General features: G+C 72.8%; 47 protein-coding genes (1 of these 47 running past the window's edge). 14 read left to right on the top strand and 33 right to left on the bottom strand.

Features of this window, described 5'->3' with window-relative positions; genetic code table 11:
- Positions 1–157: 157 nt before the first annotated feature.
- The 5 genes from ACFYO8_RS18545 to ACFYO8_RS18525 form a co-directional block, all read right to left on the bottom strand.
- A complete protein-coding gene (locus tag ACFYO8_RS18545; protein ID WP_121685892.1) occupies positions 158–925 on the bottom strand; it encodes a 3-oxoacyl-ACP reductase in 768 nt (255 codons plus the stop codon).
- Between the two features lie 5 nt (positions 926–930).
- Positions 931–2,277 carry an aldehyde dehydrogenase family protein gene (locus ACFYO8_RS18540; RefSeq protein ID WP_387187516.1) on the bottom strand — a complete coding sequence of 449 codons (1,347 nt, stop codon included), beginning with the start codon at positions 2,275–2,277 and terminating at the stop codon, positions 931–933.
- Positions 2,278–2,423: 146 nt separating this feature from the next.
- A complete protein-coding gene (locus ACFYO8_RS18535) occupies positions 2,424–3,788 on the bottom strand; it encodes a glutamine synthetase family protein (RefSeq protein ID WP_354865676.1) in 1,365 nt (454 codons plus the stop codon).
- Between the two features lie 46 nt (positions 3,789–3,834).
- On the bottom strand, positions 3,835–4,530 hold the full coding sequence (locus tag ACFYO8_RS18530) for a response regulator transcription factor (RefSeq protein ID WP_354865678.1): 696 nt from the start codon (positions 4,528–4,530) through the stop codon (positions 3,835–3,837).
- Positions 4,518–5,684 (bottom strand): histidine kinase, encoded by a 1,167-nt coding sequence (locus ACFYO8_RS18525; protein ID WP_354865680.1) that lies wholly within the window; start codon positions 5,682–5,684, stop codon positions 4,518–4,520. The genes ACFYO8_RS18530 and ACFYO8_RS18525 overlap by 13 nt, the downstream gene beginning before the upstream one ends.
- A 174-nt stretch (positions 5,685–5,858) precedes the next feature.
- On the opposite strand from ACFYO8_RS18525, the gene ACFYO8_RS18520 reads away from it, so the two are divergent.
- On the top strand, positions 5,859–7,049 hold the full coding sequence (locus ACFYO8_RS18520) for a serine hydrolase domain-containing protein (protein WP_354865682.1): 1,191 nt from the start codon (positions 5,859–5,861) through the stop codon (positions 7,047–7,049).
- 347 nt (positions 7,050–7,396) lie between these two features.
- Here the strand turns inward: ACFYO8_RS18520 and ACFYO8_RS18515 are convergent, their stop codons facing one another.
- Entirely contained in the window at positions 7,397–7,645 is a 249-nt protein-coding gene (locus tag ACFYO8_RS18515) for a flavin reductase (protein WP_184683135.1), read from the bottom strand.
- On the bottom strand, positions 7,645–7,791 hold the full coding sequence (locus ACFYO8_RS18510) for a hypothetical protein (protein ID WP_260412869.1): 147 nt from the start codon (positions 7,789–7,791) through the stop codon (positions 7,645–7,647). The genes ACFYO8_RS18515 and ACFYO8_RS18510 overlap by 1 nt, the downstream gene beginning before the upstream one ends.
- Positions 7,792–8,346: 555 nt before the next feature.
- Between ACFYO8_RS18510 and ACFYO8_RS18505 the strand changes: the two genes are divergently transcribed.
- Positions 8,347–9,147: a helix-turn-helix transcriptional regulator gene (locus ACFYO8_RS18505; RefSeq protein WP_013474421.1), complete on the top strand. Its 801-nt coding sequence runs from the start codon at positions 8,347–8,349 to the stop codon at positions 9,145–9,147.
- Complete coding sequence (locus ACFYO8_RS18500; RefSeq protein ID WP_184683131.1) at positions 9,138–9,332, top strand: DUF397 domain-containing protein; 195 nt, start codon at positions 9,138–9,140, stop codon at positions 9,330–9,332. The genes ACFYO8_RS18505 and ACFYO8_RS18500 overlap by 10 nt, the downstream gene beginning before the upstream one ends.
- Before the next feature lie 39 nt (positions 9,333–9,371).
- On the opposite strand, the gene ACFYO8_RS18495 is transcribed toward ACFYO8_RS18500, so the two are convergent.
- From ACFYO8_RS18495 to pcaF, 6 genes are all read right to left on the bottom strand, one after another.
- Positions 9,372–9,749: a nuclear transport factor 2 family protein gene (locus ACFYO8_RS18495; protein WP_354865689.1), complete on the bottom strand. Its 378-nt coding sequence runs from the start codon at positions 9,747–9,749 to the stop codon at positions 9,372–9,374.
- Between the two features lie 29 nt (positions 9,750–9,778).
- On the bottom strand, positions 9,779–11,353 hold the full coding sequence (locus ACFYO8_RS18490) for an amino acid permease (RefSeq protein ID WP_354865691.1): 1,575 nt from the start codon (positions 11,351–11,353) through the stop codon (positions 9,779–9,781).
- Positions 11,354–11,615: 262 nt separating this feature from the next.
- The gene (locus ACFYO8_RS18485; RefSeq protein ID WP_387257354.1) at positions 11,616–12,116 is read right to left on the bottom strand and encodes a DUF456 domain-containing protein; all 501 of its coding nucleotides are present in this window, start codon (positions 12,114–12,116) and stop codon (positions 11,616–11,618) included.
- A 9-nt stretch (positions 12,117–12,125) separates the two neighbouring features.
- Positions 12,126–14,276, bottom strand: a complete 2,151-nt coding sequence (locus tag ACFYO8_RS18480) for an EAL domain-containing protein (RefSeq protein WP_354865695.1) — start codon at positions 14,274–14,276, stop codon at positions 12,126–12,128.
- Positions 14,277–14,280: 4 nt separating this feature from the next.
- Positions 14,281–15,099, bottom strand: a complete 819-nt coding sequence (locus ACFYO8_RS18475; RefSeq protein ID WP_354865697.1) for an SAM-dependent methyltransferase — start codon at positions 15,097–15,099, stop codon at positions 14,281–14,283.
- Positions 15,100–15,213: 114 nt separating this feature from the next.
- Entirely contained in the window at positions 15,214–16,419 is a 1,206-nt protein-coding gene (gene pcaF, locus ACFYO8_RS18470) for a 3-oxoadipyl-CoA thiolase (protein WP_354865699.1), read from the bottom strand.
- A gap of 98 nt (positions 16,420–16,517) precedes the next feature.
- On the opposite strand from pcaF, the gene ACFYO8_RS18465 reads away from it, so the two are divergent.
- From ACFYO8_RS18465 to ACFYO8_RS18450, 4 genes are all read left to right on the top strand, one after another.
- On the top strand, positions 16,518–17,483 hold the full coding sequence (locus ACFYO8_RS18465) for a glutathione S-transferase C-terminal domain-containing protein (RefSeq protein ID WP_354865701.1): 966 nt from the start codon (positions 16,518–16,520) through the stop codon (positions 17,481–17,483).
- Positions 17,476–18,144 (top strand): DUF998 domain-containing protein, encoded by a 669-nt coding sequence (locus ACFYO8_RS18460; RefSeq protein WP_354865702.1) that lies wholly within the window; start codon positions 17,476–17,478, stop codon positions 18,142–18,144. Before ACFYO8_RS18465 ends, ACFYO8_RS18460 begins: the two co-directional genes overlap by 8 nt.
- A 136-nt stretch (positions 18,145–18,280) precedes the next feature.
- On the top strand, positions 18,281–19,561 hold the full coding sequence (locus tag ACFYO8_RS18455; RefSeq protein WP_387257376.1) for a dicarboxylate/amino acid:cation symporter: 1,281 nt from the start codon (positions 18,281–18,283) through the stop codon (positions 19,559–19,561).
- A gap of 66 nt (positions 19,562–19,627) precedes the next feature.
- Positions 19,628–20,695, top strand: coding sequence for an NADH:flavin oxidoreductase/NADH oxidase (locus ACFYO8_RS18450; protein WP_354865704.1), 1,068 nt, complete (start codon positions 19,628–19,630; stop codon positions 20,693–20,695).
- Positions 20,696–20,715: 20 nt separating this feature from the next.
- Here the strand turns inward: ACFYO8_RS18450 and ACFYO8_RS18445 are convergent, their stop codons facing one another.
- The 4 genes from ACFYO8_RS18445 to ACFYO8_RS18430 all read right to left on the bottom strand — a co-directional run bounded on the left by ACFYO8_RS18445 (position 20,716) and on the right by ACFYO8_RS18430 (position 26,692).
- Positions 20,716–24,201: an ABC transporter ATP-binding protein gene (locus tag ACFYO8_RS18445; RefSeq protein ID WP_354865706.1), complete on the bottom strand. Its 3,486-nt coding sequence runs from the start codon at positions 24,199–24,201 to the stop codon at positions 20,716–20,718.
- A gap of 89 nt (positions 24,202–24,290) precedes the next feature.
- A complete protein-coding gene (locus ACFYO8_RS18440; protein WP_354865708.1) occupies positions 24,291–24,548 on the bottom strand; it encodes a hypothetical protein in 258 nt (85 codons plus the stop codon).
- Positions 24,549–24,570: 22 nt separating this feature from the next.
- A complete protein-coding gene (locus ACFYO8_RS18435) occupies positions 24,571–25,410 on the bottom strand; it encodes a GNAT family N-acetyltransferase (RefSeq protein WP_354865710.1) in 840 nt (279 codons plus the stop codon).
- A 55-nt stretch (positions 25,411–25,465) separates the two neighbouring features.
- Positions 25,466–26,692 (bottom strand): MFS transporter, encoded by a 1,227-nt coding sequence (locus ACFYO8_RS18430; protein WP_354865712.1) that lies wholly within the window; start codon positions 26,690–26,692, stop codon positions 25,466–25,468.
- Positions 26,693–26,813: 121 nt separating this feature from the next.
- On the opposite strand from ACFYO8_RS18430, the gene ACFYO8_RS18425 reads away from it, so the two are divergent.
- Positions 26,814–27,404, top strand: coding sequence for a PadR family transcriptional regulator (locus ACFYO8_RS18425; protein ID WP_354865714.1), 591 nt, complete (start codon positions 26,814–26,816; stop codon positions 27,402–27,404).
- A 111-nt stretch (positions 27,405–27,515) separates the two neighbouring features.
- Here ACFYO8_RS18425 and ispG read toward each other — a convergent pair whose 3' ends face one another.
- The 5 genes from ispG to ACFYO8_RS18400 form a co-directional block, all read right to left on the bottom strand.
- Positions 27,516–28,691 carry a flavodoxin-dependent (E)-4-hydroxy-3-methylbut-2-enyl-diphosphate synthase gene (gene ispG, locus ACFYO8_RS18420; protein WP_354865716.1) on the bottom strand — a complete coding sequence of 392 codons (1,176 nt, stop codon included), beginning with the start codon at positions 28,689–28,691 and terminating at the stop codon, positions 27,516–27,518.
- A gap of 9 nt (positions 28,692–28,700) precedes the next feature.
- The gene (locus ACFYO8_RS18415; RefSeq protein WP_355015022.1) at positions 28,701–29,945 is read right to left on the bottom strand and encodes a site-2 protease family protein; all 1,245 of its coding nucleotides are present in this window, start codon (positions 29,943–29,945) and stop codon (positions 28,701–28,703) included.
- Entirely contained in the window at positions 29,942–31,165 is a 1,224-nt protein-coding gene (gene dxr, locus ACFYO8_RS18410) for a 1-deoxy-D-xylulose-5-phosphate reductoisomerase (RefSeq protein ID WP_354865720.1), read from the bottom strand. Before dxr ends, ACFYO8_RS18415 begins: the two co-directional genes overlap by 4 nt.
- Before the next feature lie 162 nt (positions 31,166–31,327).
- Positions 31,328–32,557: a PP2C family protein-serine/threonine phosphatase gene (locus ACFYO8_RS18405; protein ID WP_354865722.1), complete on the bottom strand. Its 1,230-nt coding sequence runs from the start codon at positions 32,555–32,557 to the stop codon at positions 31,328–31,330.
- Positions 32,558–32,619: 62 nt separating this feature from the next.
- The gene (locus ACFYO8_RS18400; RefSeq protein ID WP_354865724.1) at positions 32,620–33,165 is read right to left on the bottom strand and encodes a GNAT family N-acetyltransferase; all 546 of its coding nucleotides are present in this window, start codon (positions 33,163–33,165) and stop codon (positions 32,620–32,622) included.
- 51 nt (positions 33,166–33,216) lie between these two features.
- Here ACFYO8_RS18400 and ACFYO8_RS18395 point away from each other — a divergent pair, with 51 nt between their 5' ends.
- Positions 33,217–34,059: a YhjD/YihY/BrkB family envelope integrity protein gene (locus ACFYO8_RS18395; RefSeq protein ID WP_354865726.1), complete on the top strand. Its 843-nt coding sequence runs from the start codon at positions 33,217–33,219 to the stop codon at positions 34,057–34,059.
- A 10-nt stretch (positions 34,060–34,069) separates the two neighbouring features.
- Here ACFYO8_RS18395 and ACFYO8_RS18390 read toward each other — a convergent pair whose 3' ends face one another.
- Both ACFYO8_RS18390 and ACFYO8_RS18385 read right to left on the bottom strand, forming a co-directional pair.
- Positions 34,070–35,239, bottom strand: a complete 1,170-nt coding sequence (locus ACFYO8_RS18390; RefSeq protein WP_354865728.1) for an alkaline phosphatase PhoX — start codon at positions 35,237–35,239, stop codon at positions 34,070–34,072.
- Between the two features lie 105 nt (positions 35,240–35,344).
- A complete protein-coding gene (locus ACFYO8_RS18385; protein WP_354865730.1) occupies positions 35,345–35,764 on the bottom strand; it encodes a 50S ribosomal protein L7/L12 in 420 nt (139 codons plus the stop codon).
- A 124-nt stretch (positions 35,765–35,888) separates the two neighbouring features.
- On the opposite strand from ACFYO8_RS18385, the gene ACFYO8_RS18380 reads away from it, so the two are divergent.
- Entirely contained in the window at positions 35,889–37,484 is a 1,596-nt protein-coding gene (locus tag ACFYO8_RS18380; RefSeq protein ID WP_354866014.1) for an NAD(P)/FAD-dependent oxidoreductase, read from the top strand.
- 71 nt (positions 37,485–37,555) lie between these two features.
- Here the strand turns inward: ACFYO8_RS18380 and ACFYO8_RS18375 are convergent, their stop codons facing one another.
- Positions 37,556–39,136: a Rieske 2Fe-2S domain-containing protein gene (locus tag ACFYO8_RS18375; RefSeq protein WP_354865732.1), complete on the bottom strand. Its 1,581-nt coding sequence runs from the start codon at positions 39,134–39,136 to the stop codon at positions 37,556–37,558.
- A gap of 247 nt (positions 39,137–39,383) precedes the next feature.
- Between ACFYO8_RS18375 and ACFYO8_RS18370 the strand changes: the two genes are divergently transcribed.
- Positions 39,384–39,608 (top strand): hypothetical protein, encoded by a 225-nt coding sequence (locus tag ACFYO8_RS18370; protein ID WP_354865733.1) that lies wholly within the window; start codon positions 39,384–39,386, stop codon positions 39,606–39,608.
- An 86-nt stretch (positions 39,609–39,694) separates the two neighbouring features.
- Here the strand turns inward: ACFYO8_RS18370 and ACFYO8_RS18365 are convergent, their stop codons facing one another.
- From ACFYO8_RS18365 to ACFYO8_RS18330, 8 genes are all read right to left on the bottom strand, one after another.
- Positions 39,695–41,002 (bottom strand): DivIVA domain-containing protein, encoded by a 1,308-nt coding sequence (locus ACFYO8_RS18365; RefSeq protein WP_354865735.1) that lies wholly within the window; start codon positions 41,000–41,002, stop codon positions 39,695–39,697.
- A 22-nt stretch (positions 41,003–41,024) separates the two neighbouring features.
- A complete protein-coding gene (gene rlmN, locus ACFYO8_RS18360) occupies positions 41,025–42,170 on the bottom strand; it encodes a 23S rRNA (adenine(2503)-C(2))-methyltransferase RlmN (protein ID WP_354865737.1) in 1,146 nt (381 codons plus the stop codon).
- Between the two features lie 104 nt (positions 42,171–42,274).
- Positions 42,275–43,537, bottom strand: a complete 1,263-nt coding sequence (locus tag ACFYO8_RS18355) for a phosphatidate cytidylyltransferase (protein WP_354865739.1) — start codon at positions 43,535–43,537, stop codon at positions 42,275–42,277.
- Positions 43,538–43,794: 257 nt separating this feature from the next.
- The gene (gene frr / locus ACFYO8_RS18350) at positions 43,795–44,352 is read right to left on the bottom strand and encodes a ribosome recycling factor (RefSeq protein WP_354865741.1); all 558 of its coding nucleotides are present in this window, start codon (positions 44,350–44,352) and stop codon (positions 43,795–43,797) included.
- An 86-nt stretch (positions 44,353–44,438) separates the two neighbouring features.
- Positions 44,439–45,206, bottom strand: a complete 768-nt coding sequence (gene pyrH / locus ACFYO8_RS18345) for a UMP kinase (protein WP_354865743.1) — start codon at positions 45,204–45,206, stop codon at positions 44,439–44,441.
- Between the two features lie 157 nt (positions 45,207–45,363).
- Positions 45,364–46,191, bottom strand: a complete 828-nt coding sequence (gene tsf / locus ACFYO8_RS18340) for a translation elongation factor Ts (RefSeq protein WP_354865745.1) — start codon at positions 46,189–46,191, stop codon at positions 45,364–45,366.
- 127 nt (positions 46,192–46,318) lie between these two features.
- Positions 46,319–47,224 (bottom strand): 30S ribosomal protein S2, encoded by a 906-nt coding sequence (gene rpsB / locus ACFYO8_RS18335; RefSeq protein ID WP_354865747.1) that lies wholly within the window; start codon positions 47,222–47,224, stop codon positions 46,319–46,321.
- 298 nt (positions 47,225–47,522) lie between these two features.
- Entirely contained in the window at positions 47,523–48,563 is a 1,041-nt protein-coding gene (locus ACFYO8_RS18330; protein WP_387187514.1) for a hypothetical protein, read from the bottom strand.
- A 244-nt stretch (positions 48,564–48,807) separates the two neighbouring features.
- Here ACFYO8_RS18330 and ACFYO8_RS18325 point away from each other — a divergent pair, with 244 nt between their 5' ends.
- The 3 genes in view from ACFYO8_RS18325 to ACFYO8_RS18315 are tightly spaced (at most 1 nt apart) and all read left to right on the top strand, a layout consistent with a single transcriptional unit that may run on beyond the window.
- Positions 48,808–49,167 (top strand): YraN family protein, encoded by a 360-nt coding sequence (locus ACFYO8_RS18325; protein ID WP_355096899.1) that lies wholly within the window; start codon positions 48,808–48,810, stop codon positions 49,165–49,167.
- Position 49,168: 1 nt separating this feature from the next.
- Positions 49,169–50,689: a YifB family Mg chelatase-like AAA ATPase gene (locus tag ACFYO8_RS18320; protein ID WP_354865753.1), complete on the top strand. Its 1,521-nt coding sequence runs from the start codon at positions 49,169–49,171 to the stop codon at positions 50,687–50,689.
- A protein-coding gene (locus ACFYO8_RS18315) for a DNA-processing protein DprA (RefSeq protein WP_354865755.1) crosses the window boundary here: on the top strand, positions 50,686–51,167 show its 5' portion. Its footprint extends 697 nt past the window's final position; 482 of the gene's 1,179 nt are visible here — the first part of the coding sequence; its start codon is at positions 50,686–50,688; the stop codon falls past the right edge of the window. Before ACFYO8_RS18320 ends, ACFYO8_RS18315 begins: the two co-directional genes overlap by 4 nt.

Below are 51,167 nucleotides of genomic sequence, written 5' to 3'. Positions count from 1 at the left end.
GCGACTGCGGGGCTCGCAACCCCGGCTCACTCCTCGCGCTCACAGTGCCGGCCTGGTTCGCGACTGCGGGGCTCGCAACCCCGGCTCACTCCTCGCGCTCACAGTGCCGGCCTGGTTCGCGACTGCGGGGCTCGCAACCCCGGCTCACTCCTCGCACTCACAGGGGAGTGACGTAGGCGCCGGTGATGCCGCCGTCGACGACGAACTGCGCGGCGGTCATGAACGACGCGTCGTCGCTGGCGAGGAACGCCACCGCGGCGGCGATCTCGGCCGGGTCGCCGAACCGGCCCATCGGCACGTGCACCAGCCGCCGGGCGGCCCGCTCCGGGTCCTTGGCGAACAGCTCCAGCAGCAGCGGCGTGGCCACCGGCCCGGGGCACAGCGCGTTGACCCGGATGCCCTCGCGGGCGAACTGCACACCCAGCTCCCGGGTCATCGCCAGCACCCCGCCCTTGCTCGCCGTGTACGCGATCTGCGACGTGGCCGCGCCCATCAGCGCCACGAACGAGGCGGTGTTGATGATCGAGCCCTTGCCCTGCCGGCGCATGTGCGGAATGACGTACTTGCAGCACAGGTAGACGCTCGTGGTGTTGACCCGCAGCACCCGTTCCCAGGCGTCCAGCCCGGTCTCCAGGATGGAGTCGTCGTCCGGCGGCGAGATGCCGGCGTTGTGGAACGACACGTCCACCCGGCCGTGCCGCTGCACCACCCCGTCGAACAGGTCGCGGACCGCCGTCTCGTCGGCCACGTCGGCGGCCACGAACTCCCCGCCCACCTCCTGCGCCGCCCGGGTGCCGGCGTCGGCGTCGATGTCCACGCAGACCACCCGGGCGCCTTCGGCGGCGAAGCGCCGTACGGTGGCCAGCCCGATGCCGCTGCCGGCGCCGGTCACGACCGCCACCCGGTCGGAAAGCCGTCCCTGCACTGTGATCACTCCTCGGTGCCGATGAACACGTTCTTGACGTCGGTGAAGGCGTGCAGCGCGTCCGGACCCAGCTCCCGGCCGAGGCCGGAGCGCTTCATCCCGCCGAACGGGGTCCAGTAGCGCACCGAGGAGTGCGAGTTGACGCTGAGGTTGCCGGACTCGACGGCGCGGGCCACCCGTACCGCCCGCCCGACGTCCCGGGTCCAGATCGAGCCGGAGAGCCCGTACTCGGTGTCGTTGGCGAGCCGGATCGCGTCCGCCTCGTCGTCGCACGGCAGCACCGAGACGACCGGGCCGAAGATCTCCTCCCGCCAGTGCCGGTCCGCCGGGGAGCCGGCGAGCAGCACCGTCGGGGCGTGCCAGAAGCCGGGGCCGTCGGGGCACGAGCCGGTGAAGGCCACGTCCGCCCCGTCGACGTACCCGGCGACCCGGTCCCGGTGCGCGGCCGAGATCAGCGGGCCCATCTCGGCGGTCTCCCGGGCCGGGTCCTCGACCCGGAACGCACGCACGGCCGGTTCGAGCAGTTCCAGGAACCTGTCGTACGCCTGGCGCTGGACCAGGATGCGGGAGCGGGCGCAGCAGTCCTGGCCGGCGTTGTCGAAGACCGCGTACGGCGCGGTGGCCGCCGCCTTCTCCAGGTCGGCGTCGGCGAAGACGATGTTCGCCGACTTGCCGCCCAGCTCCAGCGTCACCCGCTTCACCTGGGCGGCGCAGCCGGCCATGATCCGGGTGCCGACCTCGGTCGAGCCGGTGAAGCAGATCTTGCGGACCGCCGGATGGGTGACGAATCGCTCCCCCACCACGCTGCCCTGGCCGGGCAGCACCGTGAACACGCCCTCGGGCAGGCCGGCGTCGCGGGCCAGCTCGGCCAGGCGCAGCGCGGTGAGCGGGGTCAGCTCGGCCGGCTTCAGCACCACCGTGTTGCCGGCGGCGAGCGCCGGGGCGAACCCCCAGCCGGCGATCGGCATCGGGAAGTTCCACGGCACGATCACGCCGACCACGCCCAGCGGTTCGTGGAACGTGACGTCGAGCCCGCCCGGCACCGGGATCTGGTGTCCGGTCAGCCGCTCCGGCGCCCCCGCGTAGTAGTCGAGCACGTCGCGGACGTTGCCCGCCTCCCAGCGCGCGTTGCCGATGGTGTGCCCGGCGTTGCGCACCTCCAGCTGGGCCAGCTCCTCCAGGTGCGCGTCGACGGCGGCCGCGAACCGCCGCAGCAGCCGCCCCCGATCCCCCGGCGCCACCCGACGCCACGTCTCGAAGGCGGCGGAGGCCCGCGCGACAGCCGCATCCACGTCCTCGACGGAGCACCCCGCGACCTCCCCGATCCCGGCCCCGTCGACAGGCGAAATCACCTCACCCACGCGTCCCCCTCCCCCGTCGATCTTGCAGTTGGCGCCCCGGCAAAAGCCGCACAGCACCCCGGCCGAGGGCTGCAAGCACAAGATCGCCGGGACCGAGGTCGAGGGCTGGGGCGCACCGGAGAGGGAGCGGCGCGGCGTCAGAGGCGTTCGAAGCCACGGGTCAGCTCCCAGTCCGTCACCGCGGCGTCGAAGGCGGTCAGCTCGACCTTCGCCTGGTTGGCGTAGTGGTCGGCCACCTCGTCGCCGAACGCCTCCCGGGCCACGGCCGAGCGCTGCCACAGGTCCAGCGCCTCGCGCAGCGTGGTCGGCACCCGCTCGGCTTCCGGGTCGTCGTACGCGTTGCCGGTGCACTCGTCGGCCAGCTCCAGCTCGTTCTCGATGCCGTGCACCGCCCCGGCCACCAGCGCGGCGATCGCCAGGTACGGGTTCACGTCGGCTCCCGGCACCCGGTTCTCCACCCGCATCCCCTGCCCGTGCCCGACCAGCCGCAGCGCGCAGGTGCGGTTGTCGGTGCCCCAGCGCAACGCGGTCGGCGCGAACGAGCCGGGCTGGTAGCGCTTGTAGGAGTTGATGTTCGGCGCGAAGAACAGGCTGAACTCGCGCATGGTGGCCAGCAGACCGGCCAGCACCCGCTGCCCGGTGACGCTCAGGTGCGCCGGCCCGTCCCCCAGCATCGCCGACGAGCCCGAGGCGTCGCGCAGCGAGAAGTGGATGTGGCAGGAGTTGCCCTCCCGCTCGTTCGGCTTGGCCATGAACGTGATCGCCATGCCCTCCTGGGCGGCGATCTCCTTCGCGCCGTTCTTGTAGATGACGTGGTGGTCGGCGCAGCGCACCGCCTCGTCGTACCGGAACGCGATCTCGTGCTGGCCGAGGTTGCACTCGCCCTTCGCGCTCTCCGGGGTGAGCCCGGCGCCGGCCATCTCGGTGCGGATGCGGCGCAGCAGCGGCTCGACCCGGGCGGTGCCGAGCAGCGAGTAGTCGACGTTGTACTGGTTGGCCGGGGTCAGGTCGCGGTAGCCGCGCCGCCACGCCTCCTCGTACGAGTCGCGGTAGAGCACGAACTCCAGCTCGGTGCCGGCGTACGCGGTCAGCCCGTGCGCGGCCAGCCGGTCGAGCTGTTTACGCAGGATCTGCCGGGGCGAGGCCACCACCGGGCCGGAGCCGTCCAGCCACTCCAGGTCGGCAAGCAACAGCGCGGACCCGGGCTGCCAGGGTGTCCGGCGCAGCGTGTCCAGGTCCGGGCGCATGGCGAAGTCGCCGTAGCCGCGTTCCCAGCTCGACATCGCGTACCCGTCGACGGTGTTCATGTCGACGTCCACGGCGAGCAGGTAGTTGCAGCCCTCGCTGCCGTGCGAGACCACCTGGTCGAGGAAGTAGGGCGCGTGGAACCGCTTGCCCTGCAGTCGCCCCTGCATGTCGGTGAGGGCGAGCACCACCGTGTCGATCTCACCCTCGCCGACCGCGACGCGCAACTGTTCCAGCGTGAGCGGAGTCTTCCTCATCGACGCGCCTCCATCACCAAGGTCTACTGGCAGAACCGGATCACCGTCAATGCCCCCTGCGGCCACCGTCGCAAACGCGATCGGTCGAGGGCGGAAGCCCACCCGCCCCGTTGAGGTAGGTGAGAACGGCCAGGACGCGGCGGTGGCCGCTGTCGGTCACGGCGAGGCCCAGCTTGGTGAAGATGTTGCCGATGTGCTTGTGCACGCCGTTGTCGGTGATGACGAGCCGGTCGGCGATGGTGGTGTTGTCGTGTCCCTGGGCCATCAGCGCGAGCACCTCGCGTTCGCGGGGCGTGAGGACGGCGATGGGGTCCCGGCGGCGGGCGAGGAGTTGGGCGATGACCTCGGTGTCCATGGCGGTGCCACCGGCGGCCACCCGGCGCAGCGCGTCGACGAACTCGTCAACCCGGCTGACCCGATCCTTGAGGAGGTAGCCGACACCGCCGCCGGTGGTGGCAAGGAGTTCCGCGGCGTACTGCTGCTCGACGTACTGCGACAGCACCAGGACCGGCAGGTCGGGATGCTGTCGACGGGCCGTCAGGGCGGCCCGGATGCCCTCGTCGCGGAACGACGGCGGCAACCGGACATCGACTATGGCGACGTCCGGCCGGTGGTCCCGCACGGCGGTGAGGAAGCCCGCCGCGTCGCCCGCGATGGCGGCGGTGTCGAATCCGACGCTGTTGAGCAGCAGTTTCAGCCCGGTGGCCAGCAGCACGTTGTCTTCGGCGATCACGACCTGCACGGCAGCTCCATGGTGATCGTCGTCGGCCCGCCGGCCGGGCTGTCGACGTCGACGGCCCCGTCGAGCGCGAGCACCCGGCGACGGATTCCAGCCAGGCCGGTGCCGCCCCGGTCGTCGGCGCCGCCGACGCCGTTGTCGGTGATCGCCACCGACAACCGGTCGGCCCTGCGGATCACCGTGATGCCGGCCGCGGTCGCCCGGCTGTGCTTGGTGACGTTGGTGAGCGCCTCGGCGACGGCGAAGTAGACGACGGCCTCCACGGCCGCCGGTACGGTGTCGAGGTCGCCGACGTCCAGCCGGGTCGGCACGCCGCAGCGGGCCGTCACCGCGGTCAACGCACCGGTCAGGCCGCGGTCGGCGAGGATCGGCGGGTAGACGGTGCGGATCACCTCACGGAGTTCGGTCATCGCCTCCTCGGTTCCTTCGTGGGCGTCCCGGAGAAGATCCTCCAGGAGCTGCTCGTTCCGGGGGTTGTCGTACAGCACCCGTCGGGCCACGGCCAGCCGCATGGCGATGGCCACCAGCCGGGCCTGGGTGCCGTCGTGCAGGTCGCGCTCGATCCGGCGCAGCTCCGCGCCGTGCGCGTCGAGCACGTCCGCCCGGGTACGGGTCAACACGGCGACGCGGTCGGCGAGCTGTTCGGCCGTGGAGTGCGACAGCACCGCCAGACAGATCCGGGCGTGCGCGCGGGCGATCGGCGGCAGTGCCAGGTACGCCAGCGCCGCGAGCAGGAGCATCTGTAGGGGCCCGAGGGTGAGAGCCGACGTCCAGCCGGTCACCGGGATGTCGATGAACAGCCGGGGCCGTTCTTCCGGCGCGAACGCCCACCACAGTGGTGTGGCGACCGCGGCAGGCACGAGGTTGCCTACGCACAGCAGCGTGAGCAGGCCGAGCACCGTCCCGGTGAGGGCGTTCACCGGCAGCCAGAGCAGGTCGCGGAGCGTGGCCGGATCGGCCCAGGCCCGGCGGCCCGGCGCGGGCAGGGCGGGACGCGCCGTCAAGGGCGTCCCGAGCAGGCGGCCGGCTCGGCCCCGGTGCCAGTTCGCCCACCTCCGGGCGAGCCTCGGATGGCACAGCAGCGGCAGCGCGAGCAACGTCGCGACTCCGGTGGCCAGTGCCGCCAGCAGGAACACGGCGGCACGCCACACCTGCACCCACCGTCGTCCTGACGTCACAGCATGCCTTTCCGCGTACCGCCGGGGGCGGTGTCCCGGCCCGACGCCAAGTCTGCCCGGCGACTGCCGCCCGGGGCACTACAGGCAGCTGTACCTGAAATCCGGTGGTACGAGGTATCGGCCCGCGTCAACGCCGCTCCTAGCGTCGACGGCATGAGATCGAACAGCAGAAACCCCTCGCTACGACGAGTCGCGTTGGGTGCGGCGGCCGGACTTGTCGCCCTCGGGGTCACGGTCACCGGGCTCGGCCCCGCGGAAGGATCGGCGACCCGTCCGGGCCACCCGGACAGCAGGCTGCAACGGGACACCGACGCGATCCACGCCCTCGGGGTGACCGGCGTCCAAGCCCGGGTGACCGCCCCCCTCGGCCGGCACCTGGTCGCCACCAGCGGCGTCGCCGACCGTGCCACCGGACGCCCGGTGCCACCGACCGGACGCTTCCGGATCGCCAGCACCCGCAAGGCGTTCGAAGCCGTCGTCCTCCTCCAACTGGTCGAGGAGCACCGGCTGTCCCTCGACGACACCGTCGAGCGGTGGCTACCCGGCGTGGTCCGCGGCAACGGCAACGACGGCCACCGGATCACCGTGCGCCACCTCCTGCAGAACACCAGCGGCGTCCACGACGACCTGCCCGGCTACACCACACCCGAGGAATACCTCCAGCAGCGGTACGACGTCTACACACGCGAGCAACTCGTGGCGCGGGCGATGAACCACCGGCCGGACTTCGCGCCCGGAGCGGGCTGGAACTACTCCAACACCGGCTTCGTCCTGGCCGGCATGATCATCGAGCGGGCCACCGGCCGGTCGCTGCGACAGGAGGTCACCGACCGGATCGTCAGTCCGCTCGGCCTGCGCGACACCACCTGGCCCGGGACCTCGCCGTCCCTGCCCCGGCCGCACGCCCGGGCATATCAACTGTTCGAGACCGGTGAGCTGGTGGACGTCACCGAGCAGGTTCTGGTCGACCCGGACTCCATCGTCTCCAGCACCCGGGACCTCGACCGGTTCTTCCGGGCACTGCTGGGCGGCCGGCTGTTGCGCCCCGCACAACTGGCCGAGATGAGACGTACGGTCGGGATCAACGAGGACATCGGCGCGATCTGGCCGGGCGGCCGCTACGGGCTCGGCCTGGTCAGCCGCCCGCTGCCCTGCGGTGGCGTCTACTGGGGCCACGACGGCGGCGACGGCGGCTACATCACCGTCACCGGCGTCAGCGACGACGGCCGGCGCAGCGCCGTCGTGTCCATGTCCGCCTCGCTCGGCGACTCGCTGGACCACCTCCTCGGGCAGCAACGCGGCGCCGACACGCTGATCCAGAACGCGCTGTGCGGCCGGGTGTGACCGGACCAAGCCGCGTGCTGTGAACGAGAGCCCGACCGGCGAGCACGCCGGTCGGGCTCGTTTCGGCGGCAGGCGAGTGCCCAGCTCAGCCGCCGGAGCGGCATGGGCGTAGGCCGTCGAGGACGGCCGCGCCGTACTGCCGCACCTACGCTCCCAGGGCGCCGGCCACATCGTGCAGATGTCGAGCATCGCCGCGGGTGGCGCCCGGCGGCGCGCTCTGGGCCGCGACCAGCAACCGCGACGGCCGCGGCACCCCGACGGCCGGCGACGACCGCATCCTCCGCTTCCCGCTCACCCACCGCCGCCCCACGATCTGACCCCGGGGGTACGCGGACAGCGTCCCCGCGTCAGCCACGAACCCGCGCCCAGGCCAGGAAGCGGCCGTGCAGATCCGGCGCGTGGTCGGGATTCAGCCGGGCGAGGTGTTCCCGCGCTTCGGCCATCAGCCCGCCGAGATAGAGAAGCAGCGCGGTGCGGTTCTCCCGGTACTCGACGAGCAGCGACAGCCGGGCCGGCTGGCAGGGCCACTCCGCCCCGCAGTTGCGGCACCGCCAGAGCGGGCGCATAGGCAGGTGCGGAACCACGCGCCGGCCCATCACCGCAGCCGACGGGCGATCGCACGCGCCTCGTCGTCGGTGAGCGGAAGGAACCAGAAGAACCGCCTGACGATCTCGGGCGGTTCCGGCCCCTCGACGCGGCCACGCAGATCCCGGATCGCGCCGCGTACGAGGAACGCCATCATCCGGATGAGCGCAGCCGGATCGAGCTGATCTCGCGGAATGCGACGCAGGGTGGGACACGGCCACGGCTCCCGACAGCGCTCGCATTCCCAGTCCGGCTGGTACCCGACGTGCCCGATGGCGCTGAGGACACCGACCAGAGCCGTCACCAACGGCCCCCGTTCGCCCGCCACTCCTGCGCCCGTGTCAGACGACCGGGGCTGCCCGGGCGAACCGTGGGAAACACCCGGGTCGGCTCGCGCATCCACGCCGGCAGGTTGCTGCCGGGGTCGCGCTTCGGCAGGGTGGACAGCTCCCGGGTACGGCACCGGAACCATCGGACACGCACATCGGCCTCCTCGTTGTATGGAGGGGGCCGCCCGGCATCGTCGGGACCGGGCGGCCCCGGGCTGGAATCCGCCCGTGCTCGCCTGCGACGAGCGGATCCGCATGCGTGACAGTCTGGTGAGGACACCGCTACGGTCGGAAGGCATCGAGCCTGGTCACGGCGCACGAGTGAAGCACCGGGCCGGCCGGCAGATGTCGAATGAAGTTCACGCACGGACTGTGGAGGAACTGTGGAGGAACCGACCGCCGAGTTGATCCGTGCGCAGCTCCGCCGACTACGGAACGTTGCCGGTCTCAATCAGGAGGAATTCGGCCGGTTGGTCCACTACTCGCCGTCAATGGTGTCCGCCGTCGAAACCGGCAGCCGTCCGTACGACCGGCTCTTCTTGGCTCGTGCCGACGAGGTGCTGAACTCCGGCGGCCTGCTGGTGTCCCTGCTCAAGATGGCCGAACGCGAGGGCTTGCCGTCCTGGCTCCGACCATGGCTCGATGCCGAACGCAACGCTCGACAGCTTCGGTGCTTCCACCCGACTCTCATTCCAGCCCTGCTTCAGACGGAGAACTACGCCCGAGCGGTGATTCGCTGTGACGACCTACTCAGCGATGCCGACGTGGAGAGCCGCGTGGCAGCCCGTATGGATCGCCAGGAAGTCCTGCGGCAGCCATCTCCGCCCCAGCTCATCGCTGTACTCGACGAGGGAATGCTGCACCGCCGCGAAGAGAGCTTCCGCGGCCTGATGGCTCAGCAGATCGAGCACCTGGTCGTCTGTGCCGAGCGCCCGCACATCAGTATCCACGTGCTTCCACTACAGGTCGGGTTGCACATCGGCTTGTCCGGTCCGTTCACTCTGGCGAGAGGCGCGGAGGGCGGTTGGGTCGCCAGTATGGAATGCCAGCTCACCACGAGCGTGATCGACGGCGACGCCGACGTGGCTACGCTTCAGTCGAGATGGGAGATGATCCGGAGTGAAGCTTTGCCCCGCCGGCAGTCTCTCGAACTTCTGAAAGAGGTGGAGACGTCATGGATTTGAGCGGCGCGACCTGGCGAAAGGCGACCCGGAGCGGCAACACCGACTGCGTCGAGGTGGCTGACAACCTGACGGAAGTGGTGCTGGTACGCGACAGCAAGGACCGCGACGGCGCCACCCTCCACCTCACCCCGTCCTCGTGGCGGTCCTTCATCGCACTGGCCAAGCAGATCGGGCCTGCGACCTGACCGACAAGCCGTCGCCGAGATCTCCGGACGGCCCAATACTCACATCGGCTGGACCCAGGCGGCTCGCCACTGGGGGGACGGGTCCGCCCCGAGGCTGGTCCAGTACTCCCGGCCCTCGGCGATCCTCCCGTCGCGCACGGTCCAGAACGAGGCGACCCGGAACACACCCACCCCCTCGTGCGGCACCTCCACCTCGGACACGACCGTGTCGCCCGCCGCCACCACCCGCAGCACCCGGATCGACCAGCCCTCCGGGTACTCGGCGTTGATCCTCACGTAGTCGTCCCGGCCCACGATCCGCTCGGCGCTGACCGGCCACTCCACCACCACGTCCTCGGCCAGCAGCTCGCCGACGCCGGTCCAGTCCCGGGCCTGCATGCGCTCCCACAGCGTGCGTACCACCGCATCCGTCTCCATCGCCGGATCATGGCAGTACCCACCGACAGCTACGACGGCTCGGCGGGTTCCGGCTCCGGTTCGGACTGCTCGACGGTGCGGCGCGGGCCGGTGAACCACTTGCGGGCAGAGGCGTACCACCAGATGCCGACGGCGAGCAGCACGCCGCCGATCGCGATGGGCGCGTAGTTGACAGCCGTCCAGCTGAAGTCGGGGTTGCCGGGCACGCCGGCCGGGACGATCGGCAGCACGAAGTAGATCGAGATGACGGCGATCTCGACCACCGCGATCCAGCCGAGCAGCTTGTAGCGGCGGCCGAGCGTCCACGGGCCGGGGGTGAACCGGTCGCCCATCCGCAGCCGGAGGAAGATCGGGATGATGAAGGACAGGTACAGCCCGATCACCGCCACCGACACCACCGCGTAGAACGCCACCGGGATGCCGCCGCGCTGGTAGAGCGCGGGCAGCGTGAGCACCAGCCCGGCCAGCGTCGCCCCGATGATGGCCTTGACCGGCGTGCCGTTGCGATCGACGGTCGACCAGAGCCGCCAGCCCGGCACCGCCCGGTCGCGGCTGAACGCGTACGCCATCCGCGACATCGACGTCACGCAGCTCATCCCGCAGAAGAACTGCCCGATGGTGGAGATGATGATGACGGCCTTGAAGAAGAACGGCGTCAGCGCGGTCTCGAAGATGGCCCCGGAGAAGCCGCCCGCCTCGTTTATCGCGTCCACGTCGGTCGCCGCGAACAGGAACGCCAGCAGCAGGATCCAGCCGCCCACCGCCGAGTAGAAGATCGACCGCCACAGCCCTTGCGCGGCGGCCTTGGAGGCGCCGCGCGTCTCCTCGGAGACGTGCGCGCAGGCGTCGAAACCGGTGATCGTGTACTGCGTCAGCAGGAAGCCCAGCGGCAGCACGTAGAACCAGAACGCCAGCCCGCCGGTGTCGCCGTCACCGAAGCCGGAGTTGTTGAACCGCTCGGTGAAGACGAACCGGAAGCTCTGGTGGTCGTCCGGGACCAGGACCAGGATCAGCACCACGACGGCCGCGCCGGCCACGTGCCACCAGACCGAGACGTTCTGGAGTACGTCGATGACGCGGTGCCCGTAGATGTTGATCAGCCCGTGCAGCGCGAGGATCACCACGAACAGCCCGAACGTCTGGTGCCCGGTGCCGGCCCAGCCGTCGAAGAGCGCCGACAGCGTCAGGTTGAGGAACGTGGCGCAGCCGTAGTCGACAGACGCGGTCACCGCGACCAGCCCGATCAGGTTGAGCCAGCCGGTGAACCAGCCGTGCACCGGCCGGCCCATGGTCGCCGCCCACCAGTAGATCCCGCCCGCCGTCGGGTACGCCGACACCAGCTCGGCCATGCAGAGCCCGATGATCAGGATGAACAGCGAGATCAGCGGCCAGCCCCAGGAGATCGCCACCGGGCCGCCGTTGTTCCACGCCTGGCCGAACGTGGTGAAGCAGCCGGCCAGGATCGAGATGATGGAGAACGAGATCGCGAAGTTGGAGAAGCCGCTCCACTTGCGGCGCAGCTCCTGTTTGTAGCCGAGTTCGGCGAGTCGCCGGGCGTCGTCGTCCATCGGCTGCTCGGCGGTCGGCGCGGGCGTCGTGGCCACTGCACACCTCCTCGAGGCGATGCTCGTGCGAGTGCTCGCAGTGTGCTCCCGGCCGATCAAGCCGGTCAATACGTACTCCCGTAATTACGTTGTGGCCGGATTCCACCGCGGGCATCATTGTGGGCGTGACCAGGCCCGACCCGACGGGCCGGCACCGGGCGCTCGGCAACGTCCGGTCCGCGGCGGCGCGCGGTGTCCACCTCTCTCTCACTGATGTACGGCGATCGGCCGTACCCTCCGGACACCCCGCGCCGCCGCACCTCTAGACGAACAGCAACCCCGCGCCCCACAGCGCGGCGATCATCAGGCCGGCGGTGAGCTCCAGGACCATCGACAGGCCGGCCGCCTTGAGCGCCTGCACGGTGGCCGGCCAGGCCAGGCGGGTGTCGCCGAGCCGCAGCCGCTCGGCGCCGAAGATCCCGCCGACGAAGCCGATCGGCAGCCCGACCACCGGGATGACGAAGAACCCGACCACGCCCAGCAGCCCGCCGGCCAGCAACGACATGGCGGGCACCCCGGTCCGCTTCAGGTTGCGGCCGGGCCAGAGGTACTTGAGCACGGTGCCGCCGGCGGCGATCACGGTGGCGCCGGCGAGCACCACCCAGCGGCCCGGCCCGGCGTCGCCGAACAGCGTCCACACCAGCACGCCGCCCCAGCACAACGGCAGCGCCGGCAGCCCCGGCACCACCACCCCGGCCAGGCCGGCGACGATCGCCAGCGCGGCGACCACGGACACCACGGCCTGCGCATCGGTGAGGCTCACGGTGCTCCCTTACCCACCCAGGCGGGCGCGGATGCCGTCGGCGGGCATGGGGGCGCCGAACAGCCGGCCCTGCCCGGTGTCGCAGCGCAGCGCCCGCAGCCGTTCGGCCTGCACCTCGGTCTCCACCGCCTCGGCCGTCACCGACAGCTCCAGCGCGTGCGCCAGCCGGACCAGCGCGTCCACGATCCGCTCGTCCCGGTGGTCGGCGACCTCGTCCCCGCCGTCACCCCTTATCCCCTCGACGAACGGGCCCGCCAGCTTCACGCAGTGGATCGGCAGCCGCCGCAGGTACGCCAGGTTCGAGTAGCCGGTGCCGAAGTCGTCGATGGCCAGCCGCAGCCCGAGGCCGGCGAGCTGGTGCAGCGTGCGCAGCGGCTCACCGGCGCTGCCCATGACGGCGCTCTCGGTCAGCTCCAGCTGCAACAGCTCGGCGGGCAGGCCGGTGTGCTGCAACGCCTCGGCAACCGTCTCCACGATGGTCGGGTCGTCGGCCTGCCGGGCGGCCAGGTTGACGCTGACCACCGGTGTGGTGTCCGGGTACGCGCGCCGCCACGACTCGGCGTCGCGGCACGCCTGGCGCAGCACCCAGGCGCCGAGCCGGACGATCAGCCCGGTCTCCTCGGCCAGCCCGATGAACCGGTCCGGCCCGATCAGCCCCAGCTCCGGGTGCTGCCAGCGCACCAGCGCCTCGACCGCCACCATCGTGCCATCCAGCAGCGACACGATCGGCTGGTAGTGCAGCACGAACTCGCCCCGGTCCAGCGCGGCGGGCAGGTTGGCGGCCAGCGCGGAGCGGGCGATGTCGGCGGCGCTGCGCTCCGGGTCGTACACCGCCCAGCGCCCCCGGCCCTCCGCCTTGGCCCAGTAGAGCGTGGTGTCGGCGGCCTTCATCAGCTCACCGGCGCTGGTCTCGGCCGTCGGGCAGTCCACGATGCCGATGCTGGCCGACACGGCGAGCTGCTGGTCGCCGACGTGCACCGGCGCCGAGACGGCGGCCAGGGCCAGCTCGGCGACCTCGACCGCGTCGTCGATGCCGCCGTCGGAGTCGACCAGGATGACGAACTCGTCGCCGCCCATCCGGGCCACCAGGTGGCCACGCCCGGCCACGCAGTCGCTGAGCCGGCGGGCGATCACCTTGAGCAGCCGGTCGCCCAGGTCGTGACCGAGGCTGTCGTTCACCGCCTTGAAGCCGTCCAGGTCGATGAAGCAGAGCCCGACGCGCTGGTCCGGGCCCGCGGCGTCGAAGACCGCGCCCAGCTCCTCGAAGAACAGCGTCCGGTTGGGCAGGCCGGTCAGCGGGTCGTGCAGCGCCTGGAAGCGCAGCCGCTGCTGCAACTCGTACCGCTCGGTGATGTCCTCCACCATCGCCACCGTGAACCGGGGCCGGCCGTCGTCGTGCCGGACGAGCGAGACCGCGAGGTCGGTCCAGACCACGCTGCCGTCCTTGCGGTAGTAGCGCTTCTCCACCCGGGCGCTGTCCCGCTTGCCCTCGATCAGCTCCTGGTACAGCTCCCACATCCCGGCCGCGTCGTCGGCATAGGCCAACGCCGACACGTTCATCCGCCGCATCTCCGCGACGGTGTAGCCGAGCATGTCCGCGAAGGACTGGTTGACCTCGATGATCTGCCCGTCGACCCCGGCGATGCCGATGCCGATGACGGCGCCCGTGAAGACCGCCCGGAAGCGGGCCTCGCTGTCCCGCAGCGCCTGCTCGACGGTGTCCCGGGCCTGCCAGGCGGACCGGGCGATCCGCTCCTGCTGGCTGAACACCCGGTCGCGCAGCGCGCGGGCGAATCCGGCGGCGAACGCGCCCTGGAGCAGAGCGATCCGCTCGCGCAGCTCGGGCGACTCCGTCCGCGACGGCAGCACCCACTGCAGGAACCGGTCACCGAGCGCCTGCACCGACCAGTCGAGCACGCCGGGCTCGGTGAGATGCGCCTCGACCAGGGCACGCCCCACCTCCTCCGCCGGGCAGGCGGAGAAGGTGGGGGCGAGCAGGGCCTCGCCGAGCCGCTCGGTGAGCGGCACCAGCAGGCGCTCGGTCTCGGCTGCGCTCAGCGGCACGAACCCGATGCGGCGCACCGCGCGAGCCCACTCGGCGGCGTACGCGGCGGCGCCGGGCCGGCTGACGTCTCCCCCGTCGCTGTCCGGGGCGCGCACGGGCTCAGCCGTCGGCGCGGTCGTGCCGGGCCACGCCGCCGAAGGCGCCGAACCGCTCCGGGTGCTCGTCCACGTCCGACGGCGCGTCGGGCCGCCACAGCGGCATGTGCACCACGCCCGGTTCGAGGATCGTCCAGTCGCCGAAGAAGCCGGTGATCTCGGCCCGCGAGCGCAGCGTGATCTCGGTGGCGGTACGCGCCGACAACCGCTGCGCGTCCAGCATCTCCTGCGGCTGATCCTCGAACGTGGAGTGGGAGATGACCAGGTAGCTGCCGGGCGCGGCGGCGGCGCGCAGCGTGGCCAGGATGTCGGCCGGGCGGTCGGCGTCCGGCACGAAGTGCACCACGCCGGCGAGCAGGATGCCCAGCGGCCGGTCGAAGTCGATCAGGCCGCTGGCGCGGGCGTGCTCCAGGATCAGCTTCGGCTCGCGCAGGTCGGCCAGGACCGCCGTGGCCCGGTCGTTGCCGGCGAGCAGCTCGTGGCTGTGCGCCACGGCGACCGGGTCGATGTCCACGTAGACGATGCGGGCGTCCGGGTCGGCGGCCTGGGCGACCTCGTGCACGTTGCCCACGGTGGGGATGCCGGAGCCGATGTCGAGGAACTGGTCGATGCCGGCGTCGAGCAGCACCCGTACGGCCCGGCGCAGGAACTCCCGCCCGGAGCGCATGGTGGCGGCCAGGTTCGGCGTCATGGCCGCGATCTGTTCGGCGAGCTGCCGGTCGATCTCGAAGTTGTGCGCCCCACCGAGGAAGTAGTCGTAGACCCGGGCGGCGCTCGGCCGGGTCAGGTCGATCTCGGTGGGCAGGCTCTCCGGCGTCTGCATCGCTCGGTCCCCCAGGTCGTCGTCCGCCGTCGATGGCGGATCATGTGGTCCAGACCACTCTAGGCCGGTACGGCCAGGTACGGGAGATCCACTGGAGGCGATGCTGCGCCGCTGTCAGGCGTCCGACTCCAGCAGCAGCGAGATGCCCTGTCCGACGCCGACGCACATGGTCGCCAGCGCCCGCCGGCCGCCCCGGCGGCGCAGCTCCAGCGCGGCGGTCAACGCCAGCCGGGCGCCGCTGGCGCCGAGCGGGTGACCGAGCGCGATCGCCCCGCCGCCCGGGTTGACGTGCTCGGCGTCCTCCGGCAGGCCCAGCTCGCGCAGCACCGCCACCGACTGCGCGGCGAACGCCTCGTTCAGCTCGATCACGTCCACGTCGGCCAGCGACAGGCCGGCGCGGTCGAGCAGCTTCCGGGTCGCCGGGACGGGCCCGATGCCCATGATCCGTGGCGGTACGCCGGCCGACGCGGCGCCGCGTACCCGGGCCAGCGGGGTGAGGCCGTAGCGTTCGACGGCGGCCGCGGAGGCGACGAGCAGCGCGGCGGCGCCGTCGTTGACGCCGGAGGAGTTGCCGGCGGTCACCGTGCCGCCCTCGCGGAACGGGGTGGGCAGCGCGGCCAGCTTCGCAAGCGACGTCTCGCGCGGGTGCTCGTCGGCCTCGACCAGCTTCGTCTCGCGCTTGCCGGCCGGCACCGTCACCGGGACGATCTCCTCGGCCAGCCGGCCGTCGGCCTGCGCCCTGGCGGCCCGCTGCTGCGACCGGTACGCGAAGGCGTCCTGCGCGGCCCGGTCCACGCCGAACTCGGCCGCCACGTTCTCCGCCGTCTCCGGCATCGAGTCGACGCCCCAGCCCTTGCGCATCAGCGGGTTGACCAGCCGCCAGCCGATGGTGGTGTCGTACACCTCGGCGGTCCGGGCGAACGGCGTGGCCGCCTTCGGCATGACGAACGGCGCGCGGCTCATGCTCTCCACGCCGCCGGCCACCACCAGGTCGGCATCTCCGGCGACGATCGCGCGGGCGGCGCAGGCGAGCGCGTCCAGACCGGAGCCGCAGAGCCGGTTGACGGTGCTGCCCGGCACCTCGTCGGGCAGGCCGCCGAGCAGCGCGGCCATCCGGGCCACGTTGCGGTTGTCCTCGCCGGCCTGGTTGGCGCAGCCCAGGATCACGTCGTCGGTACGCGCCCAGTCGACCGAGGGGTGGCGGGCCACCAGCTCGCGGATGACGTGCGCGGCCAGGTCGTCCGGACGGACCCCGGCCAGGGCGCCGGCGTACCGGCCGATCGGGGTGCGGACTCCGGCAACGAGATAGGCCACTGACATCGCGCGTACGTCCTTCGGGGGTGGGAAGGGGTCGGTCGGCGGGTCGCGGGGGTACCCGGCGCCAGGATATCCGTGACCGGAGCGGATAGGTTTGCCGCATGTCCGGGGCCCAGTTCAGCGCAGAGACAAGCGGCGGCGGCGCGTTCGTCCGCCAGCCCAACCGGTTCACCGGCCGGGTCACCCCGCACTCCACGTCACCGGAGGGCGGCGGGCCGGACGAACAGGGGCGCTGGCCGCTGGAAGCCGGCCGCTACCGGCTGATCTGGTGCCGGGCCTGCCCGTGGGCGCACCGGGCCCGGATCGTGCGCGGCCTGCTCGGCCTGGACGAGGTGATCTCGCTGGGCACCGTCGACCCGATCCGGGACGAGCGGGGCTGGCGGTTCGCGCTCGACCCGGACGGCTTCGATCCGGTGCTCGGCATCGGCTTCCTGTCCGAGGCGTACCTGTCCACCGACCCGGAATACACCGGCCGGGTGACGGTGCCGGCGCTCGTGGACACGCTCACCGGACGAGTGGTCACGAACGACTATCCGCAGCTCACGCTGGACTTCTCCACCGAGTGGCGGCGGTTCCACGCGCCGGACGCGCCGGATCTGTACCCGGTCGAGTTGCGCCCGGAGATGGACGCGCTGATGGCGGAGATCCACCGGGACGTCAACAACGGCGTCTACCGGTGCGGCTTCGCCACCTCTCAGGAGGCGTACGACGAGGCGTTCACCACGCTGTTCGCCCGCCTCGACGCGCTGAGCGAGCGGCTGTCCGGTCGGCGCTACCTGATGGGCGACGCGATCACCGAGGCGGACGTGCGCCTGTTCACCACGCTGGTGCGCTTCGACGTGGCATACCACGGCCACTTCAAGTGCAACCAGCGCAAGCTCACCGAGATGCCGGTGCTGTGGGCGTACGCGCGGGACCTGTTCCAGACGCCGGGCTTCGGCGAGACGGTGGACTTCGACCACATCAAGCGGCACTACTACGCCACCCACGACATGATCAACCCGACCCGGATCGTGCCGCTGAGTCCGGATCTGTCCGGCTGGACCACCCCGCACGGACGTGGCTGAGGACACCGGCCGCCGGATCGCCGCCGCGTTCGCCGCCGTCTGCCTGGCCGCCGGCGTGACAGCGGTGACGATCACGGTGGTCGTCGGCCCCGTTCCCGGCCCCGCCGCGTACGTCAGTGAAGCCGGTGTCACCGACAGCGGGTACGCCGGGGCGTACCGGATCGGGATCTTCTCGGTGGCCGCGTCGCTGCTGCTGCTCGCCGGGGCGCTGCCGCCGGGGGTGCGGGCGGCGGCCGGGCTGCTCGGCGTCGGCGCGGTCGCCACGGTGCTCTCCGGCGCCGTCACGTGCAGCGAGGGCTGCCCGCTGCCGCCGTTCGAGGCGACCACGGTGGCCGACCTGGTGCATGGCGGTGCGAGCATCGCGGCGACCGCCGCGGTGGTGCTCGCCATGCTGGCGCTGCTGTTCTCCCCGGCGGCGGACGTGGGGCTGCGGCGGATCGCCGCGGTCGGCGCGGCGGTGGCGCTGCCGGTGGCCGCCGTGGTAGCGGCGGCACTGCTCCTGGTCGGGCGCAGCGCGCTGCTCGGGGTGTCGGAACGGGTGCTGCTGGTCGTGGTCGCCGCCTGGGGACTGGTCACCGCCGGTTACCTGGCTGTAAGGAGCCTCACCGGCGACGGTCCTTCCGTTCCCACCCAGGACGGGAGTAACGTGTCGCGACGATGACCAATGTCTGGTGCCTCACCGAGCGCCTGTACGTCGATCTGCGACGGCAGGCCAGCGGCGTCTGTCCGGCGTAGCTCCACGCCCTGACGCCCGCCTTCCCTCTCCAGACCCTGGACCCGTCCTCATGACCTCCGCCCTGCGCAGAATTCCCTTCTCCGTCCAGATCCTGCTCGGCCTCGTGCTGGGCGTGGCGCTCGGTTTCCTCGCCCGCGCCGCCGACCTCGCCTGGCTGACCAGCACGCTCGACACCGTCGGCGGCCTCTTCGTCCAGTTGCTCAAGCTCGCCGTGCCGCCGCTGGTCTTCACCGCCATCGTGGTCAGCGTGGTGAGCCTGCGCAGCGTCGCCAACGCCGCCCGGCTCGCCGTCAAGACGCTGCTCTGGTTCGCCGTCACCGCGCTCATCGCGGTGAGCATCGGCATCGGTCTCGGCCTGCTCACCGACCCCGGCCGGGGCGTGAACCTGGACCCGGCCGGCGCCACCGCGCCGAAGACCACCGGCTCCTGGATCGACTTCCTCACCGGCATCGTGCCGACCAACCCGGTCGGCGCGTTCGTCGAGGGCAACGTCCTGCAGATCGTCTTCCTCGCCCTGGTGGTGGGCGCCGCCGCGCTGCTGGTCGGCGACGCCGCCGAGCCGTTCGTGGCGCTCAACCGCTCGCTGCTGTCGATCGTGCAGAAGGCGCTCTGGTGGGTCATCCGGCTCGCCCCGATCGGCACGCTCGGCCTGATCGGCAACGCCGTCGCCTCGTACGGCTGGGACCTGCTCGCCCCGCTCGCGAAGTTCACCACAGCCGTCTACGTCGGCTGCGCGCTGGTGCTGTTCGTGGTCTACCCGGTGCTGCTGGCGGTGGCCGGCAAGCTCAACCCGCTGCGCTTCTTCGCCGGCGCCTGGCCCGCCATCGAGCTGGCCTTCGTCTCCCGCTCCTCGGTGGGCACCATGCCGGTGACCCAGCGCTCGGTCGAGCGCCTCGGCGTCCCCCGCGAGTACGCCTCCTTCGCGGTGCCGTTCGGCGCCACCACGAAGATGGACGGCTGCGCCGCCATCTACCCGGCGCTCGCCGCGATCTTCGTGGCGCAGGTGTTCGGTGTGAACCTCGGCGTCACCGACTACCTGCTGATCGCGTTCGTCTCGGTGGTCGGCTCGGCCGCCACCGCCGGCCTGACCGGCGCGATCGTCATGCTGACGCTGACCCTGAGCACGCTGGGCCTGCCGCTGGCCGGGGCGGGCCTGCTGCTGGCCATCGACCCGATCCTGGACATGATCCGCACCGCCACCAACGTGGCCGGGCAGGCGGTGGTGCCGACCATCGTGGCCGCCCGGGAGGGCACGCTCGACCGGGCCGCGTACGACTCGGCCGGCAAGCGCGACCTGATCGAGCCCGCCGAGACCGAGCGGCTCGACCCCGTACCCGCCTGATCCACACTCCTTCGGGTGCGTCTCCCACCGGAGGCGCACCCGAAGCCATGACCGGAGGATCCGAGAATGAGCGCCCTGTTCACCCCGCTGGCCCTGCGCGGCGTCACCCTGCCCAACCGGATCGCGCTGGCGCCCATGTGCCAGTACAGCGCCGGGCCCGACGGCCTGCCCACCGACTGGCACCGCGTCCACCTGGGTTCCCGCGCGGTCGGCGGCGCCGGCCTGGTGATCACCGAGGCGACAGCCGTGGTGCCCGAGGGCCGGATCAGCCCGCAGGACACCGGGCTCTGGTCCGGCGCGCACGTCGACGCGTGGCGGCCGATCACCGCCTTCGTCGCCGGCCACGGCGCGGTCCCGGCCGTGCAGCTCGCGCACGCCGGGTTCAAGGCGTCCACGTACCGGCCGTGGGCGTCGGCGCGCGGCGGCGTGCCGGACGCCGAGGGCGGCTGGACCCCGGTCGGGCCGGGTGACCAGCCGTTCGTGCCGGAGTACCGCACGCCGACCGCGCTGGACGAGGCGGGCATCGCCGCGGTGGTGGACGCCTTCGCCACCGCCGCCGGGCGGGCGCTGGACGCCGGGTTCGCCGCCGTGGAGATCCACGCCGCCCACGGCTACCTGCTGCACGAGTTCCTCTCCCCGCTGACCAACCGGCGCACCGACGGCTACGGCGGCGACCGCGCCGCCCGGATGCGGCTCACGCTGGAGGTGGCCCGCGCGGTACGCGCCGCGGTGGGCGAGTCGGTGCCGGTGCTGACCCGGATCTCCGCGACCGACTGGACCGACGACGGCTGGACCGTCGAGGACAGCGTGGTGCTCGCCGGGGAACTGGCCGCCGCCGGTGTCGACCTGGTGGACACCTCCTCCGGAGGCGCGGCGGTCCAGGCGTCCATCCCGGTCGGACCCGGCTACCAGGTGCCGCTGGCGGCCCGGATCCGCCGCGACGCCGGAGTGCCGACCGGCGCGGTGGGCCTGATCGTCGAGCCCGAGCAGGCCGAGCAGATCGTGGCCGGCGGCGAGGCGGACCTGGTGCTGCTGGGCAGGGAACTGCTGCGCGACCCGTACTGGCCGCACCGCGCCGCCGCCAAGCTCGGCGCCACCCCCACCTGGCCCAACCCGTACACCCGGGCGCTCTGACCGCCCGGAGGCCCGGGCGGTCAGCCGGCCAGGTGGTTCCAGCGGGGTTCCAGGTCGGCCCAGGTGCCCTGGTCGGCGACGGTGCCGTCGATCAGCACCACCACGTGGTCGGCCCGGACCAGCGCGGCCCGCTTGGCGGTCGAGCCGACCACGGTCACCCCGTACTCGCGCAGCGCCGCCCACAACGCCAGCTCCGTGCTGACGTCCAGCGCCGACGACACGTCGTCGGCCACCAGCAGCTCGGTACGCGGAGCGAGCGCGCGGGCCAGCGCCAGCCGCTGGAGCTGGCCGCCGGACAGCCGGGTGCCCTTGTGCCCGATCAGCAGCCCGAGCCCGCCACCGGCCGCGGCCAGGTCGTGTTCGAGCTGCGCGGTCGAGACCGCCCCGGCGGCGTCCACCTGATGGCCGAGCGCGATGTTGTCGGCCACCGTGCCGGAGAGCACCCGGGGCAACTGGCCCACGTACCCGACCTGGTTGGGACGCAGGAACATCTCCGGCTCGGTGACCGGGTCGCCGTTCCAGCGCAGCTCGCCGACGTGGTGCACGATCCCGGCGAGCGCGCGCAGCAGCGACGACTTGCCGGACCCGACCGGGCCGACGACGAGCACCAGCTGCCCGCGCTCGACCACCAGGTCGACGTCGCGGACGGCGAGCATGCCGTCGGAGTGCAGCGCGCCGAAGCCGGACAGCTCCAGGCGGCGCAGCGGGTGCCGGGGCGGCGGCTCGGGCGCGGGCGCGGTGCCCGCCACCAGGTCCAGCCCGGGCACCGGCGCCGCGTACACGGCCGCGCCGGTCATCGCCACCGTCCGCTTCGTCCACACCCGCGCCGACGGGTACTGCGAGACCAGTGACGCGGTGGTCCACGCGAACCAGCGGGCCGCGCCCAGGGTGGAGACGGCCACCAGCGTGGCGCCGGCGGACAGCCCGCCTGTCAGATAGAGCGCCCACGCGCCGATCGGCAGCAGGCCGCTGGCGACCGCTGGGGTGGACCGGGCCCACACCTGCATGGCGATCTCGCGGCGCTGCCGCTCGCTGCGTACCTCGTCCAGCCGGGCGAGGTGACGCAGCACCGGGCGGGTGGCGCCGGCCAGCTTCACCGTCCGGGCGGCGGACAGCGCGGAGACCAGCGCGGTGGCGAACGCGGCGCGCGCCTTCACCGTGCCGGCCGCGGTGCGTTCCAGCCGGGGCCCGAACAGCGTCGCCGCCAGCCCGGAGACCACCATCGTGCCGACGAAGAACAACGCCGGTACGAGACTGCCGGTCACCAGCGTCATGGTGACCACGATGACCAGCGAGATGAACTGGTCCATCAGGTTGTCGGCGAGGTGCACCACCCGGTCGGTGTCGCCGCCCTGGGCCACCACCTCGGCCGGGGTGTGCCCGCTGACCCGTCGCGCGCCGGTCTGCCCGTGCACCAGCCGGGCGCTGATCCGCAGCATCTGCCGGATCCACCACTGCGGGAACCACAGGTTGGTCAGGTACGGCAGCGGCAGCACCACGAGCAGCGCGGCCACGATGCCCAGCGCCGGCAGCCACGGGTCGCCGCCGCCGACCAGGTCGGCCCAGAGCCAGGGCAGCACCGCGCCGTCCATCCCGAGCACCGTCATCACGATGAACAGGCCGACCGAGATCAGGCCGTACCGGGGGTCGTTGAAGCCCAGCCGGAGGATCTCGCGCATGGTCCGCGCGGGGGGCGGGGGCGGCGCCGGTGGCGGGTCGGCGCGCGGCACGGCGACCGGCCGCGTCGCGGTGGCGGCCGGCGTGGCGGGCGCGTCGTCCCAGGCGGGCGCGTCGAGCAGGTCCACGCCGCCGCGCCGGGTGCCCACCCCGGAGTACGCACCGGCGTGGCTGGTGGCGAGTAGCTCGGCGAAGCGGGCGGACTCGCGCAGCGGACCGGCCTCCAGCACGGCCCCGTCGGCCATCACCACCACCTCGTCGCAGCGGCGCACCGAGGAGAGCCGGTGCGCGATGACGATGCCGATCCGGTCGGTGAGCAGCCTTTCGGTGGCCTCGCGTACCCGGTTCTCGGTGACCGGGTCGAGCCGCGCGGTGGCCTCGTCGAGGATCACCACGTGCGGGTCTCGGACCAGGATGCGGGCGAACGCGACGAGCTGTTCCTGCCCGGCGGAGAGCACGTAGCCGCCGTCGCCGAGCCGGGTGTGCACGCCGTCGGGCAGCTCGGCGATCCAGGCGGTCAGGCCCAGCTCGGCCAGCGCCCGTTCGGCGGCGTCCAGCAGCTCCGGGTCGAACAGCGCCACGTTCTCGGCCATCGTGCCGGCCAGGATCTCGGTGCGCTGCGGCACCACCGCGATCCACCGGCGCAGCTCCTCGACGTCCAGGTCGACCAGGTCGGTGCCGCCGAGGAAGACCGTGCCGCGCGGCACCTCCACCGCCCGGGTGAGCACCTTGGCCAGCGTCGACTTGCCCGAGCCGGTACGCCCGACCAGCGCGTACGAGCGGCCCCGGACGAAGTCGAGGTGCACGTCGCGCAGCGCCGGCCCACGGTCGTCCCCGCCAGCCGGGTAGCGGTAGGTGAGCCCGCGGACGGTCAGGTCGCCGTCGACAGGGGCGGCCCCGCCGTCCGGTTCCTGTGGCGACCCGGCGAGCAGTTGCACCCGGCCCCACGCGCCGAACGCCTGCTGCAGGTGCGGCACCCAGCGGGCGATGTGCTCGACCGTCGCGCCGAACGCGATGGTCAGCAGCCAGATCGCGGTGAGCCGGGCGGCGTCGACGCGGCCGGTGGCGAGCGCCCACGCGCCGCCCAGCACCACACCGGCGACGCCGACCCGGACCGCGCCGGCGGCGATCGAGGTGACCCGGGCGGAGAGCCGGAACACCCGGACGCACCGGGCGATCACCTCGGCCGCGCGGCGGGCGTAGAGGCGCAGCACGTACGGCCGGGCGAGGCTGGTGCGCACGTCGTCCTGCCCGTGCACCGCCTCCTCCATCACTGCCGCGAGGTCGGACCACGCCTCCTCCTCGGCCATCCGGGCCGGGGCGATCCGGGCGGTCGGGCGGCGCAGCGTCACCGCGAGCAGGGCGGTGAGCAGGATCATGCCGACGCCCGCGGGCCACCAGACGATGAGGGCGCTGACCGCCGAGAGGGCGCAGACCGCGAGGCCCTGCGCCAGCCGTACGCCGGTGTTCCGCATCTCGGCGGCTACCTGGTAGACGTCGTTGTCGATCCGGTCGAGCAGTTCGCCGACCGGTGTGGTCTCCAGGGTGGACAGGTCCTGGCCGAGCGCGACCCGGCAGAGCCGCCGCCGCACGTCGGCCGACCAGTCGGCGGTGAGCCGGGCCATGATCAGGCCGATCAGCAGGTCGGTGACGACAGCGGCGACGAGCGCCACCGCGAGCACGACGAACCAGCCGGACGAGCGGTGCACCAGCACCGGCCCGGCCAGCGCGGAGGCCGCCGCCTGACCACCGGCGCCCAGCACGATCAGCAGCAGGACCGCCGCCATCCGCCGGGGCGCCGTGGCCCAGAGATCTCGGAGCAGGCGCATGGAGGTCCTCCGGACTCGGATCGGTGGGGGCGGTGCCCTCAGCCTCACCCTTCCGGCGGCCCGGAATCAACCGAATTACCGACCGCTGGTCAGGTCCGGGCGACCCGCCGGACGATGCCGAGCAGCCAGTCCACCGCCACCACCAGCCCGACGCCGAACAGCGCCGAACTCGCGGTACGCACGTCCAGACGGACCAGTGCGCCGAGCGCGTCCAGCGGCGGCAGCCCGTCGACGGCGGCCCGGAAGTCGGCGCTCAGCAGGCCGATGCCGTGCCGCAGCAGCTCCTCGAACAGGACGGTCCTGGACTGAAAGAAGCCCTGTTCGGCGATGAGGTCGACCGCCGCCACGAACCTCTGGCGGGGGTGATCCTCAGAACAGCACTGTGGCGAGCGCGCCCACCGGGCGGAAGCCGCAGCGCTCGTAGACCCGCCGGGCGGGCAGGTTGAAGTCGTTGACGTAGAGGCTCACGGTGGGCGCGACCCGGTCCAGCGCGTCCCGGACCACGGCGGCCATCGCCGCGGTGGCGATGCCCCGGCCGCGCCACTCCGGCGCCACCCAGACGCCCTGCACCTGCGCGGTCCGGCGGGTCACCACGGCCAGCTCGGCCTTGAAGACCACCCGCCCGTCGACGAAGCGGGCGTAGGCGCGGCCGGCGCGGACCAGCTCGGTCACCCGCCGCCGGTAGCCGAGCCCACCGTCCTCGGCCAGCGGCGACACCCCGACCTCCTCGGTGTACATCGCCACCGCCGCCGGGAACAGCCGGTCGACCTCGGTGCCGCGCACCCGGCGCACGTGCGGGTCGGGCGCCACGGCCGGCAACGCGTCCGTGGCCAGCAGCGGCTGATTCGGGCGTACGTCCCGAGCCGGCCCCCAGTGCGCGGAGAGGCGGTCCCAGAGCCCGAGCACCGCGTCGGCGCGGCCCACTATCGAGGAACAGAGCCGGTCCTCGGCGCTCAACTGGTCGGCGAACGCGGTCACCGCCGACTCGGACGCGAGCACCGGGGTCAGGTTGCCGCCCAGCCAGCAGATCGACTCCAGGTTGCGGCGGGCGCCGTACCCGAGGATCCGCGCCTCCGCCCGCCACCAGGCCAGCCCGCGTGCCGACACCCGCTCGGCGACCTGCGCGCCGGCGTACGGGTCGAGATCGAGCAGCCGCTCGACCGCGCGGCGCTCCGACTCTCCCAGTTGGCGTACCGGCATCGTGAGCACGGTTACCAGCCTGCCAGATCCACCCCGGCACACGCGGGCCGACCGGGTACCCCGCTCAGGCAGCCGGCACCGGCAGCGGCTCGGGCGCGGCCGGCCGGGTCCGGGCGGCCCACCGCACCACCGGCGGCACCAGCGCGCCGAGCAGCAGGAACACCACGCCGATCACCAGCCAGCCGGGTACGCCCCACCCGATCGCCAGCGTGGTCACCACCACCGGGGCGACCATCGAACCGAGTTGCATGCCCATGCCGTACGCGCCCTGGTACTGGCCGTGCGCGTGCGCCGGGGCCAGGCCGAAGGAGATGCCCCAGCCGGCCGCCGCGTGCCACAGCTCCCCCACGACGTGCACCAGCGCACCGGCCAGCAGCAGCGGCACCGCCACCGCCACCGGTACGCCGCCGCCGGCCGCGAACAGCGCGCAGGCGACAGCCAGCAGGACGCCGGCCCGGCGGGCGGCCCGGCCCGCGCCGGTCAGGTCCTCGGTGCCGCGCGAGGCGCGGACCTGGAACAGGATCACCACCACCGTGTTGACGAGCAGGCAGACGGAGATGAGCCAGTTCGGCGCCGTGGTGTGCCCGGCGATCCACAGCGGCAGGGCGATGTTGATCAGCGAGAAGTGCATGGACATGAGCCCGTCCAGCACGGTGAAGGCGAGGAACGGGCGGTCCCGCAGCGCGATCAGCCGTGGTCCGTGCGCCGGGGCGGGCATCGGGGGCACCGGCGGGAGCCGCAGCAGCACCGCCGCGGCGAGCACATAGGTGGCGGCGTCGAGCAGGATCAGCGTGACGTACGCGCCGCGGGTGTCGGCGGCCAGCGCGAACCCGGCCAGAACCGTGCCCACCGAGATCCCGACGTTCGTGACCGCGCGCAGGTAGGCGCGGGTGCGCACCCGCTGGTCGGGTGGGACGGCGCCGGCGATCAACGCGCCCCGGGCACCCCGCGTGCCCGCGTCGGCGACCGCCATCAGCACACCGACGAGCAGGAAGCCGGTGAACGAGCGCACCGCGACCAGGGCGGCGGTGCACCCGGACGAGGCGAGCAGCGCGGCCATCTGGAGCCCGCGCGGGCCGAGACGGTCGGCGAGGTAGCCCATCGGCGTGCTCGCCAGCAGGCTGACCAGTCCGGTGAGGGTGAGCGCCACACCGACCTGGGCCACCGTGAGCCCGACCGACCGGGTCAGGAACAGCGCGCTGGCGGTGAGCCACGTGCCCCGCCCCACCGTGTTGACGAGGGTGGAGAGGGCGAGGGTCCGGGACGGGCCCGGTTCGGGGAGCAGGCGCACCCCGACACCCTAGCGAGACGTACGTACGGTTTGCAGCCGGATTTCCTCACCATCTTGTCGGCGATGCATTGCCGATATATCGTTGATGCATCAGCGACACGACGCCAGAAGGAGAACGCTGATGGGCTTCCATCGACGACGGATGCACGCCGCGCACGACGAGATGCACCGCCACGGCGGCTTCGGCTTCCCGCCCGTACCCCCGGGTCCGCCGCCTTTTTCCCCTGGACCGCACGGTCGCGGCCGGGGACGCGGCGGCCGGGGACGCGGACGCCGGCCCAACGTGCGCGGCGCCGTGCTGGCCCTGCTCACCGAGCGGCCGATGCACGGCTACGAGATGATCCAGGAGATCGACTCCCGCACCGGTGGGGCCTGGCGGCCCAGCCCCGGGTCGATCTACCCCACGCTGCAACTGCTGGAGGACGAGGGCGTCATCGCGACCGCCGCCGACTCCGAGGGCGGGCGCAAGCGGTTCGCGCTCACCGAGGCGGGCCAGGCCGAGGCGGCCGACGCGGCGCAGACCCCGCCCTGGGCGGAGTTCGCCGAGCAGACCGTCAACAGCTGGCACGACATCCGCGACGCCGGCGGGCAGGCCATGCAGGCGCTGCGGCAGGTGATGACCACCGGCACCGACGACCAGCGCGCCCGGGCCGCCCAGGTGCTCGACGAGACGCGGCGCAAGCTCTACGCCATCCTCGCCGAGTCCGAGTGAGCACCGCCCGGCTGGTTCGCCCTCTCCCCCCCTCGCCGCCGTGCCCGGCCCTGAGACGGCGCGTGCGGCCGCCCCCGGAGGGGGACGGCCGCACGGCGACGCGGGATCGGATCAGTGCACGGTGACGGTGGCGCCGCCCGGCACCAGTTCGCGCAGTTCCTCGGGGATCTCGGCGCCCATCTCGTCGGCGATCCGCAGCGCCTCCTCGATCAGCGTCTCCACGATCTGCGCCTCGGGGACGGTCTTGACGACCTTGCCCTTGACGAAGATCTGGCCCTTGCCGTTGCCCGAGGCCACACCGAGATCGGCCTCGCGGGCCTCGCCCGGGCCGTTCACCACGCAGCCCATGACCGCGACGCGCAGCGGCACCGGCAGGCCCTCCAGACCGGCGGTGACCTCCTCGGCCAGCTTGTAGACGTCGACCTGCGCCCGGCCGCAGGACGGGCAGGAGACGATCTCCAGGCCACGCTCACGCAGCCCCAGCGACTCCAGGATCTGGTTGCCGACCTTGATCTCCTCGACCGGCGGGGCGGACAGCGAGACCCGGATGGTGTCGCCGATGCCCTCGGCCAGCAGCGCGCCGAACGCCACCGCCGACTTGATCGTGCCCTGGAACGCCGGGCCCGCCTCGGTGACGCCGAGGTGCAGCGGGTAGTCGCACTTCTCGGCCAGCAGCCGGTACGCGCGGATCATCACCACCGGGTCGTTGTGCTTGACCGAGATCTTGATGTCCCGGAAGCCGTGCTCCTCGAACAGCGAGCACTCCCACAGCGCCGACTCCACCAGCGCCTCGGCGGTGGCCTTGCCGTACTTGGCCAGGAGGCGCTTGTCCAGCGAGCCGGCGTTGACGCCGATCCGGATCGGCACGCCCGCGTCGCCCGCGGCCCGCGCGATCTCCTTGACCTTGTCGTCGAACTGCCGGATGTTGCCCGGGTTCACCCGCACCGCCGCGCAGCCGGCGTCGATCGCCGCGAAGACGTACTTCGGCTGGAAGTGGATGTCGGCGATCACCGGGATCTGCGACTTGCGCGCGATAGCGGGCAGCGCCTCGACGTCGTCCTGCGACGGCACGGCGACCCGGACGATCTGGCAGCCGGACGCGGTCAGCTCGGCGATCTGCTGGAGCGTGGCGTTGACGTCGGCGGTGAGGGTGGTGGTCATGGACTGCACCGAGACCGGCGCGCCACCACCGACCGGCACCGGACCGACCATGATCTGGCGGCTGGCCCGGCGCGGGGCCAGCGGCGGCGGCGGTACGGGGGGCATACCGAGACTGACAGCGGTCACTTCAGGCACTCACCTTGAGAAGAGCGTGATGGGGTTGATGACATCGGCGGTGACGGTCAGCAGCGTGAACGCGCCACCGATCAGGATCACCGCGTACGTGAACGGCATGAGTTTGAGGTAGTCGACGCGGCCGGGGTCGGCGCGGCCGATGCGCGCGTAGAGCCAGGACCGCGCCCGTTCGAACCAGGCGATGGCGATGTGGCCGCCGTCCAGCGGCAGCAGCGGCAGCAGGTTGAACACGCCGATGAAGAAGTTCAGCGACACGAACAGCATGAAGAACACCATCCAGGCGTTGTTCTCCACGGCCTCGCCGCCGAGCCGGCTGGCGCCGACCACGCTGATCGGGGTGTCCATGTCGCGCTCGCCGCCGGTGATCGCGTTCCACAGCGCGGGCACCTTCTGCGGGATGCGCTGCATGGCGTGGGCCGTCTGCACTGCCATGTTGCCGGTGAAGTCGGCGGTGGCGCCGAACGCGGCGACCGGGCCGTACTCCACCCGCGTCGGGGTGCTGGGCGAGAGCGCCACGCCGAGCGCGGAGACCGACGAGGCGGCCCCCTTCGGATCGTTCAGCGGCGGGCGCTGCACCGGGGCCAGGTCGACCTTGGCGTCCTGCGACCGGCCGTCGCGCTCGAAGGTGACGGTGGCCGTGCCGGGTGGGGTGGCGCGGACCACGTCCTGCATGTCGCCCCAGGTGGACACCGGCTTGCCGTTCACCGCGGTGATCCGGTCGCCGTCCTTGAGCTGGGCCCGCGCGGCCGGGCTGGCCGGGTCGCCGGACTCGCAGGCGCGAACCTTGTCCACCGTGACGCACGGCGTGAGGGCGACCACCGCCGGTTCGGCCCGGTAGCCGGCCTCGGTGCTGGGAAACTTCGGGTTCGGCAGCCCGACCGACACCGCGATGATCCAGAGCGCGATCAGGGCCAGGGCGAAGTGGGTGATCGAGCCGGCGGACATCACGATCGTCCGCTTCCACACCGGGTAGCGCCACATGGCGCGCTTCTCGTCGCCCGGCTCGACGTCGTCGTCCTGCGGCGTCATTCCGACGATCTTGCAGAAGCCGCCGAGCGGGATGCCCTTGACTCCGTACTCGGTCTCGCCCCGCCTGAACGACCACAGCGTCGGCCCGAAGCCGACGAAGTAGCGCGTGACCTTCATCCCGAACGCCTTGGCGGTCAGCATGTGCCCCGCCTCGTGCAGGCTCACCGAGATGAGAATCGCCAGGGCGAACAGCACCACCCCGAGCAGATAGCTCATCGAGCTCCTTCCACCGACCCGACGATGATCTCCTGGGCGTGCGCCCGTGCCCACGACTCGGCGGCGAGCACGTCCTCGACGGTACCTGGTTCGTCGAAATCGGGAGCGTCCTCCAGCACCCGCTGGAGGGTGTCGACGATGCCGAGGAACGGCAGCCGACCCGCGACGAACGCGGCCACGCACTCCTCGTTCGCCGCGTTGTAGATCGCCGGACGGCAGCGCCCGGCCTCGCCCGCCGCCTTGGCCAGCGCCACCGCCGGGAACGCCGCGTCGTCCAGCGGGAAGAACTCCCAGGTGTGGGCGGCGGTCCAGTCGACCGCGGCGGCGGCGGCGGGCACGCGGTCCGGCCAGCCGATGCCCAGCGCGATGGGCAGCCGCATGTCCGGCGGGCTGGCCTGGGCGAGCGTCGAGCCGTCGGTGAACTCGACCATCGAGTGGATCACCGACTGCGGGTGGACCATCACCTCGATGTCGGCGTACGGCACGTCGAACAACTCGTGCGCCTCGATCACCTCCAGCGCCTTGTTGACCATCGTGGCGGAGTTGATCGTGACGACCGGGCCCATGTTCCAGGTGGGGTGCGCCAGCGCCTGCTCCGGCGTGACGGCGGTCAGCTCGTCGCGCCGCCGTCCCCGGAACGGGCCGCCGCTGGCGGTGACCACCAGCCGCCGTACCTCGCCCCGGGCGCCGCCACGCAGGCACTGCGCCAGCGCCGAGTGCTCCGAGTCCACCGGAACGATCTGGCCGCGGCCCGGGTGCCGCGCCAACGCGGCCTTGACCAGCGGGCCGCCGGCCACCAGCGACTCCTTGTTGGCAAGCGCGAGGGTACGCCCGGCGTGCAGCGCGGCCAGCGTGGGCGGCAGGCCCAGCGAGCCGACCACGCCGTTGAGCACCACGTCGCACGGCCACTGCGCCAGCTCGGCCATCGCGTCCGGACCGGCCACGATCTTCGGCAGCTTGAAGTCACCGGTGGCCCAGCCACGCCGGCTCGCCTCCGCGTAGAACGCGAGCTGGAGATCCTGCGCGGCGGACGCGCGGGCCACACCGACCGCCTCCACGCCCAGCTCCAGCGCCTGTGTGGCGAGCAGGTCCACGTTGCCGCCACCCGCGCCCAGCGCCACCACCCGGAAGCGGTCCGGGTTGCGCTTGACGATGTCGATGGCCTGGGTGCCGATCGAGCCGGTCGAACCGAGCAGCACGAGATCTCGGGGAGTGGTCACCGGCCCATTGTTCCCCAGCGCCCCACCCCGGTTCGTCCCGGAGTGCCCGGCGGCATGATCGACTCCAGTTCGCCGAGGTGGCGGTGCACGGCGAGAAGCGTCGGCGACTCGCTGACCTGCCCGGCCTCCACCTCCGCGTACGGCCGGCGCTCCAGGACGAGGCTACGGGGACGCGATCGTCCCGTCGGGCGCGGTGAGGTGCTCCAGGTGCCCCAATGGCAGGTGCGAGGGCTGCCACTCCAGGAACATCGCGGTGGCGTCGTCGTCGAGCTGGTCCTGCTGATAGGCGAGGACGGCGCGCACCAGCCGGCGCATCGTCTCCGGGCTGGGCAGCCGGTCGTTGAGGGCACGCTCGACGAAGTCGACGAGTCGGTCCAGCCCGAACCGTTCCCCGTCGTCGCCCCGGGCGTCGGTCATGCCGTCGGTGTAGGCGAGGACGCGGTCACCCGGGTGCAGCGCCTCCTCGTGCGCCCGCGGGCGCCGCGTCGACAGATTGCCCAGCCCGAGCGGCAGCGCGGTCGGCCCGGGCAGTGCCCGGACGGCCTTGCCGTCCCGCAGCAGCATGGCGCCGGGGTGGCCGGCGTTGATGATCCGCAGCAGCCCGGTCCGCCGGTCGAGTTCGGCGAGCAGCGCGGTCGCGAACATGCCGGGGTGTTCGGAGCGGACCCACCTGTCGATGCTGATCGCCGTGTCGACCAGGTCGAGACCGGTGCGCCGGGCGTTGCGATACGCGCTGACCACGAGCGAGGCCATCGCGCTCGCCTTGATCCCGTGCCCGCAGGTGTCGAAGAGCCCGACGCTGAGCACGTCACCGTTGAGCGCGTAGTCGAAGATGTCCCCGCCGACGTCGTAACACGGTTCGAGAATGGCGGTGACCACCAGGTCGTCCGTCGCGAAGGTCAGCGGCGGCAGCAGCCCCCACACGGTCTCGGCGGCGACCTGCATCGGCAGGCGGCGGCGGATCCGTTCCACGACGTCGCCGTAGAGCCGGCGGTTCACCAGGACCTGGGCGACGGCGACCGCCACCTCCCAGGCCGGCCGGTCCAGCGCGGGGTCGCCGGCGCGCGGCGACACGATCTCCAGCGCCCCCAGCCGTTCGCAGCCGAGCAGCAGGGGCACCCAGAGCCGGTCCGGGTGATCGGGAGCGCGCTGCACCTGGAGGCCGGTGAACGCCCGACCGGCCAGCGTCGTCTCGATCGTCAGCTCGTCCCGCGGCGCGCCCACGCCGACCAGGGGTACCAACGAGGACTGCGTGTAGTCAGCCAGGTAGATCACGATGTCGCTGGCCCCGATGGTGGGCGCGACCCGGTTCACCAGGAGCGCCAGGTCGTCCGGACCACCCCGGGCGGCGTTGAGGTGCAGCCAACGCGCCGCGTCGCCACCGTTGACCATCCGTGCCTCCCCCGTGTCTCCACCACCGTAGGAGGCCGAGGGCGAACTGCCAACGGCGCGGCTCAGGTCGGGCGTTCGAGGACGAAGGTCTCCAGTTCGACGCCGCCGTACCAGTCGGTGCGCACGCCCACGTGCGTCATGCCGAGCCGCCGCGCCACCGCCATCGACGGGTCGTTCCCGGCCGTCACCACCGCGTACACCCTCGGGGTGCCGGTGGCGAACTCGCGTTCCAGCACCGCGCGGGCCGCCTCGGTGGCGTAGCCGTTGCCCTGCGCGTCGGGGTGCAGGTGCCAGCCGACCTCGATGTCGTCGGTCAGGGTGAGGGCGTCGCGTCCCGGCAGCGGCTTGAGCAGGATGCTCCCGGCCACCGGTCCGCCGCCGCGCGGCTCGATCGCCCACAGGCCCCACCGGCCGGCGTACGGCGAATGGCGCTCCCGCCACGACCGGACCCGCTCGCGCGCCTCGGCGGGGTCGGTCATCCGCCCCTTGCCGCCGCCCAGCCAGCGCATCACCTCGTCCCGGGAGTAGATGTCGTAGATCCGGGCCAGGTCGCCGGGCGACTCAGTCCAGTCCCGCAGCACCAGCCGCTCGGTCATGGCGATCGTCATGCCGCCGGATCGTAATGCGTGGCGCGGGGTCGTACGGGGAACGAGAGGGCGATGGGCGACGGGTGGGATCGGGCGAAGCGGATCACGGCTGCGGCATTCCGGCCGGTCCGCGGCCGGGATCTCTCACTGCACGCCGCCGCCATCACCTTCTACGGCGCGATCGCCGTGGTGCCGGTGGCGCTGCTGGCGATCTGGCTGACCGGGCTGCTCGCCGGGGCGGACCGGGTGCGGCGGCTCACCGGCTACGCGGTCGACACGCTGCCCACCGAGATCGGCGCGCACCGGGCGGTCGCCGCGCTGGTCGAGGCCGGGCTGGGACTGACCCCGCTGCTGGCGCTGGCCTCGCTGCTGCCCGCCTCGCTGTACGGGGAAGGGCTGCGCCGCGCCTTCGTCTCGGTGGCCGAGCCGCGCGCCGAGTCCGGCGCGCTCGTCGGCTGGCGCGGCCGGCTGCTGCTGCTCCCGCTGCTGGCGCCGGCCCCGGCGCTGCTGCTGTCGATCCTGCTGGCGCTGCCACTGACCACCCGGCTGGTACGTCAGGGCGGCTGGATCGGCGCGCTCGGCGTGGTGCTGTCGTTCCTGGCGGTATGGCTGGTGCTCACGCCGGTGCTGATCTGGGTGTTCCGGGTGGTCGGCCCGGCCTCGCCGGACTGGCTCTCCACCGTCGGCCTGGGCTCGTTCACGGCGGCGAACCTGTCCGGCTTCCTGCACGGCTTCGTGCTGTTCTGCTCGCTGCCGCTGAACCTGGGCGTGCCGTTCGGCGGCTTCGACGAGATCGGCGGCGGCGTGGCGGTGCTGCTCTGGCTCTACCTGTTCCACGTGATCGTGCTGTCCGGCTACTCGGCCACGCTGGCGGCGAGCCGGTGGCGGGCCGCCCGGGTGGCGGCCCGCGCCTGACGGCTGCCGGTCAACGCCGGAACGGGCCGCGCACCTCGTACGTGATACCGCCGGTGCCGGCCCGGGCGCCGCTGGTGCCGCGTTGCGAGGAGAAGTAGAACCGGCTGCCGTCCGGGGAGAACGCCGGACCGGTGATCTCCGACTCGGACTGCCCGAGCAGCCGCAGGAACGGGGCCACCACACCGGCCGGCGTGATCACGTTGATCTCCATGTCGCCGCCGTCCTCGGCCACGTAGAGGTCACCGCCGGCGGTGCCGGTGACGTTGTCCACGCCGGTCAGCGGCGCGGCGCCGGCCGGCACCAGCGAGTCGTCGTACGCGAGGTCGAGCCGCTGGTTGACCGCGTCGTACGCCCACACCCGGTTGTCGCCCTTCGTGGTGAACCAGCAGGTGTCGTCGGCGTACCAGCAGCCCTCCCCACCGGCGAACGCCTGCGCCGCGCCGACCTGATGGCGGGTGGGCAACGGGAACCCGTCCCGGTCCGGCAGGTCCCGCCAGGTCACCGCACCGGTGACCTGGCCGTCCGGGGCGCAGAGCACCTGCACCCTGCCGGTACGCAGGTCGCCCCAGGTGTCCGGGATGAACCGGTAGAAGCAGCCGTCCGGCTCGTCCTCGGTCAGGTAGACCACCCGCCGCACCGGGTCGCAGGCCGCCGCCTCGTGCTTGAAGCGGCCCATCCGGGTCCGCTCCTCGCCGGACCGGCCGCCCTCGGGCCAGGTCTCGAACACCCGGCCCAGCGGCACCTCCTCGCAGGACAGCCAGGTCCCCCACGGGGTCGGCCCGCCGGCGCAGTTGACGTTCGTGCCGCCGAGGATCCGGTACGCGGCGACGATCGCGCCGTCGGCGGCGAACCGCACCGCCGAGGCGCCGCCGGCCAGCGGGACCTCCGAGTTGGAGACGTAGATCCAGCCGTCGCCGGACGGGAAGCAGGCGCCGCCGTCGGGCGCCGGGTGCCAGGTGTACGACGTGCCGGCGACCCGCTGGCCGGACCGGGCGATCACCCGGCTGGTGAAGCCGGCCGGCACCTGGAGGCTGTTGGCGTCGGCGGCCAGCAGGTCGCCGTACGGGCCGGGGCCGGGCTGGGCGGGCTGGGCCGGGGCGGCCGCGGCGGCCCAGACGCCACCGGCGAAGGCGGCGGCGCCACCGGCGGCGGTGACGCGCAGGACGGTACGACGATCCATCGGGGGTGACCTTCCCGGAAGCGGTGGGTGTCCCGTCGACGGTAGAACGGAAGTGCATCGACCGCCGCCACTACGGGGTGAACGCCCGGTGACGGCGCTGCCGGGTCAGAGGCTCTCGACGTACCGCTTGGCCTCTGCCAGCGACATGTGCGTGTGCTCCCGCACCACCTTGACCGCCTGGATCTTCTTCCCCCGGTGGAGCAGTCGCGCGGCCTCGGCCCGGACCGCGTCGTCGACGACCGTTCCCGGTGCCGGGGCGCCCGGCGACCAGGTTCCGCCGGAGGAAAGCGCGTCGACCGCCTGCTTCGCCTCCAGCAGCGACAGCCCGGTCTGCTCGCGCAGCAGCTTGACCGCCTCGACCTTACGACCCGCGTGGATCAGGCGGAGCACCTCGGCCTGGCCGCCGCCGGCCGGACGGTCCGGGGCGACCAGGTCCCGGGGGCGGTCGCGCCGCAGCACGAGCAGGAGGAGGAACACCACCACGACGAGCGCCACCGCGAGCGCGACCTGGACAGCCGGGGACATGCCAGGAACGGTAGCGCCCCGCCGCGAGCCCTCCCGCCCGTGCCCGGCCGCAGCTACGCTCCGCGGCATGAGCGAACGCACCGAGCGCAGCGAGGGCCGTGAGCACATGCCCGACCAGCAGCCCATGAGCGACGCGAGTGAGCTGCCGTCCCGCGCCGACGTCGTGGTGGTCGGCGCCGGGCACAACGGCCTGGTCTCGGCGATCCTGCTGGCCCGCGCCGGCCTCGACGTGCTGGTGCTGGAGGCGTCCGGCGTGATCGGCGGGGCGACCCGCACCGAGAACCCGTTCCCGAAGGTGCCGGGGCTGCGTCACTCCACCGGGTCGTACCTGCTCGGGCTGATGCCGCCGGAGCTGCTGGCCACGCTCGACGTGAGCATCCCGGTGCTGCGCCGCGACCCGCACTACTTCCTGCCCACGCCGGGCGGGCTCGGCTCGCCGTACCTGCTGGCGGGCAGCGACGTGGCGGCCACCCGGCGGCAGCTCGCGGAGATGTTCTCCCCCGCCGACGTGGCCGCCGACGACGCGCTGCAGGCCGAGCTGGCCCAGCTCCGGGAGGATCTCGCCCCGGCGTGGCTGGCCGAGCCGCTGCCGGTCGAGGAGACCGCCGAACGCTACGTGCGGCCCGCGCTGCGGCAGGTCTTCGCCGACCTGGTGCGTGGCTCGGTCGCCGACCACCTGGCCCGCTTCGACTTCCGCTCCGAGCTGCTGGTCAGCATGTACGCGGTCACCGACGGCCTGTCCGGGCTGAACGCCGGCCCGGACGACCCCGGCACCGGTCACAACTTCCTGGTGCACAACATGTGCCGCCTGCCGGGCGCGGACGGCACCTGGATGATCACCCGGGGCGGCATGGGCACCGTGTCGCGCACGTTCGCCGAGGCCGCCGAGCGCGCCGGGGCGCGGATCGTGGCCGACGCGCCGGTCACCGGAATCCGGCTGGCCGGGGACGCCGCCGCCGGGGTGACACTCGCCGACGGCCGGGAGGTGGACGCCTCCGTGGTGCTCGGCGCCTGTGACCCGTACCGGCTGATGGAGCTGTTGCCCGACGGCGCGCTCCCGGCGGAGCTGGGCGCGCGGATGGCGGCGGTCCGCAGCCCTGGCACCACACTCAAGCTCAACCTGGCGCTGACCGGGCTGCCCCGCTTCTCCTGCCTGCCGGAGGACGCGCCGAGCCCGTTCGGCTCGACCATCCACCTGCTGCCCGGCTCGGCGTCACTGGTCGGCGAGGGCGGCGAGTCACCGATGGCCGCGCTGCGCGGCATGTGGGCGGACGTGCGGGCCGGGCGGCTGCCGGACGAGCCGACCATCGAGTGGTACCTGCACACCACAGTCGACCCGTCGCTGTCCGACGACGCCGGGCACCACTCGTCGGCGCTGTTCGTGCAGTCGGTCCCCTACGAGCTGGCCGGCACCACCTGGGAGGCCGCGCTGCCCGGCTACGTCGAGCGGCTGATCGCGATCTGCGAGCGGTACGCCCCGGGCGTCGGTGACCTGGTCGCGGACGCGGTGCCGCTGCCGCCGCCCGGCATCGAGGCGCACTTCGGCATCACCGGCGGGCACATCCACCACGTCGACAACACTGTGTCGTTCACCGACCGGATGCCGTACGCCACGGGGGTGGACGGTGTGTACGCGGGCAGCGCCGGCTGCCATCCGGCGGGCAGCGTGATCGGCGCGGCAGGGCACAACGCGGCCCGCCGCATCCTCGCCGACCTGTAAGGAAGGGACCTCTGTCCACACGGCGTCCGGGTGAGCCCGATGGCGCTCACCCGGATGCCTGTACCCGACCGTCAGATGACCGCTTCCCCGGCCGGTGCCGGCGTCCCGGCGTCGGCGCGGTGCGCGCGGATCTTGTGCCCGACACTGGTCAGGCACCGCCCGCTCGCCAGGTCGAACTTCCAGCCGTGCAGCTGGCAGGTGAGCTGGTCACCCTCGACGATGCCGAACCGGCTCAGATCCGCCTTCAGGTGCGGGCAGCGCCGCTGCACCACCCAGCCGTCGAGCGTGATGTCCTCGGCGTCGACCGCCCGCTCGTGCTCGTCGTACCAGCCCTCGGCGTACTGGAGGCGCTCCTCGGACAGGCACTTGAAGAAGGCGTAGACGAACTCGTTGTACTGGCCGATGCGGGCCGCGGAGAATCGGCAGGAGAGGAAGAGGGAGTTGACCCAGTCCACCTCGCCGATGTGCAGCAGGTGCTCGATCAGCGCCCGCTCGGTACGGAACCGGTAGCGGACCTTCTCGTCCGCGTACGGCCGTACCTCCTTGCCCGGGAAGTCCACCACGATGGATTCGACGCTGTCTCCGTCGTAGCCGACCAGGTCGAAGCGGACCGGGCCGCCGACGCCCTTGGCCAGGTAGATCGACTCGTCCAGCAGCGGCTCGATCCGGCGCTTCATCTCGCCCAGCACGTCCACCTCGGGGTGCCGCCAGGACGCCTTCTCGGCCTCGATGACCGGGCGCTTGCGCTCCCGCATCTCCTCCAGGTGGGCGACCTTGTTCGCGAAGAACTCCTCCACCGGCACCGGGTGCGTGGTGGTCGCGCCCTCGGTGGTGATCTCCGAGACGCTGCCCGGCAGCAGCACGATGCCGTTCGTGCCGCCGACCTTGGCGTACTCGGACAGGAACACCGACTGGTCGGGGAAGATGTTGCCCTCGTCGCCGAAGATGTCGTTGAACTGCCACAGCTCGTCGTCGAGGAAGCACGGCGGGCCGGCGATCGGGAAGACGTGGTCGGCCTTCAGGTCGTCGATGTAGCGCCAGGTGCGGTCGAACTGCCGGTCCCGCTTCTGCTTGCCGAACGCCGTCTTCGCCGCCTGCGGCAGCTCGTAGACCATCGGGTACCAGATCGCGCCGGAGAACTGGAGCATGTGCGCGTGTACGTGGCCCAGCTCGGCGAAGACGGTCAGGTCGGTCGGGCGGGCGTCGTTCTGGTTGAGCAGCCGGACGCCGTCGTACTCGACCCAGAGCGAGGAGTCGCCGATCGGGCCGTCGGTCGGGCTGGTCAGCGCCTGAATCATGATCTTCAGGCCGCCGGGCAGCTCCACCACCTGCTCGTTCGGTGCCTTGAGGAACTTCGTGAAGCCCAGCTCCCGGAACTCGTCCTCCATCTCCGAGGTGGGGAACTCGGGCAGCAGCACGGTGGCGTCCTTCGACACGAAGTCACGCAGGTGCTTCGCGTCGAAGTGGTCCCGGTGCAGGTGCGACACGTACAGGTAGTCGACCTGGCCGAGGGCGGCCCAGTCGAGCTGGGAGTTGTCCGGGAAGGGGAACCACGAGGCGAAGTAGGCGGGGTTGACCCACGGGTCGCACAGGATGCTGCCCGCAGCCGTGTCGATCCGCATGCTGGCATGCCCCGTACCGGTCACTCGCACCGCAGTCCTCCTCAAAAAGGCATCAGGTGTACGTCAAGACGCTACCGGAGGCAGTGTGCTCGCCGTCCCGCGACGCCCGGTAGTGGCCTGGGCCCCGACCGGGACAGGACCAACGACCCGGGCCGGCCGGACGGCCCGCTGTCGCCCGCCCGGGTCATCCCCGGCACAGGAGGTCGGACCCTGCGCCGGGCCCGGTTACCGGCGTGCCAGACTGATCGGAGATCCGATCGCGAGGGAAGGACCGACAGTGGCAGGAGACGAGCCGGTAACCGCGCCAGATCAGCACAAGCCCGGACACCGCAAGTCCGGACGGATCGGTGCGGTGCTGTCGGCGGTGGCCTTGGTTCTGATGGGGTTCTGCGGGATCGAGGAAGGCCGGGTGGAGCACATCTGGCTCTTCGGGATCGCCGGGCTGCTGATCGCCATCGTCATCGGCGACGCCGTGCTGCGCCGCAACGGTCTGCGGTCCTGACGCGCGGCGCCCACGGTAGTGCGCGAAGGGCCCGCCCCCTGTCCGGCCTGTCCGGGGGCGGGCCCTTCGTCGTCTCGTGACCGCCGTCAGCGGCCGAGCAGGATGTCCTGCACGTCCTTGAGCGCGGCGTCGACCTCGGCCTCGAAGTAGCCACCGGGCACCAGCCCGAAGCGCAGCGTGTCCAGTTCCTTCGGGCTCACCGGCATCGGGTTGCGCCCCTGCATCCCGCCGAGCAGCGTCTCGAAGAACCGGTCGACCTGGCCCGGGTCGTACCCGCTACCGAACCGGCGGACCTGGAAGCTGCGCCGGATCTGGTCGACCCGGTGCAGGTCGCTGCCGGGCGGGCCGGCCATCGGCGGCCCCACCATCGGCGGACCGGCGGCCGGCGGACCCACGATCGGCGGGCCGGTCATGGACGGGCCCGGGCCGTAGCCGTGGTCCGGCGGACCGTAACCCGGGTCCGGCGGGCCGTAGCCGGGCTCGGGAGCGCCGTAGCCCTGCTGCGGCAGCGCGGGCGGACCACCGGGGCCACGACCACGCAGCTCGCGCTCGGGCATGCGGATCTCGGCGGTCATGTCGGCCCGGCCCCGCCGGCCGGCCTCGAACCCGTCGAAGCGATCCTCCGGGCCGAACGCGCCGGTCCCGCTCTCCGGGCCGTAACCGCCCGGGCCGCTGTCCGGCGGACCGTACCCGCCGGGACCCTTGTCCGGACCGTAGCCGCCAGGGCCGTTGTCCGGGCCGTAACCGCCCGGGCCGCTGTCCGGCGGACCGTACCCGCCGGGACCCTTGTCCGGACCGTAGCCGCCGGGGCCGTTGTCCGGGCCGTAACCGCCCGGGCCGGGCGGCAGACCGCGCGGCGGCGGGCCGCCGTGTCCCATCGGCGCACCCGGGCCCATCGGGCCGGGGCCACCCGGACCGCGCGGGCCGTCGTAGCCACCGCGCGGGCCGTCATAGCCACCGGCGAACGCGCCGGTCGGCTCGTCGTAGCGGCTGCCGTAGCGGTCGGCGGGCGGGCCGGGCTGGGCCGGCATCTGCCGGGGCGGCATCGGCGGCTGCGGCACCGGCGACATGCCCCGGTCGTCGCGCATCGGCGGCGGGCCCAGCCGGTCGGCCATCCGGGGGTCGCCACCGCGCCCGGCCGGTGCGCCACCGCGCTCCTCCAGCTCGGCGAGCTGCCGCTCGACCCGGTCGAGGTGCAGGTCGACCTGCCACTCGTCGTAGCCGTTGAAGCGGACCCGGAAGACGACGTCGTGGACCTCCTGGGAAGCCACGGGCGCGCCGACCGGCTGGCCATCGAGTGTCGCCTCGACCCGGTCCAGGAAGGCGTCGACCTCATCGACCTTGTAGCCCCTGCGGAGCGCCTTACGCCGGAAACGCTGACCCTGACTCGCCACTATGTCTCCTGGTCTCGTACCGCTACGCCGTTGCCGCGCGTGAGTCGCCGTCCGTGTCCTCGGCGGCGGCGAGCTGCCCACAGGCCCCGTCGATCTCGCGTCCCCGGGTGTCGCGCACCGTGGTCGACACACCGGCGTCGCGCAACCGCCGGACGAACTCCCGCTCGACCGGCTTCGGGCTGGCGTCCCAGCGGCTGCCCGGAGTCGGGTTGAGCGGGATCAGGTTCACGTGGGCCAGCTTGCCGGCCAGTAGCCGCCCGAGCAGATCGGCTCTCCACGGCTGGTCGTTCACGTCCTTGATCATCGCGTATTCGATGGACACGCGACGTCCCGTCGTGGCCGCGTAGTCCCACACCGCGTCCAGCACCTCGGACACCTTCCAGCGCTGGTTGACCGGGACGAGTTCGTCGCGCAGCTCATCATCGGGGGCGTGCAGCGACAACGCAAGGGTCACGGAGAGGTCTTCGCTGGCCAGTCGGCGGATCGCCGGCACCAGGCCGACGGTCGAGACGGTGATGTGCCGCTGCGACAGCCCCAGCCCCTCCGGCGCCGGGGCGACCAGCCGGCGGATCGCCGCCACCACCCGCGCGTAGTTGGCGAGCGGCTCGCCCATGCCCATGAACACCACGTGCGACAGCCGCGGCGGCGACCCGGCCACCACGCCGGAGGCGGCCACCCCGGCCAGGTAGACCGCCTGGTCGACGATCTCGGCGGTGGACAGGTTGCGGGTCAGCCCGGCCTGGCCGGTGGCGCAGAACGGGCAGGCCATGCCGCAGCCGGCCTGGCTGGAGATGCAGACGGTCACCCGGTCCGGGTAGCCCATCAGCACGCTCTCCACCAGCGAGCCGTCATGCAGCCGCCAGAGCGCCTTGCGGGTCGCGCCGTCGTCGCAGGCCAGCTCGCGTACCGGGGTCAGCAGCGTGGGCAGCAGCTCGCCCGCCAGCCGCTCCCGGGTCGCCGCCGGCAGGTCGGTCATCCGCTCCGGGTCGCGCACCAGGCGGCCGAAGTAGTGGTTGGAGACCTGCTTGGCACGGAACGCGGGCTCCCCCAGCTCGGTGACGAGCGCCTGCCGGCCCGGCAGGTCCAGGTCGGCGAGGTGGCGGGGAGGCATCGCGGGCCGGCGGCCGCGGGCGTCGGGGTCTACGGAGATCAGCGGGAGGCTCGTCATGGCGCGTCCAGTCTGACACGCTCCCGCCCGGACGCACCCGCCCCTACGTGTCGAATCGCCCCCGGCCGGCCGGGCCGCCCCGGCTCGACGCCGTGATTCACGCCTCAACCCGTCACCGGGACGAAGACCGCGAGCAGCAGGTACGCCACCGGCACGGCGAACAGGACCGAGTCGAGCCGGTCCATCAGGCCGCCGTGCCCGGGCAGCAGGTTGCTCATGTCCTTGACGCCGAGATCCCGCTTGATCATCGACTCGGCGAGGTCACCGAGCACCGCCGCGACCGAGATCGCCATCCCGAACAGTGCGCCCCACCAGGGGGCCACGTCGAACAACGCCCACAGCAGCGCCGCGCTGCCCGCCGCCGCGGCGGTCACCGAGCCGGCGAAGCCCTCCCAGGACTTCTTCGGGCTGATCGTGGGCGCCATCGGATGCTTGCCGAACGACACGCCCGCGGCGTACCCGCCGGTGTCGGAGAGCACCACCGCCGCCAGCGTCACCAGCACGCGCAGGGCCCCGTCGCCGGGTGCCGCCGCGAGCATGGCCGCGAACCCGGCGAGGAACGGCACGTACACCGCGATCAGGGTGGCCGCGGTGAGATCGCGCTGGTAGTCACCCGGCCCGTCGCCCAGCCGCCAGATCATCGTGCCCAGCACCGTGACCAGCAGCCCGAGGCAGAGCGCGTCGGGACCCGCGTACCAGGCCAGACCCACTGTGATCACGCCACCGGCGACGAGCGGCGCCAGCGGCGGGTGGGCGCCGCTGCGGCGCGCCGCGCGGGCCATCTCCCAGATGCCGACGCCCACCGCCGCCGCGAGCACGGCGAGGAACGCCGGCATGAAGAAGAACAGCGGCACCACGACCGCCGCGGCGAGGGCCACCCCGACGCCGATCGCCGCCGGCAGGTTGCGCCCCGCCCGGGACGTCGTCGGCGCGACGCTCGGCGGACGTTCCGCGCTCGCCCGCCGCCGCCCCCGGCCCCGGCGACCGGCCGGCGGCTCGGGCTCGGGCGTCGGCGCGGGCTCGTCGCGTACCGCCGGAATCTGGTCGGTGGGCTCGTCCCGCACCGGCGCGATCTGCGCGGTCGGGTACTCCTCGTCGCGGGTGGGCTCACCCCACGGGCCGTCGTGCTCCGGCCCGGCGGGCCGCCCACGGTCGCCGGCCGGCGGTCCGTCGTACCGGCCGGGGCCGTCGTGGTGCCGCGAGGTCGTCGGGTACGGCCCGGCGTACGTGTCCGGGGCGGCGTACGTGTCCGGGGCGGGTCGCCAGGGGCCGGGCTCCAGCTCGGTGTCCGGCCAGGGCAGGGACGGGGCAGCCGGGCGGTCCCAGCCGCGCGGCTCGGTGCTGCCGTAGGGGTCGGGGTGGGACATCACGCACCGGCAGCCGGTACGAGAGCCACCACATGACGCAATACCAAGACCATCCCCTACCGGCGTGAGACTTCCTGTTTTACCGACCGACGGCCGGGCGACTCCCGCCGCTCACCCGTGGTGGTCGGGAATCGTGCCGAGCCTACTGCACCCGCCGGAGCGCCGAGGGTGTGCGCCGCCGGGCACGACGACGGCACCGGGCCGTCGCCCCGTCGGGGCGACGGCCCGGTGCGGTGCCGTGTGGGGTACGCGGGTGCTCAGACCTCGAGCAACTCGCTCTCCTTGTGCTTGACCAGCTCGTCGACGCCTGCGACGAAGCGCTGGGTCAGGTCGTCCAGCTCCTTCTCCGCGCGCCGGCCCTCGTCCTCGCCGACCTCGCCGTCCTTGACCAGGCGGTCCAGCTCCTCCTTGGCCTTGCGGCGGATGTTGCGGACGGCGACCTTGGCCTCCTCGCCCTTCTGCCGGGCGACCTTGATCATGTCGCGGCGCCGCTCCTCGGTCATCTGCGGCAGGACGATGCGGAGCTGGTTGCCCTCGTTGTTCGGGTTGGCCCCGAGGTCCGAGTCGCGGATCGCCTTCTCCATGGCGCCCAGCTGCGAGTTGTCGTACGGCTTGATGATCACCATGCGCGGCTCGGGCACCGCGATGGACGCCATCTGCGGCAGCGGGGTCGGGCTGCCGTAGTAGTCGATGAGGATCCGGGAGAACATGGCGGCGTTGGCGCGTCCGGTACGGATCCCGCCGAACTCCTCCTTGGCGTGCTCGATGGCACGCTCCATCTTCTCCTCCGCCTCGAGGAGGGTGTCGTCGATCACCGGTCTCCTCGCCTCCTTCTGTCGCTCGTCGTGTGTGGTGCGGGTGCTGCCGTGGCAGAGGGACCGTCGCCGGTCCGGCGGGCCGGTCAGGCCGTGATCAGGGTGCCGATCTTCTCACCGCCGACGGCGCGGACGATGGTGTCGTCGCCCTGCGCGCCGAAGACCAGCATCGGCAGGCCGTTCTCCATGCAGAGGCTGAACGCGGCGGCGTCGGCCACCCGCAGGTTACGGCGCAGCACCTCGGAGAAGGTGATCGAGTCGAGCTTGCTCGCGGTCGGGTCGATCCGGGGGTCGGCGGTGTAGACCGCGTCCACGCCGTTCTTGCTCATCAGCACGACGTCCGCGCGGATCTCCAGCGCCCGCTGGGCGGCCACCGTGTCGGTGGAGAAGTACGGCATGCCGGCGCCCGCGCCGAAGATGACCACGCGGCCCTTCTCCAGGTGCCGGATCGCACGCAGCGGGATGTACGGCTCGGCGACCTGTGCCATGGTGATCGCGCTCTGCACCCGGGTCTCGATGCCCTCCTTCTCCAGGAAGTCCTGGAGGGCCAGGCAGTTCATGACCGTGCCGAGCATGCCCATGTAGTCGGCGCGGGCCCGGTCCATGCCGCGCTTCTGCAGCTCGGCGCCGCGGAAGAAGTTGCCGCCGCCGACCACCACGGAGACCTGCACGCCGCGGCGTACCACGGTGGCGATCTGCCGGGCGATGCCCTGCACGACGTCGGGGTCGACACCGATCGCACCGCCGCCGAAGACCTCACCGGAGAGCTTCAGCACCACCCGGCGGGACCGACCGGGCGGAGGGGCGGTCGGATCTTCCACCGCCAGGTTCCGGTCACTCACAACCTGCGTCATCCGCCCCGCCCCTTCTCCCCGCGCATTGCGCGGCTGTCGCGTACGTGCCCCTGCCGACCCTATGTGACGAGGAGGCCGCGGTGCCTGTCGCGTACACCGGCGGCCTCCTCGTCTACGTTCTCCCCTGTGCCCGGGCCGGAGGGCCCGGTGCGGCGGCTCAGGCCTGGCCGACCTCGAACCGCAGGAAGCGCGTCACCTCGATGCCGGCGTCGGCCAGCACCTGCTTGACGGTCTTCTTGTTGTCGGCGACCGACGGCTGCTCCAGCAGGACGAAGTCCTTGAAGAAGGCGTTTACCCGGCCCTCGACGATCTTCGGCAGCGCCGCCTCGGGCTTGTTCTCCTCGCGGGCGGTCTGCTCGGCGATGCGCCGCTCGGACTCGACGGTCTCGGCCGGCACCTCGTCGCGGGTGAGGTACTTCGGCCGCATCGCGGCGATCTGCATGGCCACCGCACGCGCATCCGAGGCAGCGGCCTCGTCGCTCTTGCCGGTGAACTCGACCAGCACGCCGACCGCCGGGGGCAGGTCCTGGCTCTTGCGGTGCATGTAAACGGTGGTGTTGCCGTCCAGCTTGGCGAAGCGGTTGAGCACCAGCTTCTCGCCGATCTTGGCGGACTGCTCCTGGATCAGGTCGGCCACGCTCTTGCCGTCGATGCTGCTGGCGAGCAGCTCCTCGGCGTTGGTGGCGCCGCTGGTCACGCCGTGCTCGACCAACTGCTGGGCCAGCGCGATGAAGGCGTCGTTCTTGGCGACGAAGTCGGTCTCGCAGTTGAGCTCGAGCAGCGCCTGGCCGGAGTGGGCGACGAGGCCGTTGGCGGCGGTACGCCCGGCCCGCTTGCCGACGTCCTTGGCACCCTTGACGCGCAGGATCTCGACGGCCTTGTCGAAGTCGCCCTCGGCCTCGGTCAGCGCCTTCTTGGAGTCCATCATGCCGGCGCCGGTGAGGTCGCGGAGCTTCTTGACGTCCGCGGCGGTGAAGTTGGACATGACTCTCTCTTCGGTGTCAGTGAGGTGGTCTGGGGTGCTGGTTACCCGGTTCCGGGCCGGTTCTGCCCGGCGTACCCGTCGCGTCCCCACCGCCGGGAATCCGGACGGTGGGGACGCGACGGCGAGATCACTCCGCGGCGGCGGTCGCCGGCTGCTCGGCGGCAGGCGCGGCCGGCTCCGCGGCGGCGGGCTCCGCGGCAGCGGCGGCGGGCTCCGCGGCGGCGGCGGGCTGCTCGTCGGCCTTCTTCGGCTCCTCGAGCAGCTCGCGCTCCCACTCGGCCAGCGGCTCGTTGGCGCCGACCTGGCCGGCCTCGGGCTTCTCGTCCGCGCCGCGGTTACGGCCGGAACGGGCGATCAGACCGTCGGCGACGGCGGCGGCGACGACCCTGGTCAGCAGCTCGGCCGAGCGGATGGCGTCGTCGTTGCCCGGGATCGGGAAGTCGACCTCGTCCGGGTCGCAGTTGGTGTCGAGCACCGCGATCACCGGGATGCCCAGCTTGCGGGCCTCGTCGACGGCGATGTGCTCCTTCTTGGTGTCGACGATCCACACCGCGGCCGGGAGCTTCTGCATGTCCCGCAGACCACCGAGGGTCTTGGTCAGCTTGATCTTCTCGCGGGAGAGCTGGAGCGTCTCCTTCTTGGTGTAACCGGCGGCGGTGCCGCTCAGGTCACCCAGGGCCTCCAGCTCCTTCATCCGCTGCAGCCGCTTGTACACGGTCTGGAAGTTGGTCAGCATGCCACCGAGCCAGCGGTGGTTGACGTACGGCTGGCCGACCCGGGTCGCCTGCTCGGCGATGGCCTCCTGGGCCTGCTTCTTGGTGCCGACGAACAGGATGCTGCCGCCACCCGCGACGGTGGTGCGGATGAACTCGTACGCCTTCTCGATGTAGTCGAGCGTCTGGCGCAGGTCGATGATGTAGATACCGTTGCGCTCGGTGAAGATGAAGCGCTTCATCTTCGGGTTCCAGCGCCGGGTCTGGTGCCCGAAGTGCACACCGCTTTCCAGCAGCTGACGCATGGTCACGACGGCCATGGTGGGTTACTCCTATTTCGTCCCTGGTTGTCCGTCCGGCCGGTGGCCGGACGCCTGGCGCCCGGTCGCCGGCCAGGGTGGGCCCGGTACGTCAACCGGGACCAGGGAGGCCGTCGCCCCACGGAGAAGACCGTGGAGAGGGCACGCGAGGTCGACCGCGCGAGGCGGTCGCCAGTCGACCAGTGTACGCGCCGTCTCCGCTGCCCGGCCCTCGGGTGCGGAGCACGCCGTGCGGGCCGGCGCTCGCGGGCGTGGCCCGCCGCTCGCCGTGCCGGGGCCCGCGGGCGTTTCGTTCCCCTCAGCCCGCCGCAAGGGCGGCGGCGAGGAAGAGGACCAGCCCGACGGTCAGGTACGCGGTCGGCGGACGCAGCCAGCCCCGGCTGCCGTCGGCGAGCGCCAGCCCTCCGGTGCGCAGCCCGTACAGGCCGGTGCCGAAGATCGGCAGGCCCACCACCAGGAACATGCCCACCACGACGTGTGACGTCGACACCGGGTCACCGAACATGCCGTGCAGCAGCACCCGCACCGCCGGCGCCTCCAGCACCAGCACGAGCACCGCGAGCAGGATCGCCAGCGCCGGGCGCCGGGTCCGGTAGACGCCGTCACCGGGCGGCGGCCCGTCCGGTCGCGGCAGCACCGCGGGCATCGGGCCGGTCGGCATCTCCAGCGGATTCGGGCTCGCCGCCGGCTGGGCGGGACCGCCCGGGCGCTCGCCGATACGCAGCGGAGTGGGCTCGCCGGGGTTCAGCCGTCCCGCGGCGGACGGCTCGGTCCCGCCGTCCGGGCCCGCGGCGCCGGGCGGCGCCGGCTCGACGACCGGGTAGCCGCCGATCGGGCTGAGCCGAGGCTGATCGACGGCGCCGGCGACGCGGGCGTCAGCGCCGCCGGCCGGGTCGCCGCCGTGCGCGATGAGGCCGTACGGGTCGGCGCCGGCCGGGGCGGTCGACGGCGTACCGAGCGGGCTCGCCAGCGGGTTCCCGTGCGCGGCGGTGCCGAGCGCGTCGACGCCGCTGCGGGCCACCGGGCCGAGCGGGTCGGCCGCCGACTCCCGCGCCGCGCGACGAGCGGCTCGCGACCCGGGCAGCTCACCGGAGACCTCCGGGTCGTCCGGCCGCTGCGACCGCCAACTGCTCGTGTCGTCCACCAGCGGATCGGCGGCGGAGTAACGGCCCGGCTCGGCGTACCGGTTCTCACCGGCCCGCTGCTCAGGCGTGCGGTAGTCGTCGTCGCGGTAGCGGGGCTCACCCGCGGCGCGCCAGTCCGACTCGTATCCGCGGTCGCCCCAACGCGACCCCTGCTCATCCTCGGAATAGCTCCGTCGTCCGTCCACGACCGGCACGGTATGCGACACGCACCAGCCGCGCCATTCGGGCACCCGGCGATATCGGCCCAGGTCAGCGCCGATATCGCCGGGTTGCCATCGCACTACTCTGCGTGGTCGCAGGGCGTGAGGGTCCGCTCGTCATGCCTCTCCGTAGCAGATCGGACTCATGATCGTCGTTCCGTCCACAAGCCCACCCCTGTCCACAGGCGACCGGACCGGCCCACTCGTGATCACGGCCGCCGGACGCATCCTGACCGGCATGACGAACCGGAACCGAGCCGTCGGGGCGTACGGCGAGCGGTGCGCGCTGCGGCACCTGATCGAGGCGGGCCTGCGCCCGGTCGCCCGCAACTGGCGCTGTCCCGAGGGCGAGATCGACATCATCGCCTGGGAGGGCCCGGTCCTCGCCATCTGCGAGGTCAAGACCCGCCGTACCGAGCGGTTCGGCTCCCCCGCCGAGGCGGTCGTCCAGGCCAAGGCCCGCCGGCTGCGCGGCCTCGCCGCCCGCTGGCTCGCCGAGACCGGCACCACCGCCGACGAGGTCCGCTTCGACGTCCTCTCCGTCCGGCTCCCGCTCACCGGCCCCGCCCGCGTCGAACACCTCCGCGGAGCGTTCTGACATGGGGTACGCGAAAGTGCTGAGCGTCGGCCTGGCCGGGGTCGCCGGGCACCTCGTCGAGGTCGAGGCCGACCTTGCTCCCGGACTGCCCGCCGTGATCATCTCCGGCCTGCCGGACACCGCCCTGCACGAGGCGCGCGACCGGGTCCGCGCCGCGATCGTCAACTCCGGCCAGAAATGGCCCAACCGCCGCATCACCCTCAACCTGCTCCCCGCCACGCTGCCCAAGTACGGCTCGGCGTTCGACCTCGCCATCGCGCTCGCCGTCCTGGCCGGCGCGGGCGAGCTGCCGCCGGTGGCCCTGGACGCCACTGTCGTGCTCGGCGAACTCGGTCTCGACGGCACGGTACGCCCCGTCCGCGGCACGCTGCCCATGGTCGCCGCCGCCGCTCGCGCCGGGCACACCCGCGTCGTCGTACCCGCCGGCAACGCCGCCGAGGCGGCGGTCATCCCGGGAGTACGGGTGCAGGCCGTCGACACCCTGCACCGGCTCGTCGCCCACGTCCGCCACGGCAGCCCGCTGCTCACCCCACCCGGTCAGGTCCCGGTCGGCGGGCCGGCCGGACCCGACCTCGTCGACGTGGCCGGGCAGCCGCTCGGCCGGCGTGCCCTGGAGATCGCCGCCGCCGGGGGCCACCACCTCGCGCTGCTCGGCCCACCCGGCGCCGGCAAGACCATGCTCGCCGAGCGACTGCCGTCGATCCTGCCCGAACTGGACGACGAGGCCGCTCTGGAGGTGACCGCGCTGCACTCGATCGCCGGCCTGCTGCCACCCGGCGGCGGGCTGCTGCGCCGTCCCCCGTTCCAGGCGCCGCACCACACCGCCACGGTGCCCGCGCTCGTCGGAGGCGGCTCCGGGCTGGCCCGGCCCGGCGCGGTGTCGCTCGCCCACCGCGGGGTCCTGTTCCTCGACGAGGCGCCCGAGTTCAGCAAGGGCGCGTTGGAGGCGTTGCGGCAACCGCTGGAGAGCGGCCGGGTGCGGGTGGCGCGTACCCGCGGCGCCACAGAATACCCGGCCCGCACCCAACTGGTGCTGGCCGCCAACCCCTGCCCCTGCGCGAAGCCCTCGGGAGACGTCGACTGCGAGTGCCCGCCGCTGACCCGGCGACGCTACCTGGGGCGGTTGTCGGGTCCGCTGCTCGACCGGGTGGACGTGCAGGTCCGGTTGACGGCGGTACGCGCGGCGGAGTTGCTGAGCACCGACGCCGCGCACGAGTCCTCGGCCACCGTCGCCGCCCGGGTCGTCGCCGCACGGCACGCCGCGGCCGGCCGCTGGGCGGCCACCGGGCAACGGGTCAACGCCGACGTCCCCGGCCCCTACCTGCGCCGTCCGCCGTGGCACCTACCGGCCCGGGTCACCACGGATCTGCGCCGCCGGCTCGACACCGGTTCGCTGTCCGCGCGTGGCTACGACCGCGTACTGCGTCTCGCCTGGACCATCGCCGACCTGGACGGGCGGGACCGGCCCGGCCGCGACGACGTGGCGGAGGCCATCCAGCTCAGGACGGGAGAGGTCGGGTGAGCGCCGACGACCGCCGGCTGGCGCGGGTCGCGCTCACCTGGCTCGCCGAGCCCGGCACCCGCTCGGTGTACGCCCTGGTCGAGCGGATCGGCCCGGTCGCCGCGCTCGACCTGCTGCTGTCCGGCGAGGCGCCGGACCGGGCGCTGCGGTCGGCCGTGGCGGCACGCGGCGCCGCCGGTGACGCCCGCGCGGTGGCGGCGGAGGCGCTAACCCGCGGTGAACGGCTCGGGGCCCGGCTGGTCACCCCCGAGGACGACGAATGGCCCGCCCAGGTCGAGGATCTGCGACGGCTGACGCTGTCCGGGGCCACCCGGCGGGTCGACGCGGAGACCGATCCGCCGCTCTGCTTCTGGGTACGCGGAGCGTGGCCGCTCGGCGAGACTCTGGCGCGCTCGGTGGCGGTGGTCGGCGCCCGGGCGGCCACCCCCTACGGCGCGCACGTCGCCACCGAGCTGGGCTACGGCCTCGCCGACCGGGA

This window comes from Micromonospora sp. NPDC005257 (assembly GCF_042872445.1).
In the GTDB taxonomy this organism is placed as follows: Bacteria; Actinomycetota; Actinomycetes; order Mycobacteriales; family Micromonosporaceae; genus Micromonospora.
Note: the sequence above shows the minus strand (reverse complement) of the source record. Positions and strands in the feature narration are given on the sequence as shown.

Bases quoted from the DNA above. Each gene is read 5' to 3' on its own strand.
- ACFYO8_RS18535 (WP_354865676.1), bottom strand. From the start codon at position 3,788: ATGAGGAAGACTCCGCTCACGCTGGAACAGTTGCGCGTCGCGGTCGGC.
- ACFYO8_RS18520 (WP_354865682.1), top strand. From the start codon at position 5,859: ATGAGATCGAACAGCAGAAACCCCTCGCTACGACGAGTCGCGTTGGGT.
- ACFYO8_RS18515 (WP_184683135.1), bottom strand. From the start codon at position 7,645: ATGGGCCGGCGCGTGGTTCCGCACCTGCCTATGCGCCCGCTCTGGCGG.
- ACFYO8_RS18510 (WP_260412869.1), bottom strand. From the start codon at position 7,791: ATGATGGCGTTCCTCGTACGCGGCGCGATCCGGGATCTGCGTGGCCGC.
- ACFYO8_RS18500 (WP_184683131.1), top strand. From the start codon at position 9,138: ATGGATTTGAGCGGCGCGACCTGGCGAAAGGCGACCCGGAGCGGCAAC.
- ACFYO8_RS18495 (WP_354865689.1), bottom strand. From the start codon at position 9,749: ATGGAGACGGATGCGGTGGTACGCACGCTGTGGGAGCGCATGCAGGCC.
- ACFYO8_RS18475 (WP_354865697.1), bottom strand. From the start codon at position 15,099: ATGCAGACGCCGGAGAGCCTGCCCACCGAGATCGACCTGACCCGGCCG.
- pcaF (WP_354865699.1), bottom strand. From the start codon at position 16,419: ATGTCAGTGGCCTATCTCGTTGCCGGAGTCCGCACCCCGATCGGCCGG.
- ACFYO8_RS18465 (WP_354865701.1), top strand. From the start codon at position 16,518: ATGTCCGGGGCCCAGTTCAGCGCAGAGACAAGCGGCGGCGGCGCGTTC.
- ACFYO8_RS18450 (WP_354865704.1), top strand. From the start codon at position 19,628: ATGAGCGCCCTGTTCACCCCGCTGGCCCTGCGCGGCGTCACCCTGCCC.
- ACFYO8_RS18445 (WP_354865706.1), bottom strand. From the start codon at position 24,201: ATGCGCCTGCTCCGAGATCTCTGGGCCACGGCGCCCCGGCGGATGGCG.
- ACFYO8_RS18425 (WP_354865714.1), top strand. From the start codon at position 26,814: ATGGGCTTCCATCGACGACGGATGCACGCCGCGCACGACGAGATGCAC.
- ACFYO8_RS18415 (WP_355015022.1), bottom strand. From the start codon at position 29,945: ATGAGCTATCTGCTCGGGGTGGTGCTGTTCGCCCTGGCGATTCTCATC.
- ACFYO8_RS18405 (WP_354865722.1), bottom strand. From the start codon at position 32,557: ATGGTCAACGGTGGCGACGCGGCGCGTTGGCTGCACCTCAACGCCGCC.
- ACFYO8_RS18400 (WP_354865724.1), bottom strand. From the start codon at position 33,165: ATGACGATCGCCATGACCGAGCGGCTGGTGCTGCGGGACTGGACTGAG.
- ACFYO8_RS18395 (WP_354865726.1), top strand. From the start codon at position 33,217: ATGGGCGACGGGTGGGATCGGGCGAAGCGGATCACGGCTGCGGCATTC.
- ACFYO8_RS18390 (WP_354865728.1), bottom strand. From the start codon at position 35,239: ATGGATCGTCGTACCGTCCTGCGCGTCACCGCCGCCGGTGGCGCCGCC.
- ACFYO8_RS18385 (WP_354865730.1), bottom strand. From the start codon at position 35,764: ATGTCCCCGGCTGTCCAGGTCGCGCTCGCGGTGGCGCTCGTCGTGGTG.
- ACFYO8_RS18380 (WP_354866014.1), top strand. From the start codon at position 35,889: ATGAGCGACGCGAGTGAGCTGCCGTCCCGCGCCGACGTCGTGGTGGTC.
- rlmN (WP_354865737.1), bottom strand. From the start codon at position 42,170: ATGACGAGCCTCCCGCTGATCTCCGTAGACCCCGACGCCCGCGGCCGC.
- ACFYO8_RS18355 (WP_354865739.1), bottom strand. From the start codon at position 43,537: ATGTCCCACCCCGACCCCTACGGCAGCACCGAGCCGCGCGGCTGGGAC.
- pyrH (WP_354865743.1), bottom strand. From the start codon at position 45,206: ATGACGCAGGTTGTGAGTGACCGGAACCTGGCGGTGGAAGATCCGACC.
- tsf (WP_354865745.1), bottom strand. From the start codon at position 46,191: ATGTCCAACTTCACCGCCGCGGACGTCAAGAAGCTCCGCGACCTCACC.
- rpsB (WP_354865747.1), bottom strand. From the start codon at position 47,224: ATGGCCGTCGTGACCATGCGTCAGCTGCTGGAAAGCGGTGTGCACTTC.
- ACFYO8_RS18325 (WP_355096899.1), top strand. From the start codon at position 48,808: ATGACGAACCGGAACCGAGCCGTCGGGGCGTACGGCGAGCGGTGCGCG.
- ACFYO8_RS18320 (WP_354865753.1), top strand. From the start codon at position 49,169: ATGGGGTACGCGAAAGTGCTGAGCGTCGGCCTGGCCGGGGTCGCCGGG.